Consider the following 56,062-nt stretch of genomic DNA (forward strand, 5'->3'; position numbering starts at 1 on the left):
CCTTGTCGGTGGAGGTTTCCATCCAGCGGTAGCCCCACACCTCTTCCTTCTTCAGCGCAAATGCCTCCACCTTGGTGGGCTTGCCCAGCAGGCGGCGGATGTCGTCCTTGCTCATGCCGGCGCGCACGCGTGCGAAGTTCTCGGCTGACAGCACCTGCTCGATCTTCGCGACCTTGCCATCGGCGCTGATGGTGGCCATCCAGGTGGTGGTGCCCTCGGGGCCGCGCGGGTACTCCAGCCGGCGCCCGCCGTCGGCCTCTTCCCAGACGATCTCCGGCTTGCCGGCCTGGCGCCGCAGGTCTTCCTCGGTGGACTGGCCGGGGACGATGCCCTTGAACAGCTCGCTGTCGGGCTTGATCGCGTTCCAGGTGTTGCGGGCGGTGTCGCCCGCCTTCTTCATGGCTTCATCGACCTTCTGCTGGTCGCAGCCGAACAGCGCAAGCAAAGCGGCAAAGAGTCCCATCGCGGCAAGGCGTCGCGGCGACGCGAAAGTGGAGGGGCGCCCGTCAGCGGCGCTCGGGTTCGGCGACGGCTGCCGAGGCTGCCTGTGCCGCGCTGTCGGGACTGGTTGGCTGGCTCTCATCCTGCTGGCTCCTACTGGTGCCGCTGCGACCCGAGGTTCCGCTGAACAGGTTCGCCCAGCTGTCGAAACGGCGGTTGAACAACACCGACAAACCGTTGATGGACCCGCCCTTGGCAATCAGCGACCAGCGCCGCGAGAACTGCCAGGTCAGCTTCACCACGTTCGAGGCCGATGTCAGGCTCTGCTCATAGCCGACCGACATACGGTCGGTAATGGCCTTGCCCATGCTGACCACCTGCTGGTCATTGAGACCCGCGGTACTGGGCCCGATCGAGAATTCGTCGATGCCGAAATGCTGCACGATCCCCTTGCCGGCCTTGCCGCCGATCATGCCCAGCGCCGCGCCGCCCAGCGCGGCGCCACCCAGCTGGCGCTGCTGGCCGGCACCGGCGCTTTCCGCGCCGTAGCCGAACATCAGCCACGAGAGCTTATCCTCTTCCGGCACGTTGGGCTCCGACACCAGCCGCACGCGCGGCAGCCGCACCGTGCCGGTCACCTCCACGCCCGCCTCCACTTCCTGGTTGCGGCGCATGGCGCGGATGTTCATGTTCGGGTTGTCGATCGGGCCGTTGAAGTTAAGGACGCCACGCTCGATGTCCAGCTTGCGCCCGAAGGCTTCATAAGTGCCGTCGGTCACGCGCACCGTGCCGGTGGCCTTCATCGGTGCCAGGGGTTCGCTCTTGATACCCATCTGGCCGGCCAGCAACAGGTCCGCGCCCGCGCCCCGGAAGCGGAAGTTGTTGCCCAGGTCCACAGTCAGGTCGATCACCGGGCTGAACTTGCTTGCCGGCTTGGTCTCCGGCGCCGGCGTGGCGGCAGTCTTCACGGCGCGCTGGTCCTTGCGCCGGATCACCACCACATCGTCGCCCAGCACCGGCGCGCCGGCCTTGGGCAGGTCGAACAGGCCGCGGTCGACGCGGATCTTGCCGCGGATCACGACCTGCTTGTTCTCGTTGGCGATGCTGGCGTCGCCCGAGACCACCAGCGTGCGCTCGGGGCTGGCGAACAGCTGCAGCTTGTCGGCGACGATCTTGCCGGTCAGGTTGGGATCGGCCTCGCCCAGCTTGATGTTGCCGGTGGCCGTGATCTTGCCGTCGCCGCCATGGAATTCCACGTGCTTGAGCTCGACCGTGTTCTGGTCCAGCACCACGCGCACGGTGCCGTCGGTCAGGCGCAGGCCCAGGTCGTACAGCGTGACGGCGAGGTTGTCGCCGTCGACGGTGCCGGTCAGCAGCGGCGCGCCGACCGTGCCGGCCAGGCGCATCGCCGCGGCCAGTTTGCCGTCGAAGGCGTACTGCGGGCCGGTCAGCGCTTCCAGCGATTTCAGGCGCGGCACGTCGACAGTGACCGTGCCGCCCAGGGTCGAGGCCGGGCCCACGGTCTGCAGCCCCTGCTCCTGCACCAGGCCGGCGGAGGCGTCCACCACCACCTTGCCGATGCGGCCCGACACCATGCCGCCGCGCAGCGCGATGCGGTTGCCGCCGGCCTCGGCGCGCAGGCTGGTCTCGCCCAGGCCGAGCGTGGTGAAGCCCCGGCCGGCGTTGACCGAGAGGTCGCCGCTGCGCCGGCGCAGTTCGGCAAAGCCGGTCGCGGTCTCGGCCAGCGCCAGGTTCCAGCGGCCGTCGATGACCAGGTCGGAGCGCACCGGCGGCTTCTCGCCGGTGATGGTTTCCATCAGTTCCAGCACATGGCCCACCTGCACGCCGTCCAGGCTGCCCGCGCTGCGGATGCGGCCGTGGTCCCAGTCCAGGCTGTCGATCACCAGCGTGGCGCGGTCCAGCAGCAGGCGCGCGGCGCCCAGGCGCACGCGCTGGTCGGCCACCAGCAGCTGCGTCGGCGCGGCCAGGCGCAGGTTGACGGTGCTGCGCTCTTCCAGCGTGCGGATGGTGCCGTTCCAGCCATCCTTGCCCTTCCACGCGCCCTGCCCCGCCAGCGCCAGCTGCAATGGCCGCTGGTGCAGGCTGCCGGCCGCCTTGACGTCGAAGGTATGGTTGGCCTGGGTCCCGTTGAGCGTGGCATCGAGCGTGCTCAGGCTTGCCTGCGGGCCGCGGTAGTCGCGCGCGGCCAGCTGCACCGAGAGCGGGCCGTCCAGCCCGCCGCGCACCTCGGCGCGGCCGCTGGCAGTGGCCACCTTGTGCGGGCCCACTTCCAGCGCCTGCGCGTTGTAGTCGGCCACCACTTCGGGTTTCTTCAGCGTGCCGGTGATGGTGGCGTCGAGCTTGAGCTTGCCGGCCACGCCAAACTTGAGCCGCTCCAGCTGCGGCGCATCGACCGCCAGCTTGAGCGCATCGCCGCGCGCGCCGAAGCTGCCGCGCAGGTTGGCCTGGTTGCCGGCCATGCTCAGCGAGGCCTCGCTCGGCAAGAGCCGCTCGCCCGCCAGGCGCACCTTGCCGCCGCCGGTCATCGGCAGGCCCGCGTATTCGCTCTCATGCACGGCAAAATCCAGCGCCACGCCAAGCTCCGGCGCGATCTCGCCGGTCGCGGTGAAATCCGCATTGATGCGGCCGGCGGCAACCTTGGCCAGGCGCGAGGGATCGAACGAGGCCAGCTTGCCCTTGAAGCTGAACGGCTGCTTGTCCTTCAGGCCGAGCTTGCCTTCCGCGGTCAGCAAACCCGGGCCCACCGCGGCGCGCAGCGTGGCCAGCGTGACCGCCTCGGCATCGATACTGGCATCGGCGAAAAGCTTGAGCGGCCCGCCCGACAAGTCCAGCGCCACGCTTTGCCGGCCCGGCTCCATCCGCACCGCCACCGGGCCGGACAGGCTGGCGCTGGTCAGCGAGCCATGCAGCGCAGCCGGGTCCAGCCTGCGCACGTCCAGGTCGAAACCGCCTCGGCCGCCGCGCAGCGAACCGCCGCCGGCGATCTCGGCCTTGCCGGCCAGCGCCACGCGCAGGTCCGAGACCGTCTGTGCCATCTCGCTCAGCTCGACATGGGCGCGCACCGACTGGACCGGCAGCCGCTCCTTGTCCAGCGGACCGGCTTCCAGGTTGCGGATCTCGATGTCGCCGGCGACAGCCAGCGGTGCGGGCGCCGGCGCGGTCGCAGGGGCGGATGCGGATACACCCGATGCCGCCGGGGGAGCCGATGCCGCCACGGCGCTGGCCGCCTGCGCGCCGGCACCCGCCGCCACGCCGTCCACCGGCCGCAGCTCGGCATGCACGGTCAGGTTGGCCTGTGGCGCCGACGGGCTGAACAGGCGCGGGTTGATGCGATCGCCATCGACCAGCAGGTGCGTGAACGGCACCTTGCCGAACGGCGTCAGGTCGACGCCGGCGCGCAGGTGGATGCTGTCGCCGCTGGCCTGCAGCTCGGCACGCAGCGCGTCCAGGTTGCCCTTGGCGGTGGCATTGACGGCAAAGGCCTCATCCTGCCAGCTGCTTTCCAGCAAGGCTTCGGCGCTGAGCGCGAACGGGGCGCGTGCGCCCAGCTGGGCGTTGGCCGCCAGCTTGCCGTACGGTGTTTCCAGCTTGTCCACGCTGACGCGGTGGCGCTGGCCGTCGCTGTGCAGCGCGCCGGCCAGGTTGCTGAACACCATCGGCTCGGCCGTGGGCGCCGTGCCCTGCAGCAGCGACAGCCGCTCAAGCGTCAGGGAATCGACATCGATGGCCAGCGGCAGTTCGAGCGACGTGGGCTTCTGCATCGGCTCGGTGCTCGGCTCCGACGGACCGAGCTTCACTTCGGCCTTGCCGATGCGCAGCCACTGCAGGTGCAGGCGCCGCGCCTGCCAGTTGAGCACCCAGTTGCCATCCACGCGGTCCACCGCCACGCGCGTCTGGCCGCTGGCGAACACCACGTCGCGCAGGCGCAGGCCGTGCGCTACGGTGCCGCCTTCCAGCCGGCCGCTGAGCATGCCGGCCGACAGCCGCGTGGCCAGCGTCCACAGGTGGCGGGTGCCGGTCTCGGTGCGCAGCGCCGCCACGCCCGCCGCCACCAGCGCCACCATCAGCAGCAGCAGGATGCCGGCCAGCCAGGCCAGCACGCGCCACAGCCACCGGCGCTTGCGCGGCGCGGGCGGGGTCGGAGTCTGGGCCGAATCGCCGCCGGGCACCGAAGGCAGATCGTGGGCGCTCATGCCGGCATCCGGGTCAGGCGGGGAAGACAAGGGTGCCGCATCAGAACGCCACCCCCAGCGAGATATGTGGCCGGAACTGCTGCGCCTGGATGCCGTAGCCCAGGTCCAGCTGCAGCGGGCCCACCGGCGTGCGCCAGCGCACGCCGACGCCCACGCCGTTGTAGATGGTCACGCCGCGCAGGTTGTCGGCGGCAGTGCCGAGATCCCAGAACACCGCCACGCCCCAGTCCGGCTTGAACCAGTACTGGTACTCCAGGCTGCCGGTGCCCAGGTACTTGGCCGGCAAGATGCTGGAGCCGCTGGGCGTGCCGATCGACTGGTAGCTGTAGCCGCGGATCGAATCGGTGCCGCCGGCGCGAAAGCGCAGCGTGGCCGGGATCTGGCTGGAGCTGTCGCCGGTCAGGTCGGCACCGAGTTCCAGCCGTGCCACCACCAGGTCGCGCTTGCCCACCGGTATGTACTGGCGGATACGGCCGTACAGCCGCAGGAAGGTGGCATCGCTGAGGAAACCCTTGGCGGCCACCCCGATCTGGGTGCTGATCACGTTGCCGCGGCGCGGGAACACGGGATTGTCGACGTCGCGCCGCGTCCACGCAAAGGCCGGCACCAGCGCCTTGCTGATCTGGGCGGCCTGGCCCTCCGGCAGCAGCTTGTCGTAGTAGAAATCGAGCGACGTCGTCACGTCGTACTTCTCGCGCGAGCGCGAGCGCTTCAGGCCCGCGCGCAGGCTGGTGGTGTCGGTGTTCTCGATATCGATGGTGCGCTCGTAGCTGCTGTACACGCTGTTGCGGTAGTTGCCCCTGTCCGGCGGCATCGCGGTCTCGGCGAACAGATAGGAGCGCTTCTGCTCCAGCCGCGCCTGCGAGTCGAAGGTCCAGGCGCGGTTGAACAGGTTGTAGTACGAATAGCGGCCTTCGATCTGCGCGCCGGTGTCGGTGGTAAAGCCCACGCCGCTGTTGAGCCGGTGCGCCGGATATTCGCGCACGCGCACCAGGACTGGCGAGCTCACCACGCCGTCAGCCGCCTTGTCGGCGTCCGGCGGCGGTTCCAGGTCGACCTGCACATTGGAGAAGTACGGCTGGTTCTGGATCGCGCGCTGCAGCTCCAGCAGCCGCTCCACGCGGTACGGCTCGCCCTCGCTCAGCGGGTTGACGTTGTAGATGATCTGTTCCGGATAGCGGCGCGTGCCAGTCACCTTCAGCGGCCCCAGCAGGTAGGCCGGGCCGCTGGCGTAATGCGCGGACAGGTCCGCGCGCTGGTCGTCCGGCTCCACGCGCGCCTGCGACGCGGCCAGGCGCGCGCCATAGTAGTTGTGGCTCTGCAGCGTGACCAGCGCGTCTTCCTTGGCCTTGTCCCAGTCGCCCTGCCGGAACGGCTCACCCACCGGCAGTCCCCACTTGGCCTGCATCTCGGCCACCTGTTCGGGCGAGCGCGTGGCTGCCGGGCCCGTCACCTGGACGTCGACATTGCGGATCAGCGTGCGCGCGCCGGGGTCGACCATCACGTGAACCACGCGCTTGTCGCCCTCGCCTTCCACGCGGGTGGTGGTGGTCGGGTCGAAGTAGCCCTCGGTGGAGGTGAGCGCCCGCACCTGCTCGCCGACGGTCTCGACCATATAGTCGAGCTGGTCCGACGAGAGGTCGGCGCGGTCCTTGTAGCGTGCCAGGTCGAGATGCTCTTCCAGCATTTCGCGGATCGGCTTGGGTGCCTCGACTTCGACCTCGTAGGCGGCGCGGGCCGGGCCGGCCGCCAGCGCCAGCACCGCGCCAAGCGCGGCCAGTACGCGAACGGCCACGCGCGCGCGGCCAGCGGAGTCAGCGGTAATAGCGGTGTCTTGCGGCATCGCCGATTGTCCACACATACAAAGTCGGTATTTGACCACACCCGGCCTTATGCCCGGAACTTTCCGGCGCCCTGCACCCGGCCTGGATGCATTCCGGGGGGCCGATACTGTAAAATCGTGGCCCACTGCACCCATCTGGCGCCCGTGCGGGCGCATCACGGTTGAACATGGCCATCTACGAATCCGAAATCACCCAGTTCCTGAAGCAGCTCAAGCAAGAGCGCCCGACGCTGGAGGCCGAGCAGCGCGACGGCCGTGCCCTGCTGTGGGACAAGTCCCCGATCGACCTGGAAGAGCGCGCCCGCGCCGAAGCTTCGCGCGTGGCGCAGAAGCCATACGTCTACTCGCAGGACAACTGATTCCCGCCGCCCCCGCGAGCGCACGCCGCCCATGAGCGCAGGCGACCAGGACAAGCTGCCGCTGCCCGTCGAGCTGCCGGCCGTGGCCCCGGCCGTTGCGGCCGGCCCGGCCGACATGGTCGACGGGATGGCCTTCGCGCGCCTCTACGGCGAGCCGCTGTTCAAGCTGCCGCAGGACCTGTACATCCCGCCGGACGCGCTCGAGATCTTCCTGGAAGCCTTCGAGGGCCCGCTGGACCTGTTGCTGTACCTGATCCGCAAGCAGAACTTCAATGTCCTCGACATCCCGATGTCGCAGGTCACCCGACAGTACCTGTCCTACATCGAGCAGATCCGCAAGACCAACCTTGAGCTGGCCGCCGAATACCTGCTGATGGCGGCCATGCTGATCGAGATCAAGTCGCGCATGCTGCTGCCGGTCAAGAAGGCCGACAGCGACGATGAGGCTGAGGACCCGCGCGCCGAACTGGTTCGCCGCCTGCTGGAATACGAGCAGATGAAGCTGGCCGCGCAGCGCCTGGATACGGTACCGCAGCTGGGCCGCGACTTCCTGCGCTCGCAGGTGTATATCGAGCAGAGCCTGGCGCCGCGCTTCCCCGAAGTGGAAACCGTGGACCTGCAGTCCGCCTGGGCCGATGTGCTCAAGCGCGCCAAGCTCAACCAGCACCACAAGATCTCGCGCGAGGAACTGTCGGTGCGCGAACACATGAGCCAGATCCTGCGCCGGCTGCAGCACTCGCGCTTCATGGAATTCTCCGAGCTGTTCGAGGACGCGGTGCGCTCTGGCAAGGGCGTGCCGGTGGTGGTGGTGAACTTTATCGCCATGCTCGAGCTGTCGCGCGAAGCGCTGGTGGAGATCACCCAGGCCGAACCGTTCGCACCAATTTATGTGCGATTGGCGTACAGCCCGACCTGACCCACCCGCGGTGCGGGGTCCGGCCCTGTCCCACTTGTTCTACAATCCGCCGACAGCCGGCCCAACGGCCCACGGCGCAGGCCCCGACGGCAAGTGCCCGAAGGCCCCACGCCCGACAGAAGGCCAAGACCGGTAGTCCATGTGCCGCCCCTCGATGGACCGGCGCCCGGGTCACACCTATCACGACCAGCACACCAAGGCAGATGAAAGTCATTTCCTCCATCCAAGAGCTGCGCGACCAACTGCGCGGCCAGAACCGCGCTGCCTTCGTCCCCACCATGGGCAACCTGCACGAAGGCCACCTGTCGCTGATGCGCCTGGCGCGCCAGCACGGCGACCCGGTGGTGGCATCGATCTTCGTGAACCGCCTGCAGTTCGGCCCGAACGAGGATTTCGACAAGTACCCGCGCACGCTGCAGGACGATATCGAGAAACTGCAGAAGGAAGGCGTCTACGTGCTGTTTGCGCCGTCCGAGCGCGACATGTACCCCGAGCCGCAGGAATACCGCGTCGAGCCGCCGCATGACCTGGGCGACATCCTGGAAGGCGAGTTCCGCCCCGGTTTCTTCAAGGGCGTGTGCACGGTGGTGATGAAGCTGTTCTCGTGCGCGCAGCCGCGCGTGGCGGTATTCGGCAAGAAGGACTACCAGCAGCTGATGATTGTGCGCCGCATGGTGCAGCAGTTTGCCCTGCCGATCGACATCATCCCCGCCGAAACCATCCGTGCCGAAGACGGCCTGGCGCTGTCGTCGCGCAACCGCTACCTGGGCCCCGACGAGCGCGCCGAGGCGCCGGTGCTGTACCGCACGCTGCATGATGTGCGCGACACCGTGCTGGGCAGCGACCGCGCCGCGGCCGACCTGCTTGCCGTCGAGGCGAATGCGAAGGAATCGCTGGCCAGGCGCGGCTGGAAGCCGGACTACGTGTCGATCCGCAAGCGCGTCGACCTGCAGGCGCCGACGCGCGAGGAATTCCTTGCCGGCGAGCCGCTGGTGATCCTGACGGCCGCCAAGCTGGGCGCGACCCGGTTGATCGACAACCTGGAAATCTGAGCGGCGCCGCCGCACCAGACAAAAAAAGCAGGCCGCCGGCCTGCTTTTTTCATGCCCGGCGCATGCCGGAGCGTTGTGCGGCCTTCACCACATGCCGCTGGTGCCCCCGCCGCCGCTTCCACCAGATCAGCACGCCGGTCACGGCAAACGCCAGCGGCGTCAGTCCGAACAGCGTGATGAAGACCCGCCCCGGTAGCCCGAAGGCCTCGCCGGTATGCAGCGGGAACAGCCAGTTCAGCAGCGTGTCGCCCGCCGGCGCCTCCTGCGGATCACGCACGCCCAGCGGCTTGCCGCTCCAGGCATCGAGCCATAGCCGCGTAGCACCGGTATCCTTGCGCACCTCGCCGGGCTGGCGCAGCCGTATCTCGAACGCGTCGCCCGGCTTGCGCGGGAAGCTGATGCGGGTCACCTGGGCTTGCGGGTATTGGGCCTGCGCCGCCGCCATGATCTCGCCCACGCCCAGCGGCCGGGCCCCGGCAGGCGCCGGTGCCGAGACATGCTTCACCGGCGGCGTCACAGTCATTACGCCCGCCACCATCGGTGTCACCCACTTCGGCAGGTTCAGGTACCAGCCGGAAAAGGCAATGGTGGCCAGCACCGGCGCGGCCAGAATGCCGCCCGCGCGATGCAGCGAATAGTTGAAGCGCGACCACGAGCCGCCGTGGGTGATGCGGAACGCCTGAACCACCGAGCGCAGCTTCAGCCTGGGCCACCACACCGCCACGCCCACCAGCGTGGTCAGCAACAGCAGCATGCCGGCCACGCCGGTGATGGTCTTGCCGGTGTCGCCGCTAAGCAGGTAGCGATGCAGGTGGAACAGCGTGGGCAGCAACAGCCGGCGCGACAGGCCCGCTTCGCCCCAGACCCGCTCGCCCTTCACCGCAAGCGTGACCGGATCGACCATCACCTGGCGCGAGCGGCCCGGCACCACGCCGTCGGGCCCCTTGACCGGGTACCAGGCGATAAAGACGCCGTCCGCATGGGCCGGCAGCATCAACAGGTTGGGCTTGCCGTAGGCGGGCGCAGCCAGCCGCTCGGTCACTGCCTGGACCGTGGCCGGCGACACCGGCCCCGTCATCGGCGCGGACGCCACCAGCAGGTCAGGGTTGAGCCAGGCATCCAGTTCTTCGCGCCAGGCGATGGTCATGCCGGTCAGCCCCAACAGGACGAACAGCAGGCCAAGGCTCAGGCCGATATACAGGTGCAGTTTGACGAGGACGACGCGCAGGCGGCCGGTGACCATGTGGGGGCTGAAGTACGTTGAGCGGACGCTGCCATGCGTGGAATATGGCGCACAAGCCACCTTCACGCAGAATGCAAATGCGAAAGATTCGCGATTCTAACAGGGCCCCGCCAGGCGGCCGTGCTGCATGCGTCAGCGCCGCAGCGGCGCCAGCATCGCATCCAGGTCCAGGTGCGCGGTCAAGGTGTCGGCAAGCCGCTCGATCGATGCTTCGCGCAGTGCATCGAGGTCCACCTCCTGGGCGCCGTCCAGCCCCGCCCAGCGCAGCAGCGCCTGACAGCCGGCGGGCTCGTCGAACAGGCCGTGGACATAGGTGGCCAGCACCTGGCCGTCGGCCGAGCGCGCGCCGTCGGGCCGCACCGTGCCGTCGCCGCGGTCGAGCCACAGGGCCGGCTGCTCCAGCCCCGCGCCCGTGGTGACGCCAAGGTGGATCTCGTAGCCGCGCACCGGCGCACCGGCCTCATCCAGCGCCAGCCGGCCGCCAACCTGGCGCAGTTGCTTCTCTGCCGCCAGCGTGGTCTCGAAATCCAGCCAGCCCAGCCCCGCGCTGCTGCCGGCCGGGCCTTCGCGCCCCTCGGGATCGTGCACCTGCCGCCCCAGCATCTGCATGCCGCCGCAGATCCCGATCAGCTTGCCGCCGTAGCGCAAGTGCCGGGCCAGCGCCGCGTCCCAGCCATTGGCCCGGATGAAGTCCAGGTCGCCGCGCACGTTCTTGCTGCCGGGCAGCACCACCAGGTCCGCGGGCGGGATCGGCATGCCGGGCCCGACAAACTGCAGGTCCACCTGCGGGTGCGCGCGCAGCGCGTCGAAGTCGGTATGGTTGGCGATGCGCGGCAGCACCGGCACGATCACGCGCAGGCGCTGCGCCGACGTGCCAGCCTTGTCCGCTTGCGTGCCGATGATGGCGTCCTCGGCATCCAGATGCAGGCCGTGCAAGTAGGGCAGCACGCCGAACACCGGCTTGCCGGTGCGCGCGGCCAGCCAGTCCAGTCCCGGCTCCAGCAGGCCGATATCGCCGCGGAAGCGGTTGATGATGAAGCCGGTCACGCGCGCGCGTTCGCTGTCGGACAGGCAGTCGAGCGTGCCGACCAGGTGCGCAAACACGCCGCCGCGGTCGATGTCCGCCACCAGCACCACCGGGCAGTCGACGCGCTCGGCAAAGCCCATGTTGGCGATGTCGCGCTCGCGCAGGTTGATCTCGGCCGGGCTGCCCGCGCCCTCCACCAGCACCACCTCATAGGCCTGCGCCAGGCGCGTGTGCGAAGCCAGCACGGCCTTCATCGCCTCGGGCTTGTAGGCATGGTAGGCGCGCGCATCCAGGTCCAGCCGCGCGCGGCCGTGGATGATCACCTGCGCGCCGGTGTCGCTGCTGGGCTTGAGCAGCACCGGGTTCATGTCCGTATGCGGTGCCAGCCGCGCGGCCTGTGCCTGCAGCGCCTGCGCGCGGCCGATCTCGCCGCCGTCGGCGGTGACCGCACTGTTCAGCGCCATGTTCTGCGGCTTGAATGGCACCACGTGCGTGCCGGCACGCGCCAGCACCCGGCACAGGCCGGCCACGATGGTGCTCTTGCCGGCATCGGAAGTCGTGCCCTGGACCATCAGCGTGCCGCGCAGGGCACCCGGCGTCAGGGATTGCGAGGAGTCGGTTTGCATTGGCGGATTATCGCACCGGTGCCTGCAACAACCCCGCGTGCGATGCCCGGATGCGGCGGCTACAATACGCGGATGGAAACCCCGGCCATCGCACCCGCCTCCGCCCCCGGCACCGCCACCCAGCCGCGTGCCGCCGGCGGACACGGTAACCGCCAGCTCACCCTGGTGCTGGGCGGCGCGCGTTCCGGCAAGAGCCATTACGCGGAACAGCTCGCCACCGACCATGCCACCGTCACCGGCGGCCCGGTCACCTACATCGCCACCGCGCACCAGGACCCGGCGCACGCCGACCAGGAGCTCGAGGTCCGCATCGCCCTGCACCGCGCCCGCCGCCCCGCCGACTGGCGCCTGGTGGAAGAGCCGGTGCACCTGGCCGATGCGCTCTACGCCAACGCGCGCCACGACGGCTGCATCCTGGTGGATTGCATGACGCTGTGGATGAACAACCTGATCTTCCCCGACAGCCGCACGTACCCTGAGCATGGCGTGATTACGCCGCCGGATGCCTTCACCGAAGAAATCGAAGCGCTGCTCACCGCGCTGCCCACGCTGCCGGGCCATGTGATCCTGGTCTCAAACGAGATCGGCTTCGGCGTGATCCCGATGGGCGCCATCACCCGCTTCTATGTCGATGAACTGGGCCGCCTCAACCAGAAGCTGGCCGCCGCCGCCGACTGCGTGCGGCTGATGGTGGCAGGCATTCCGGTTGCGGTGAAGGGCGTCGATCCCACATGCTGATGCTGGCCTGGCCGGCATGCGTGGCAGCGGCACTGACGGGCGTTCTGCTGGACCGCTGGCTGGGCGAGCCGCGCCGCTGGCATCCGCTGGTGGGCTTCGGCCGCATCGCTGCCGCACTTGAGCGGCGGCTCAACCCTGCGCCGCACCGCGGTGCGCCCTGGCGCCAGCGCCTTGCCGGTCTCGCCGGCTGGTGTGTGCTGGTGCTGGTGCCGGCAACGCTCGCATGGTCGCTGGTCAACGCTGCGGCCAGCCTGCATCCTGTTGCCGCCCTGGCGCTGCATGCGGTGGCGCTGTACGCCGCACTCGGCGCGCGCAGCCTGCACCAGCATATCGCCCCGATCGCCGCCGCCCTTGCCGCGGCAGACCTGCCTGCCGCGCGCGCGCTGACCGCGCGCATCGTCTCGCGCGACACCACCGATGCCGATGCTGAAGCCCTGGCCCGTGCCGCGTGTGAGTCGGCACTGGAAAACGGCAACGACGCGGTCTTCGGGGCGCTGTTCTGGTTCCTGGTCGGCGGCGCGCCCGCCGTGATCGTGTTCCGGCTTGCCAATACGCTCGATGCGATGTGGGGCTACCGCACGCCGCGGCTGCTGTATTTCGGCTGGGCCGCGGCGCGCATCGACGACGGGCTCAACCTCGTGCCCGCGCGCCTGACCGCGCTGTCCTATGCGCTGCTCGGCGCCACCGCGCAGGCGCTGCATTGCTGGCGCACACAGGCCCCGGCATGGTCGAGTCCCAATGCCGGCCCCGTGATGGCCGCGGGCGCCGGTGCGGTGGGCGTGCGGCTCGGCGGCCCGGCGCGCTATCACGGCGAGATCGAGCAACGCCCGCCGCTGGGCGCTGGCCCCGCGCCGCAAGCCGCGCACGTGATGGCCTGCCTGCGGCTGGTCGAGCGCACCTTGTGGCTGTGGCTGGCGCTGGCATGTGCCAGCGCGCTGGCCGTCCTTGCGCTTGCCACGCCGACATGAGCACCCCCCTGCCCCCGATCCGCCACGGCGGCGACCTGCTTGCCGCGGTGCGCCGCTACGGCCGCCCCGCCTGCGACTGGCTCGACCTGTCCACCGGCATCAATCCCGACGGCTATCCGGTGCCGGCCCTGCCTGCGCAAGCGTGGCAACGGCTGCCGCAGGATGACGACGGACTGGCCGAGCTGGCCGCACAGGCCTGCGGCGCGCCGCAGGCCTTGCCCGTCGCCGGCTCGCAGGCCGCCATCCGCACGCTGCCGGGTCTGCTGCGCCCGGGCCGCGTCGGCATCGCCGCGCTCGGCTACAGCGAATACGCGCCGGCCTTCGCTGCCGCGGGCCATGCGGTGGCGCCGCTGGATGAAGCGGCCTTCGCGCAGGCGGCGCTGGCCGACGAGCTCGACCATCTCGTCGTCGTGAACCCGAACAACCCGACCGGCCGCATGCTGCCCGCCGCCACGCTGCTGCGCTGGCACGCGAAGCTGGCGGCGCGCGGCGGCACGCTGCTGGTCGATGAAGCCTTCATCGACTGCCTGCCCGATGGCTCGGTAGCCGCGCACAGCGGCAAGGCCGGCCTGGTGGTGCTGCGCTCGATCGGCAAGTTCTATGGCCTGGCCGGCATCCGCTGCGGCTTCGTGCTGGCGCAGCCGGCACTGCTGGACGCGCTGCGCGAGCGCCTGGGCCACTGGACCGTATCGGGCCCGGCACGCGAAGTCGCGCGGCATGCGCTGGCCGACCACGGCTGGCAGGATGCCACCCGCGCGCGGCTGCAAGCATGCGGCGCGAAGCTGGCCACGCTGCTGGACCGCCACGGCCTGGCGCCGGTGATGCATCCGCTGTTCTGCTGGGTGCCGCATGACGACGCCGCGCGGCTGCACCACGCGCTCGCGCAACAAGGCGTCTGGACCCGCTACTTCGACGCCGCCGGCGGTTGCCCGCCGAGCCTGCGCCTGGGCCTGCCGCCGGACCAGCCACACGCCTGGCAGCGGCTGGACGCGGCAGTGGCCGCGGCCACTGCCTGAACCACTTTCCCCGATCCCATGCTGAACCGCCTGACGCCCGTTATCGCTTCCACGCTGCTGCTGGCAGCCCTGCCCGCCGCCGCCGCGGTGTCTGCCGTCGACGACTCGGGCCAGACCGTGACGCTGGCGCAGCCCGCGCGCCGCGTGATCTCGCTGGCGCCGCACGTCACGGAAATGATCTTCGCGGCCGGCGGCGGCGAGCGCATCGTCGGCACGGTCAGCTACAGCGACTACCCGCCGCAGGCGCGCGAGATCGCGCGCGTGGGCGACAACAAGGCGCTGGACCTGGAGCGCATCGCCGCGCTCAAGCCCGACCTGATCGTGGTCTGGCGCCACGGCAATGCGCAGAAGCAGACCGACCGCCTGCGCGCGCTCGGCATCCCGCTGTTCTACAGCGAGCCGCGCAGGCTGGCAGCGATTCCTGAGAACATTGAGAAGCTCGGCACGCTGCTGGGCACCGAAGCCACCGCGCGACGCGCTGCCGACGGCTTCCGCCAGCAGGTGGAGACGCTGCGCAAGACCTACGCGGCACGCCCGCCGGTGACGGTGTTCTACCAGGTCTGGCAGCAGCCGCTGATGACGCTCAACGGCCAGCACCTGGTCAGCGACATGCTGGCGCTGTGCGGCGGGCGCAACCTGTTCGCGGCCGAGACGCCGCTGGTGCCGACCGTGTCGGTCGAAGCGGTGATCGCGGGCAACCCGGAAGCGATGCTGACGGCGGGCATGGGCGCCACGCGCTCGGACCAGCCGCTGCCGGATTTTGAGATGTGGCGGCGCTGGAAGCAGGTCACGGCGGTGGCGCGCAACAACCTGTTCGTGATCGACGGAGACCTGGTCAACCGCGCCGGTCCGCGCGTGGTGCAAGGCGCCGAGCTGATCTGCAAGGACCTCGACACGGCGCGCAAGCGCCGTCCCGCACGCTGATCAGGCGGCGCGGTTCCACCAGCCGAGGCGGACACCGCCCGGCCCCAGCGTGAAGCCGCAACTGGCACCGAAGCCCAACTCCCACTTGACCGTCGCCGCCAGCGGCACGCCCAGCCAGTGCGCGGCCAGCATGCGCATCGGGCCGGCATGGCCGACCACCCACAGGCATTGCGCGCGGTCCTCCGCCAGCGTTGCGGCCCAGCCGGCAACCCGCGCCATCGCCTGCGCCGGTGCTTCCCCGCCATGCGGGCGCGCGTGCAGCAGGTCGGCCGCCCACTGGTCGAGCGCGGCGCGGTCGATCGCATCCCAGGCCACGCCCTCCCAGCTGCCGAAGTCGATTTCGCGCAGCCGGGGTTCGGTGTCGATGGCCGGCACGCCGCCCGGCAACATCTGCACCAGCGCCTGCGCGGTGCCGAGCGCGCGCGCCAGCGGGCTGGCGACAATGCGATCCGGTGTGGGCAGGCCCGCGGCGATCCGTGCCGCCGCAGGCGTCAGCGGCGCCACCAGCGGCAGGTCGAGGCAGCCATAGCAGGTGCCCGCCGGCACTTGGGGCTGTGCATGGCGGATCAGGACCACATCCATGCCGCGGCCACCAGGTAGAGCAGGATCTCGGCGCACTGCTGGGCCATGCCCAGGCAGTCGCCGGTATAGCCGCCGATGCGGCGCACGAAGTAGCGGCCAAGCAGCAGGCGCAGACCCAGCAGCGCGACCACTGCCGTCGCGCAGAACCACGGCGACACCAGCCACAGCGGCACCAGCCCGCACAGCAGCGCGAACGCCAGCCCCGCGCCGGCCAGCTTCTGCGCCACCGGCTTGGCCTTGCCTTCCGGGCGCACGTAGGTCAGCGTGGCCAGATAGCTGGCCGCCATCGCGCGGCTGGCGGCGTGCGCGGCGACGATCACCGCCAGCAGCACCATCAACCCGCCGCGCCCCGCAATCGCCACCAGCAACTGCCACTTGAGCAGCAGCGCCACCACCAGCGCGATCGCACCGAACGCGCCGATGCGCGAGTCATGCATGATGCGCAGCACGTCCTCGCGCTGCCACGCGCCGCCGAAGGCATCGACGCAATCGGCCAGGCCGTCTTCATGGAAGGCGCCGGTCAGCAGCAGCGTGGCGGCCATGCCCAGCAGCACGGCCACGCCGGGTGGCCACCACAGCATTGCGCCCCAGGTGACCAGCGCGCCCACGCCGCCCACCAGCAGCCCGACCAGCGGGAAGTAGCGCGCGGCGGCGTGCAGGTAATGCGGTTCGAATCCGGCCCAGCGCGCCAGCCAGCCCGGCAGCGGCACGCGCGTGAAGTAGCCCAGCGCCGTCAGGAAATAGCGCAGCTCGCCGGCCACGCCGGCGGAGCCGCCTTGTGCAGGCACCGGGTCGGACGGCACGCTCATGGCGAGGCGGTGCTGACGCCGGCGCCGCTGAAGGTCGCCATTTCGTTCAGGAACGCCGCCGCCGAGGCCAGCAACGGCCACGCCAGCGCCGCGCCCGTGCCCTCGCCCAGGCGCAGGTCCAGCGCCAGCAGCGGCGCGGCGCCGAACTGGTCCAGCAGCGCACGGTGGCCGCGCTCATGCGAGCAGTGCGTGAACACGCAGTACTGCAGCACGTTGGGGTCCAGGCGCTGCGCCACCAGCAGCGCGGCCGTGGCGATAAAGCCATCGACCAGGATCACCATGCGGCTCGCGGCGGCGGCCAGGAAGGCGCCTGCCATCATCGCGATCTCGAAGCCGCCGAAGGTGGCCAGCACGTCCAGCGGCGCCTGCACATCGGCATGCAACGCGAGCGCGCGCTCCAGCACCTCGCGCTTGCGCGCGAGGCCGGCATCGTCCAGCCCGGTGCCGCGCCCGATGCAGTCTGCCAGCGGCAGGCCAGTCAGCCGCTGCATCAGGCAGGCGGCCGCCGAGGTATTGGCAATGCCCATCTCGCCGAAGCCGATCACGTTGCAGCCCTGCTGCGCATGGCGCAGCACGCGCGCCATGCCGGCCGTCATCGCCGCGGCGGCCTGCTCCGGCGTCATCGCGGGTTCGACGGCGAAGTTGCGGGTGCCGTCGGCAATGCGGCAGTTGACCAGGCCCGGTGTCGCCGGCAGCGGCACGCGCACGCCCGCGTCGACGATCTCCAGCGCAATGCCGTGCTGGCGCGAGAACACATTGATCGCCGCGCCGCCAGCCAGGAAGTTGTGCACCATCTGCGCGGTGACCTCGGCCGGATAGGCGCTGACGCCGGCGTCGGCTACACCATGGTCGGCGGCAAACACGATCACCGTCGGGCGCTGCAACTCCGGCCGCGCCGTGCCGAGGATCAGGCCCAGCTGCAGGGCCAGCGATTCCAGCCGGCCCAGTGCGCCGAGCGGCTTGGTCTTGTCGTCGATGGCGGCCTGCAGCACGGGGCGCAGGGCATCGTCGAGGGGAGTAATTTCCGGAAACTGCATGGTGCTTTGACCTTGTATTTCAAAAGGATGCGGCTACATCTCGACGCCGCGCTGCGCCTTGATGCCCTGTTGGAAGGCATGCTTGACCGGCGTCATGTCGGTGACAGTGTCGGCCGCCTCCACCAGCGCCGGCGGCGCGCCGCGGCCGGTGATGACCACGTGCTGCATCGGCGCGCGCGCGCAGGTCGGCAATGACCTGCTCCACATCAAGATAGTGCAGCTTGAGCGCGATGTTCAGTTCGTCGAACAGCACCAGGCCGATGCCGGGGTCGCGCAGCATGCCGCGCGCCACTTCCCAGGCAGCCTCGGCCTTGGCCACGTCGCGGGCACAGTCCTGCGTTTCCCAGGTATAGCCCTCGCCCATCACGTGGAAGGCGCACTCGTCCGGGAAGCGGCGCAGAAACATCTCCTCGCCGGTGGGCTGCGCGCCCTTGATGAACTGGACCACGCCGGTGCGCATGCCGTGGCCGAGCGCGCGCACCACCATGCCGAAGCCCGAGCTGGACTTGCCCTTGCCATTGCCGGCGGTGATGACGATCACGCCGCGCTCATCCTGCGCGGCGGCAATCCTGGCGTCAACGACTTCTTTCTTGCGCTCCATGCGCGCCTTGTGGCGGGCATCGCGGTCCGGGTCTTCTGCAGGCGGGTTCTGGCTATCAGTCATGGCGTGTGTCGGGTGTGGGTGGGGCGGCGCCGTCGGGAATCAGCGCGGTATGCGCGCCGTCGGTGACGCTGACGATGGCGGTGCGCAGCGCGCGCGAGCAGTGTTCAGGGGTCAGCACCTGGGCGGCAGTGCCATGCAGCGTAGTGCCGTCTTCTGCCATCAGCAGGGCATGGGTGGCGTAGCGCAGCGCCAGCGTCAGGTCGTGCAGGATCACCACGATGGCGTGGCGCCCGGCCCGGGCCAGCGCGGCCAGCTGTTCCAGCACCAGGATCTGGTGGCGCAGGTCCAGGTGCGAAACCGGTTCGTCCAGCAGCAGCAGCGGCGCCTGCTGCGCCAGCGCCGCGGCCAGCGAGGCGCGCTGGCGCTCGCCGCCGGACAGGGTCAGCACATCGCGCGCGGCCAGCGCCTCAATATCCATCGCGCGGATCACTTCGTGCACGATGCGGTCGTCCTCGCGCCCGGTCCATCCCCAGCCGGACAGGTGCGGATGCCGCCCCACGCGCACGGCATCCTGCACCGACATCGAGAAGGTGTCATGCACGGCCTGCGGCAGGTAGGCGCGCTGGCGCGCCAGCACCGCCGGCGCGATCTGCGCCGCCGCGGTGCCGTCGATCTCTGCGCTGCCGCCATCGGCGTGGCGCAGGCCTGCCAGCACCGTCATCAGCGTGGACTTGCCGGCGCCGTTGGGCCCGGCAATGCACCATAGCTGCCCCGCGCCGATGGTCATCGTCAGGCGATCCACCAGCACACGCTGGCCGGTACGCAGCTTCACATCGCGCAGCACGAGCTGCGGACAGACAGTGAGTGGATGGGACCAGTGCGGGGCCTGGCTCATCGCGGCCTCCGCAGCAGCAGGTAGAGGAAGGTCGGCACGCCCAGCAGCCCGGTGATCACGCCTACCGGCAGTTGCGCGGGCGCAATCACGGTGCGTGCGATCAGGTCGGCGGCCATCAAGAGCGCCCCGCCCAGCAGCGTGGCGGCCGGCAGCAGCAGGCGCTGGTCGTTGCCCCAGGCGAGGCGCACCAGGTGCGGCACCACCAGCCCGACAAAGCCGATCGAGCCCGCCGTGGTGATGGCCGCGGCAATGCACAGCGACGCCAGCAGGAAGGTCGCCAGCCGCACGCGGCCCACGCGCACGCCCAGCGACTGCGCCACGGTCTCGCCCAGCAGCATCACGTTGAGCGCGCGCGCCATCGGCATGGCCAGCAGCAGCGCCACCACCAGCATGGCCAGCGCGCCGCCGTAGGCGGCGGTGCCGCTCAGGTCGCCGGTCAGCCAGAACAGCATGCCGCGCAGGCGCGACTCCGGCGCAATGGAAAGGATCAGGGTAATGACCGCGCCCCAGCCCGCGGCCAAGATCACGCCGGTCAGCAACAGCCGGGCGCCCGCCTCGCGGTGGCCGCCCTGCACCTGCGGATGCAGCAGGTCGCGCCGCGCCAGCGACGCCACCAGCACCATCGCCCCCAGTGCACCGACGGCGGCGGCGGCCTGCACGCCCCACCACGGCGCCAGCAGCAGCATGGCCAGCAGCGCGGCGGTGGAGGCGCCGCCCGATACGCCCAGCACATAGGGCTCGGCCAGCGGGTTGCGCAGCAGCACCTGCATCAGCGCGCCGGACAGGGCCAGCAGCCCGCCGCAGGCAAACGCCGCTGCCGCGCGCGGCAGCCGCAGTTCGCGCACGATCGCTGCGGCGGTGCCGGTGTCGGTTCCGCTGAGCGCAAGCCAGAGCTCGCGCGCATCGAGCGACACGCTGCCCAGCGCCAGCGACAACGCGAACGCCAGCAGCGCCGCGAGCGCCAGCACCAGCCAGATCGCCAGGGCGCGCCGGAACTCAGACATGGCGCGCCCGTGCGCTCATCGCTGGCGCCAGCCCAGCGTGATGAAGCCCGCGCGCCCCTGCGTGTTGTAGGGGTAGGCGAGCTGGTAATCCTTGTCGAACAGGTTTTCGACGCGGGCGGCGATGAACCATTGCTTGTCGATGTTGTAGCGGGCGTTCAGGTTGACGATACCGTATCCGCCCAGCTTGCGCGAGCCGGTATCCATGCGCGAGGACGACACCAGCCACTCGCCGCCGAAGCGCCAGTTGCCGAAGTTGCGGCCCACGTCCAGCGCGGCGTGGCGGCGTGCCCGGCGCAACAGCTGGGTGTTGGTCTGCTCGTCGACCGGGTTCTGGAAGGTCACGCTGGCACCCACGTCGGTGCCGTACAAGGTGGCACGCCACGATGCCTCGATGCCCTGCACCTTGGCCTTGTTGACATTCTGGGGCGCGAGCAGACCATTGGGCTGCGTCACGTTGACGATCAGGTTATCGTAGCGGGTTTCGAAGGCTGTCACGCGCAACAGCCCTGCGCTCGCAGTGTTGTACTGCAAGCCCGCTTCGGCGGATTTGGCGCGCTCGGGTTGCAGGTTGGGATTGCCGAAGCCGGGGAAATACAGCTCGTTGAAGGTCGGCGCACGGAAAGCATTGCTGACATTGGCGATCAGCTTGAGCGCGTCGGTCAGGTTGTAGCCGTAGCCGGCGAAGAAGCTCCCCTGGTTGCCAAAGTCCGAGTAGTGGTCGTTTCGGGCATTGAGCTGCAACTGGTGTTTGCCAAAACGGCCGTCATAGCCGCCGAACACGGAAAACACATTGCGGGTCGGGCCAAAGGCAGTGCCGAAGCTGTTGGCATCAAGCGCCTGCTGCAGGTAGTCGGTACCTAACAGCAGCGTGTGGGTGGCAGCCAGGGCGTACTCGTTCTGCCAGTTGAACTGGCGGTTGCGGGTATGGAAGGCGCCGTTTTGCGTGCCGTTGAGGAAGGTGTCGCCGCGGTCTTCGCTCTGCGCCAGCTTGAAGTGCGTGGTCCAGTCCGGCATGAGCTTGCCGTTGACAAAGCCCTGCACCGTGTACAGCTCGCTGTCTGTCCGGTTGTCGTCAGTGGGACGGCCAAAGGTGTTGTCGAAGGACAGCTTGCTCTTGGAATAATAGCCGCTGACGCCCGCATCCCAGTCGGCACCAAAACGATGCTTCACCTGGCCTGACAGGCTCTGGTTCTCGTACGGGTTGTCATTGGGATTCGGCCCTCTGCCTCGCCCCGCCGCTGCAGGATTGTCACGGTTCCACTGGCTGGCATTGATTGCCGAGAAGCCATCGGTCTTGAACGCCGAGCCGGTCAGGTTAAACGACGTGTCGCCGACCTGGCCGCCGTAGCCCACCGTGCCCTGGCGCGTGTTGTTGCTGCCGTATTCCACCTGCGCGTTGGCCGCCGGTGCCTGCCCCGCGCCGCTCTTGGTGAAGATCTGCACCACGCCGCCGATCGCGTCCGAGCCGTACAGCGCCGACACGTTGCCGCGCACCACCTCGATATGGTCAATCTGGTCCGGCAGGATATTGGCCAGTTGTGCCGTGCCGCTGCTGGCCGCCGACACGCGCACGCCGTCGATCAGGATCAGCGTCTGGTTGGAGTTGGCGCCGCGCATGAACAGCGAGGTATTGCTGCCCATGCCGCCGTTGGTCGAGAACTCCACGCCGGCCTGGTTGCGCAGCAGCGTGCGCAGGTCGGGTGCCTGCGAATTGACGATGTCCTGCTGCGTGACCACCGTGGTGTGAGGCAGCGCCTCGGTAATGGCTTGCGCAGTGCGGGTGGAGGTGACCACCACCGGCGCGAGCTGCGCGGTGCCGCTGTCGGCCGCTTGCGCGAACGAAGTGGCCGGAACCAGGGTGAACGAGGCGATGGCCGCCAGGATGGCGGGCACGGACGGACGCACCGCCGGGGTTGCCGGGCGGGTCGACCTGTGGAGCGATGAACGCATGATGCAGGACTGGATAGGAACGGCCGGGCCCGTTCCCCCGCGGACCATATGGCGAGAGGCGTGCCGCGCACGGGCGGCAGCCCGCGTTCAGGCCGGTATCCGGGCTGGCGACACTGGGCCGGTGCCTTCCCGAACCTGCGGTTCAGTGGCGTGTGGCCGGTCCTGCGGGGCATGTGGCCGGGAATGGGATCCGGCCTTGCCAGCGACGTTGCCGGCAGTCGGCTATGTCGGGGTCTGGCAGATGCGCACCGCGGTCGCTTACCGTTGCGGGGGCAGCACAGGTTGGCCTGTCCGGCGCGCAGCCGGCCCAGGCTCCCTGTTTCCCGTTGAACTGCCCTTTCGCCAGGGACGAAAAGGGCGAGCACCTGGAACGTGCGCGAGTCTAGGGCGTTTCGCCCCCCGCGTCAACGCGGCTGCCAGTAGTGCTTTGTCACAACTCTGGTGGCGTTTTAGGTGCAGAAGCCTGCAACTTCCACGCGGGTCGCCGGTCACAAACCCTTTCCTCCGCATTGTGCAAGCCGGCGCATCGGCTAGAATCGCGATACCTGACACTTCTCCCATCATGACAGGCCCTATGCTCACCGAACTCGAACAACTGGCCGCCAAGATCGGGCGCGTGCTGCACCATGCGGACACCCTGGCGGCGGAGAACCAGCGGCTGCGCGACGAGATCGCCCGGCTGGAGGGCGAAGCCGCGCAGTTGCGCGGCGAGCGCGAGGCCATGGCCGCCGACCGCGAACTGCTCAATATCAAGATCGAGGAAGCGCAGCTGCGCATCCAGTCCATCCTTGACAAGCTGCCGACCGCCAGCGACACGCGCCAGCTCGACCTGCTCGGCGAAGAGGCTGCGGCGCAGGACGCCGAGCCGCACAAGGCCCCCGGAGAACACGCATGAGCAACAAGCAAGTCGAAGTCAATATCGCCGGCCAGCCCTACCGCTTTGCCATCGCGCCCGAGAACGAGGCCGCGCTGCTCGAAGCCGTGGCCCTGGTCGACACGCAAATGAACAAGCTGCGCAACGGCATCGCGGCCAAGGGCGTGGAGCGCGTGGCGGTCATGGCCGCCATCAGCATCGCCTCGGACCTGCTGAACCTGCAGCGCAAGCAGCAGGCCGAGGGCGCGATCCCGGTGGACGCCATCCGCGCGCGCATCCGCGAACTCAACGACCGCGCCGACGAGGCCCTGCGGCAATATGCGCACGTGGGCACCGGTACGCGCGGCTGAGCAATGACGGAGGGATGTGCTGCGGATGCCGCGCTGCCGCGCAAAATGTAACGATACGCGCGAGTGGACTTGGTATGCCCTGCAACGCAGTGTATAGTGTAGCCAGACTGCACGAGGCACCACAGAAGTGCAGCTGACAGGCCAGGTTATCGCGCCCGGCCGCCGTTTTCATCCCATCCTAGTCAGAAACGGCAAACGTCTGACATCCCGCACGCGGATCCGGTTTTCCGGGCACGATGATGCGCCTGGAGAGTCAGACGTTTGACAGTTTCCCTGCCTGGTTCGTGAGGGTCATAAACTCCTTGAACCGATATGCATTGCATGGTGCGGGATCATGTCGCGTGGGCGAGCGCGTCGTCGCATTCATAGTCCGGGCCTGGCTTGGACTCCCTGAGTGGATGATGTACCCGAAATGCGACTTCCGCAGCCACTCTGAACCTCACTTGGGTTCAGGATGCCGACCCAGCGGCCAAGGCGGGGACCCCCTAAAAAGGCGGTGGTTTTCTGAACCATCGCCTTTTTTCTTGCCTGCGCGTCCGCGTGCACACCCTGTGCACGCGGCGCCCTGATCTGCCTTCCATTCCTGAGCTGCGCCGTGAGCCCGAACCAGAACCAACGCGCCCGCCAGTACTGGCTGATGAAATCAGAACCGGATGAAGCCAGCATCGACGACCTGGCCCGCGAAGGCACGCTGCCCTGGACCGGCGTGCGCAACTATCAGGCGCGCAACTTCATGCGCGACACCATGCAGATCGGCGACGGCGTGCTGTTCTACCACTCGTCGTGTCCGGAGCCCGGCATTGCCGGCCTGGCCGAGGTCTGCTCAGTACCCTACCCCGACCCCACCCAGTTCGACCGCAAGAGCCCGTACTACGATGCCGCCTCCAAGGCCGACGCCCCGCGCTGGCTGCTGGTCGACGTGCGCTTCGAGCGCAAGAGCGCGCTGATCCCGCTGGCCGCGTTGCGCGAGCATGAGGAACTGGCCGACATGGTGGTGCTACGTCGCGGCAACCGGCTGTCGATCACGCCGGTGACGCCGGCCGAATGGCGCTTCATCACCGGCAAGCTGATGCGCTGAACCCTGCCCGGCCAGCCCGGACCAGGCTGATCACAACAACCCTGAAGACACGATGCAGTTCGACAACCTGCCGGTGCTGGTTCCTGCCCTGCTTGCCCTGGGCGCATTCACCGGCTTCTGTGCCGGGCTGCTCGGCGTCGGCGGCGGCATGATGATGGTGCCTTTCCTGACGCTGCTGTTCACCAGCCTGGGCTTTGCCGACGAGGCCATCGTCCATATGGCGATCGCCACCTCGATGGGCACCATCCTGTTCACCTCATTGTCGTCCGTGCGCGCGCACCACCAGCGCGGCGCGGTGCGCTGGCCGATCGTGCTGGCGCTGGCGCCGGGCATCGTGCTCGGCGGCATGATCGGCGGCGGCAAGGTGTTCGCGGCGCTCAAGACCAGCTGGCTGTCGCTGGCCTTTGCCGGCTTCGTCGGGTTTTCCGCGCTGCAGATGCTGCGCAACCGCCGCCCCAAGCCCGGCCGGCAGCTGCCCGGCTTTGCCGGCATGGCGGGTGCGGGCGGCGTGATCGGCTTCCTGTCCAGCCTGGTGGGCGCGGGCGGCGCCTTTGTCTCGGTGCCGTTCATGACCTGGTGCAACGTGCCGATCCACAACGCGGTGGCCACCTCGGCCGCGCTCGGCTTCCCGATCGCCGCGGCCAGCGTGGCCGGCTATGTCTGGAGCGGCTGGCAGACGCCGGGGCTGCCGGCGGGATCGCTCGGCTATCTCTACCTGCCGGCCCTGCTGGTGATCGCAGCGGCCAGCGTGATGACCGCGCCGCTGGGCGCGCGCACCGCGCACCGGATGGATGTGGGCCAGCTGCGCAAGGTCTTTGCCGTGCTGCTGCTGTGCCTGGCAAGCTATATGTTGTGGAAGGCCTGGCGGGCATTCTGACCCCGGACGGGGGAGGCGCGCCCGCGCCGGCTTCGCAACAATCGTTTGCAATGTCGCGGAACGATCGGACACCCGGGCACGTCTGATACCCATCACGTTTGAACGGGAGAACAACATGAAACAATGGCTTGCCGCCACCCTGCTGGGCACCACCGCCATCGTCGCCTCGGCGCACGGTGGCCCCACTGAAACGCCGTCGGGCGTACTGTCGCTGAGCGCGCAGGCCGTCACCGAAGTGCCGACCGATATCGTGCACCTGACGCTTGCCGCGGAGCAGGAAGGCGCGGAACCGGCCGCGATTTCCTCGGGCCTGTCGACCCGGACGCAGGCCGTCATCACGCAGGCGCGCCGCGTCCAGGGCGTGACTGCCGAGTCGGGCGGCTTCACCATCCACCCGAACACCGACCGCAACGGCCGCATCAGCACCTGGCGCGGGCGTTCCGAAGTCATCCTGAAGTCGCGTGATTTCTCGGCCGTGTCCAAGCTCGCTGGCGAGCTGGCCAGCCAGATGCAGGTGCAGAACATCGCCTTCTCGCTGTCGCGCGAAGCGCGCGAGGCGGCCGAGGCCAAGCTGGCTGAGCAGGCCATCGCCTCGTTCCGCAGCAAGGCGCAGTCGACCACCAAGCTGTTCGGCTACAACAGCTACACCATCCGCGAAGTCAGCCTGAATGAAACCGGCGTGGTGCCGCCGATGCCGCGCATGTACGGTGCTGCCAAGGCGATGATGGCCGACGCTGCGGTGCCGGTGCCGGTTGAGGGCGGCAAGACGCAGGTGACGGTGTCGGTCAACGGCTCCGTGCAGATGCTGAAGTAAGACAGCCGCGCCCTGCGCGATCGCGCAGGGCGCTGGCCATCACGGCGCTCAGAGCGCCGCGAACTGCTCGCGCAGCACGTTCTTCTGCACCTTGCCCATGGTATTGCGCGGCAGCTCGTCCACCACGTGCACGCGCTTGGGCACCTTGAAGTTGGCGATGCGGCCCTTGAGCGTGCCGATCAGCGCCGCTTCGTCGATTTCCGCACCCGGCTTGCGCACCACCACCGCCACCACTGCCTCGCCGAAATCCGCGTGCGGCACGCCGATCACGGCGCTCTCGGCCACGCCCGGCATCTCGTCGATGAAGCTCTCGATTTCCTTCGGGTAGACGTTGTAGCCGCCCGAGATGATCAGGTCCTTGCTGCGCCCGACGATGCTCAGGTAGTTGTCTGGCACCGCGCGCTCGCCGGCCTGGCTGACAATGGCGCCGCCGAAGCGGCCGACGTCGCCAGTCTTGAACCAGCCGTCCTCCGTGAACTCTTCCCTGGTCTTCTCCGGCATGCGCCAGTAGCCCTTGAACACGTTCGGGCCCTGGACCTCGACATTGCCGATCTCGCCCGGCGCGCACGGCTGGCCTTCACCATCGACCACGCGCACCGACACACCCGGCAGCGGCATGCCGACGGTGCCGCCGATGCGCTCGCCCCGCGCGGCATCGTACGGGTTGGACACCAGCATCACGGTCTCGCTCATGCCGTAGCGTTCCAGGATGGTATGGCCGGTGCGCTCGCGGAAGGCATCGAAGGTCTCCAGCAGCAGCGGCGCCGAGCCGGACACGAACAGCCGCATGCGGCGGCAGGTGTCGTCGTCGAAGCGCGGCTCCTGCAGCATGCGCACGTAGTAGGTCGGCACGCCCATCATCACCGTGCAGCGCGGCAGGAATTTCAGCACCTGCGCCATGTCCAGCCTGGGCGCCCAGATCATCTTGGCGCCGGCCAGCAGCGCGCCGTGCGAAGCCACGAACAGGCCGTGCACGTGGAAGATCGGCAGCATGTGCAGCAGCACGTCGTCGCTGCGCCAGCCCCAGAATTCATGCAGTGTCTGCGCATTGGAAGCCAGGTTGCGATGCGTCAGCATCGCGCCCTTGCTGCGGCCGGTGGTGCCGGAGGTGTAGAGAATGGCGGCAAGGTCGTCATCCTGGCGTGCGACCGTCTCGAAGGCATCTGACTTGCCCGCGGCACGCGACAGCAGCGAGCCGCTGCGGTCGTCGTCCAGCGTGAAGACGTGGTTGACGCTGTGGCGGAACGCCACCTTGGACACCCAGCCGAAATTCTTGCTGCTGCACACCACCACCGACGGCTCGGCATTGCCGACGAAGTAGTCGATCTCTGCCTCCTGGTAGGCGGTGTTCAGCGGCAGGTAGACGTAGCCGGCGCGCAGCGTGGCCAGGTACAGGAACAGCGCTTCGGGGGACTTCTCCACCTGCACCGCCACGCGAGCGCCTTCGGGCAGCTGTAGCGAGGCCAGCAGGTTGGCCAGCTTGGCGGTGGCGCGGTCAAGGTCGTCCCAGCTGTAGTACAGCCCGTCATGGGTCTCGATGCAGCAGGCGGAGCGGTCGGCGGGGAAGCGGGATTCGAACAGGGCGAACAGGTTGGCGTTCATGTCGGGGATCGAACGAAAGGCAAAGGAAAACGAAGAAAACAATCGCGTGTGGAAGCAGTCCTGGCGGCGTGCCCTACTCCCCACGGAACTGCGGTGGCCGGCGCGCGAGGAATGCGGCCACCCCTTCCGCGTGGTCCGCGCCTGCGGCGTAGGCAAAATGCGCGTCCAGCTCGGCGGGCGACAGCGGTGCCGGCAGCGGCGCCAGCCGGCGGATGGTGGCCTTGTTAATGCGGGCGGCGACGGGCGCGCCGGCGGCAATGCGGCGCACCGTAGCGTCGACCTCCGCGGCCAGCGCGCCGGGTTCGACCACGCGCGTCAGCAGCCCTTTGTCGCGCGCCTCGGCGGCGTCGAAGACCCGGCCTTCCAGCAGGATCTCCAGCGCGGCGGCGCGCCCCGCCAGCGCCAGCAGGCCCTGCAGCTCGCCGGGCGCCATCGGGAAGCCCAGGCGGTTGATCGGCACGCCGAAGCGGCTGTCCGAGGCGGCGATGCGCAGGTCGCAGTGGCTGGCGATTTCCAGCCCGCCGCCCACGCATACGCCTTCGATCATGGCCACGGTGGGGTGCGTGCATTGCGCCACCGCCGCCAGTGCCGGCGCGATGGTAGCCATGTGATAGCGGCGCACCGCAGCCTCGTCGGCGCGCTCTGCCGGGAACTCGGCAATGTCGGCGCCCGCGGCAAAGTTGCCGTCGGCACCACGCACCACCACGCAGCGCAGCGAGATATCGGCGGACAGGCGCACAAAGCCCGCCGCCAGCTCGCGCCACATCTGCGCGGAAATGGCGTTGAGCTTGCCCGCGTGCGACAGCGTCACGGTGGCAGTGGTGCCCTGCGTGGCAAACAATACGGTGCCGCTCATCGCCGCGCCCCCTTGCATCGGATCAGCGTTGACATGGCGCCCCGTCAGTCGATCTTGGCGCCGGACTGCTGCACCACCTGCGCCCAGCGGCGAATCTCGGCGTGCAGGAACTGCGCGAACTGTTCCTGCGTAAACGCCGGCGTCTCGGAGCCGTTGTTAAGCCAGACCTGCTTGAGCTCAGGCGTGTTCAGCGCCTTCTCGGTCTCTGCGTACAGGCGGTCGACGATCTCCTTGGGCGTGCCCTTGGGCACCCACAACGCGTACCAGGTCGACACGTCATAGTTGGGCACGCCCGCCTCGGCCGCGGTCGGCACGTTGGGGAACGCCGCCGAGCGCTTGCTCGATGCCACCGCCAGCGCCTTGATGCGGCCCGCGCGGATATGCTGCGCCGACGAGCCCAGGCCGTCGAACATCAGATCGACCTGGCCCGCGATCAGGTCGGACAGCGCCGGGCCCGCACCCTTGTAGGGGATGTGGGTGATGAAGGCCTTGGTCTGGAGCTTGAACAGCTCGCCCGCCAGGTGGTGCGACGAGCCGTTGCCGGCAGAACCGTAGTTCAGCTTGCCGGGATTGGCCTTGGCGTAGGCAATCAGCTCCTGCAGCGTGTTGGCCTTGACGCGGTTGGGATTGACCACCACCACTTGCGGCGGCTGCGCGATCACCGTGACCGGGATGAAGTCCTTCTCGATGTCGTAGTCCAGCTTCTTGTAGAACGACGGCGCAATCGCGTGGTGCGCGCCGCCGATGAACACCGTGTAGCCGTCCGGCGCGGCCTTGGCCGCAATGCTGGCGCCGACCGTGCCGCCGGCGCCGCCGCGGTTGTCGATCACGAACTGCTTGCCGAGCTGCTTGGACAACTGCGCGGTCAGCGGCCGTGCAAAGGCGTCTGTGCCACCGCCGGCGGGAAACGGCACGATCACGGTGACGGGCTTGGACGGCCAGGTGTCGGCATGCGCGGCGGGCGCGGCGAGCATTGCGCCGGCGCCGAGGCCGGCCAGGCCCAGGGCCATGCCCGTTGCCCGCGCGCACGCGGCCAGGCTGAACTGACGACGATTCATTTGTTGTCTCCTCTCTCTTCTGCGGAAAGTCAATCTGATGGCCGCGCGACACTGCCGCGGCGTGAAGCTACTGCATGGGTCCCGACAAAGAAATGCGGCGCGTCGGGCGCCGCGGGTACCAGGGCCTGTGCCGTGACCGGACCAGGGTCACAGCAGCTTCCCGACGCTACGGCTGATGCGCGGGTTGCCGGCGCCCAGGCGTGCCAGATTGTCATCCAGCGCCTCGGGCACGTAAAGATAGTTGACCATCATGCCGCAGCTCTGGCTGCGGCCTTTGCGCGACAGGTCGGCGCCCCAGTTCAGCCGCTCCACACAGGCCCCGTTGCCCAGGTGGAAGCGCGCCACCGGGTCTGCCGGCATCGACTGGCTGCGTTCGCGCACCAGGAAATGCGCGGCCAGGGTCATGGCGGTATCGCGAATCATGGTATCGGCGGCGTCCGGCACCAGCGCCTCCAGCCACCCGGCGCCGTCCGCGGGCGCCTTGCCGTGGCGCTCGCTCCAGCGCGCCAGGCGCTTGTCGCCCAGCACGCGCGCAACGGCATCGCCATCCTGCTTGCGCAGCCAGTCGGCAAACCCGGGGATCGGCGAGAGCGTGGCAAACTGATTCACTTTTGGAAATTCACGCTGGACCTCCTCGATCACGCGCTTGAGCAGGAAGTTGCCGAAGCTCACGCCGCGCAGGCCCGCCTGCGTGTTGCTGATCGAATAGAAAATGGCCCACTTGACGCGGCGCAGGTCTTCCAGCGGCGCGGCCTCATCCAGCAATGTATGGACATTGGCCGCCATCTCCGGCGCGAATGCCACCTCGACAAAGATCAGCGGCTCGCGCGGGATGCGCGGGTGGAAGAACGCATAGCAGCGGCGGTCGGAATCGAGGCGGTTGCGCAGGTCGGTCCACGAGGCGATCTCATGCACGGCCTCGTAGCGGATCAGCTTTTCCAGCAGCGATGCCGGCGAATCCCAGGTGATCGGCTGCAGCTCCAGCAGGCCCACGTCGAACCAGTTGGAGAACAGCGCCTCGAGGTCTTCGTCAAGCGGGCGCAGGCCTGGCATGCGGCGCTGCCAGCGCAGCATGTCGGCGCGCAGCTGGATCAGGAAGTGCAGGCCGCAGGCGCTGTTGCCGCGCTGGCCATGCAGCGCGGCCAGCCGCTTGAAGAAGCGGATGCGCGCATTGGACAGGGCCTGGGCCAGGCCCGAAGGCGCGGCCTGCGCGCGGGCGGCGCGCGCGCCCTTGTCGCCGTCGGCCCCGGCGTCTTCACTGCCCTTGCCGCCGCCGCTGCTGGCGACTTCGGCCAGCACCGCCAGCATGCCGCGCCGGGTGGCCTCGCCGGCGGCTTCATACTCGGCCTGCCACGCCTGCGCGGCGGCATTGGCGGCGCCATCGGTCAGGCGCGCGTCGAAGCAAAGCCGCAGTTGCTCGCGCTGGCGGCGCACCGCGCGCGGCGGCAGCGGCACCTCGCCGTCGGCCGGCGTGGCAGCGGCGGCCTTGGGGCCGGCCTTGGCATCGCCCTCGCCCTTGCGCCCCCACCAGCGGCCCAGCCGCGACAGGAACTTGGAACCTGCCGGCTCGCTTTCGCCCAGCGGCGCACTGATCTTCTGGTCACCCGTGTCGAAGGAATTCATGCGGTACCTGCCTTGATACATCGATCGGAACGTAGGAAAAACATCGGACTGGGGTCGCGGCGCCGCGGCTACTCTTCGCCGCCGGCCACGCGCAGCACCGGCGGCGCGCGCACGGCCTGGGCCTCGGCCGCCCCGGCGGTGGCACCGGCATCCAGCGTCTTGAGCGCCGCGCGCTGGCGCAGCAGATGGGTCTTCATCATCGCCTCGGCGCCTTCGGGGTCGCGGGCCTTGAGCGCGGCGAACACGGACAGGTGCTCGGCACAGGATTCCTGGATCCGGCCCGGCAGCTTCAGGCTCTTGTGGCGCGACAGCCGCAGCACCTTGCGCAGGTCGCTGATCAGGCCCGACAGCCAGCGGTTGCCGGCCAGCCGCTGGATCGATTCGTGGATCTGGAAGTTGGTTTCGTAATAGGCATCGATGTCACCTGACTGCGCGTAGCGCGCCAGGTCGGCATGCAGGCCGTCCAGCGCGTCCAGGTCGGCGCGCGTGGCGTTGCGCGCCGCCTCATAGGCGCAGCGCCCTTCCAGCAGTGCCATCAGCGGGAAGATCTCGTCCAGGTCCTGCTCGGACAGTTCATTGACGAAGCAGCCGCGGCGCGGCTCCAGCCGCACCAGGCCTTCGGCGGCCAGCACCTTGAGCGCCTCGCGCAATGGCGTGCGCGAGATGCCCAGCGTTTCGGCCATCGCGCTCTCGTCGATCCATGCGCCGGGCACCAGCGTATGCGCGTCGATCATGGCGCGCAGCCGGTCTGCCACTTCCAGGTACAACGCCTGCTGGACGATGCGCATGCTTCCCCCGGGTCGGATGGCGTGACCGATGCGTCCCGGTCACGATCTGGCATGGTCAGGGCAGATGCGCCCCGCAAGCCATAATTCATAATTATGGATTAGGACGCGAACGATACAAGGGATTTCGATGCTGCACCGCAAACAAGCCGGAGCGATTGGTGTCTGGTGGTTGACCGGCGAGGTGCGGTCTGTGGGGTGCGGCGTGGGGTCGGGTATGAGGTGCGGCGGGCGTTTCCATGCCTCCCTGCAAGGAAACGCCCGCGCCTGAAAATACTGCAGCACTGCTTTTCATCGTCGGCGGGTACTTTCAAAAGTATCCACCGCGTGGGTCCATGGATTGCCGGCGCTGGCCCTGCGCCCCCCTTTGAAACGCGCTTGACGCGCGGATTTTCCCGTCGCCCTGGCTGTACGTGAAGTGCCGGCAAGTGTGGCCTCTCAGCCGTCACTCCCTCCCTGGCACTTCCGTTGGCGGCTGTGGCTTGCCGCTCATCTTTGTAACAATCAAGATAGCGATTTACGTGCCAGCTGGACTAAGTCCCTGATTTCATTGGCAACACGCATTCGGAAGTTGTTACAGAATACGTCTAGTGTAACAGGATGTTTCTACAGTGTTACGAGGGTTTTCCCACATTTTCTTATGCGCCTGCCCGCCTGGCGGCAATGGCATATGCAGATTGTGCCGTGGTCGCTATTTATCAGTGCGAGAATGTGAGCGCATCGCCGCAAATGCCCGATCTAAAGTGGTTGCATTCCTGAAACTGCGGGCAAGGCCGCAATCCTGACTGTCGCTTTCCACACACACTGGAGCTCCGCCATGCAAGCTGGCAGCGATTTCACCCTGGCCGGCACGCCGGCAAACGAAGCGCCGGCGCCTGCCGAGCCGCGCTACGCCGTGCCGCGGCCGCTGGGCCTGTCCTTTACCGGATCGGGTTCGGAGTACTTCCGTATCTGGATCGTCAATGCACTGCTGACCATCGTCACCTTCGGCATCTATTCGGCCTGGGCCAAGGTGCGCACGCTGCAGTATTTCTATCGCAACACGCGGCTCGACGGCGCGAGTTTTGACTACCACGGCAAGCCGTCCGCGATCCTGAAGGGCCGTGCCATCGTGTTCGCGCTGGTGTTCGCCTTCCAGTTCGCCTCGACGGTCTCGCCCTTCCTTGCGCTGGCGATGCTGGTGGCGCTGCTGGCGGTGTTCCCCCTGTTGCTGGTGCGCTCGTTGCGTTTCCGCATGGCCAACTCCAGCTACCGCGGCCTGCGCTTTGCCTTCACCGGCGGCGATGCCGATGCCTACAAGGTGTTCGTGCTGTGGCCGCTCGCCGCAGTGGCCACGCTGGGCCTGCTGGGGCCGCTGGCGCACCAGCGCTTCAAGCGCTACCAGCACAACCACACCCGCTTCGGCACCGCACCGTTTGCCTTCCATGCCGGCGCGGGCGATTTCTACGGCGTCTACCTGCGTGCCTTCGGCATGATGGTCGCGCTGGTGGCGGCCGCGGCGCTGGCCGGATTCGCGCTGGGCGCGACCGCGTCGGGAAAGGCGGGCATGGTGCTGTCTTTCAGCATCGGCGTGGGCGGTTTCTACCTGGCGCTGCTGGCCGTCAGCCCTTACGTGATGGCGCGCTTGCAGAATGTCGTGTGGAGCCACACCACGCTGACGCCGCATGCGTTCCGCAGCGAGGTGGGGGCCGGCCGCATGGTCTTTATTTTCGTCACCAACCTGATCGCCATCGCGCTGACGCTGGGCCTGTACCTGCCGTTCGCGCGGGTGCGTTCGGCGCGCTACCGGCTCGAATGCGTAACCATGCTGGCGGCGGGCCCGCTCGACACCTTCGTGGCCGGCGAGGCGCAGCAAGTGGGTGCGCTGGGCGATGCGGCGGTAGACTGGTACGACATCGACATCGCGCTCTGAGCACGCCGTGCGCTGACCCGGCCCGCACCATGATCCCAGTCACCTTCTTCGACGGCCGCTCGTCGCGCGCGCATCCGGCCACGCTGGCCGTTGAAGCGCAGCAGGCCGTGCTGCGCGACGACTCCGGCGCCGAGCTGCGGCGCGCGCCGCTGTCGGACGTGCGCGTGTCCGAGCGCGTGCGCCGCGCGCCGCGGCTGGTCACCTTTGCCGACGGTGCCTTCTGCGAGATCGCCGACCACGCCGCCTTCGACCACATGCTGGCCGCGACCGGCCATCGCGACAGCCTGGTGGCGCGCGCGCAGAACAGCTGGCGCCTGGCCGGCCTGGCCGTGGCGGCGCTGGTGGCGGTGCTGGTGCTGGGCTATTACGTGCTGCTGCCGTGGGGTGCCAGCATGATGGCGCGCGCGGTGCCGCCCGAGGTGGAGGCCCATCTCGGCAAGCTGACGCTGGCGAGCCTGGACAATGGCATGGTCAAGCCAACGCAGCTGCCGCCCGCGGAGCAGCAACGCATCCGCTCGGCCTTCGCGGCGCTGAAGCGGCCGCGCGATGCCGGCCACGATTACCAGATCCTGTTCCGCCAGGGCGGCGAGATCGGCGCCAATGCGCTGGCGCTGCCGGGCGGCACCATCGTGGTCACCGACGAGCTGGTCAGCCTGGCCGGCACCGGTCCCGGCATGATGGGCGTGCTGGCCCACGAAGCCGGCCATGTCGCCAACCGGCACGGCTTGCAGCAGGTGATCCAGGGGTCGGCGCTGGCCGCGCTGTCGGCCTACCTGTTCGGGGATATCTCGACGGTGCTGGCCGGGGTGCCGGCCGCGATCCTGACGCTGCGCTATTCACGCGACCATGAGCGCGAGGCCGATGCCTTTGCCATCGAGGTGATGCAGCGCAACGGCCTGCCGCCCGCGGCGCTGGCCGATGTGCTGGTCAGACTGGACCACCGGCGCGGTGCGGCGTCGGACGCCGAACCGGAACGCGGCCAGGACTTCATGTCGACCCACCCGCAAACGCAGGCGCGCATCGACGCCTTGCGCCGCGCCGGCAAATAGCGCGGACCGGAGGAACTCAGGCCACCGGCTGCGATGCGCCGGCGCCGGGCTGGCGCCGGTAGGCCCAGACCACCATGGCGATGCCGGCCAGGATCATCGGCAGGCTCAGCCACTGGCCCATCGACAGCTTCAGCGCCAGCAGGCCCAGGAAGTTGTCGGGCTCGCGCGCGAATTCCGCGGCAAAGCGGAAGGCCCCATAGCCGATCAGGAATACCCCCGACACCGCGCCCATCGGCCGCGGCTTGCGCGCGAACAGCCACAGGATGATGAACAGCGCCACGCCCTCGCCTGCAAACTGGTACAGCTGCGACGGATGGCGCGGGATGTTGTCGCCCGCCTGCGGGAAGATCATGCCCCACGGCAGGTCGGTGGCGCGGCCCCACAGCTCACCGTTGATGAAGTTGCCGATGCGCCCTGCGGCCAGCCCGCACGGGATCATCGGCGCGATGAAGTCGGTCACCTCCATCCAGTGGCGCCGGCGCAGTTTGCCGAACAGCCACATCGCCACGATCACGCCCAGGAAGCCGCCATGGAAGGCCATGCCGCCTTCCCACACCTTGAGGATCTCGAGCGGATGGGCCAGGTAGTACGACGGCTTGTAGAACAGCACATAGCCCAGCCGCCCGCCCAGGATCACGCCCAGCACGCCGAAGAACAGCATGTCGTCCAGGTCGCGCGTGGTCCAGCCCTTGGCCGCGATATGCGGCTGGCGGATGCGCAGGCGCCCGAAGCCCAGGAACATGATGAACCCGGCCAGGTACATCAGCCCGTACCAGCGGATGGCAAGCGGGCCCAGGTGGATGGCAACCGGGTCGAACTGGGGATGAATCAGCATGTTGGCGTGAATGGAGGTTTAAAGGCCGCGGCCTGCGTATTGTCAGTGGCCTCGGTGACATTGGTGACGTGTCAGCGAGGGGCGGGCCCGGCTGCGCCCGCTTCTTGCGCGAGCGCGGCCGCAATATCGATGAACGAGCGCAGCACCGGCGCCACGCCGGCGGACGCGCCGTCGCGCCAGACCAGCCCGGTCTCGATCTGCGGGCCGGTCTCGCGCAGCGCCAGGTACGACACCCCGGTGCGGCGAAGGTTGCACAGCGACGCCGGCACCAGCGCCACGCCCATGCCCGCCGACACCAGGCTGACGATGGTCTGCATCTGGATGGCTTCCTGCGCAATCACGGGCACCAGGCCCTCGCGCGCATAGTAGCCCGTAATGATGTCATAAAATGCCGGCGCGCTTCGGCGCGGGAAGATGATCAGCGGTTCATGGGCCGCCTCGCGCAGCGAGACCGTATTGTCGCCCGCCAGCCCCCCGCCCGCGGGCCGCCAGCCGTCGGGCACGGCCAGCACCAGCGGCTCGCTCACCAGCGGCAGGTAGGCCAGCCCGTGCGGCATGGCCGGCAGCTGCGGGCGGATCACCAGGCCGGCATCGATCGCGCCCTCCATCAGCGCCTCGAGCTGCACGTCGCTGGTGGCCTCGCGCAGCTGCAGCTGCACCTCCGGGTGGCGGGCGCGAAAGCGCCGCAGCAGGTCGGGCAGGATGCCGTAGTCGGCGGTGCTGACAAAGGCCAGCGACAGCGACCCCACCTCGCCGCGCGCCAGCCGCTGCGCCAGCCCGGGCAGCGCCGCGGCATCGGCCAGCACGCGCCGCACCTCGGGCAGCCACTGCTGGCCGGCCGGTGTCAGCGCCACCGAGCGCCGCGTGCGCGCGAACAGTTGCACGCCGATTTCCTCTTCCAGCGCCTGGATCTGCTGCGACAAGGGCGGCTGCGTCATCGACAGGCGCCCTGCCGCGCGGCCGAAATGCAACTCTTCCGCCACTGTGACGAAGTAACGCAACTGACGCAGGTCCAAACGCCCTCCTGATATGTTTTTCGACTCAATAAAGGTCAAATAATATATTTGACACTCCAAAACGCAAGCGTCATTCTTTGGTCCACAACATCGCCGCCGTGCGTTCGTGCAGCCAGGCCTTCGGGCGCAGCGCGGAGCGGCACTGAAGATCCCCCGGAGATTCCCCACCATGGCATTCAACAAACGCTCGCAGAACATCACGCAAGGCGTGGCGCGTTCGCCCAACCGTTCGATGTACTACGCACTCGGCTACCAGAAGGAAGACTTCGACAAGCCGATGGTGGGCATCGCCAACGGCCACTCGACCATCACCCCCTGCAACGCCGGCCTGCAGCGCCTGGCCGATGCCGCCATCGACGCCATCAAGGCGTCCGGCGCCAACCCGCAGGTGTTCGGCACCCCGACCATCTCGGACGGCATGTCGATGGGCACCGAGGGCATGAAGTACTCGCTGATCTCGCGCGAGGTCATCGCCGACTGCATCGAGACCGCCGCGCAGGGCCAGTGGATGGACGGCGTGGTCGTGATCGGCGGCTGCGACAAGAACATGCCGGGCGGCATGATCGCGCTGGCGCGCACCAACGTGCCGGGCATCTACGTCTACGGCGGCACCATCAAGCCGGGCAACTGGAAGGGCAAGGACCTGACCATCGTGTCGTCGTTCGAGGCCGTGGGCGAATTCACCGCCGGGCGCATGAGCCAGGAAGACTTCGAAGGCGTGGAGAAGAACGCCTGCCCGTCGACCGGGTCGTGCGGCGGCATGTACACCGCCAACACCATGAGCTCGTCGTTCGAGGCGCTGGGCATGTCGCTCTTGTATTCGTCGACCATGGCCAACCCCGACCAGGAAAAGGTCGACAGCGCAGCCGAATCGGCGCGCGTGCTGGTGGAAGCCGTCAAGCAGGACATCAAGCCGCGCGACATCATCACGCGCAAGTCGATCGAGAACGCCGTGGCGCTGATCATGGCCACGGGCGGCTCGACCAACGCCGTGCTGCACTACCTGGCCATCGCCCACGCCGCTGAAGTGGAATGGACCATCGACGACTTCGAGCGCATCCGCCGCAAGGTGCCGGTGATCTGCAACCTGAAGCCATCGGGCCAGTATGTGGCGACCGACCTCCACCAGGCCGGCGGCATTCCGCAGGTCATGAAGATCCTGCTCAAGGCCGGCATGCTGCACGGCGACTGCCTGACCATCACCGGCCGCACGCTGGCTGAAGAGCTGGAAAACGTGCCCGACACCCCGCGCGCCGACCAGGACGTGATCCTGCCGATCGAGAAGGCGCTGTACAAGGAGGGCCACCTGGCCATCCTGAAGGGCAACCTGGCCGAAGAAGGCGCGGTCGCCAAGATCACCGGCCTGAAGAACCCGGTCATCACCGGCCCGGCGCGCGTGTTCGAGGACGAGCAAAGCGCGATGGAAGCCATCCTGGCCGACAAGATCAACGCCGGCGACATCCTGGTGCTGCGCTACCTGGGCCCCAAGGGCGGCCCCGGCATGCCCGAAATGCTGGCCCCGACCTCGGCCATCATCGGCAAGGGCCTGGGCGAGTCGGTCGGCTTTATCACCGACGGGCGCTTCTCGGGCGGCACCTGGGGCATGGTGGTCGGCCACGTCGCGCCGGAAGCGTATGTGGGCGGCACCATCGCGCTGGTGCAGGAAGGCGACTCGATCACCATCGACGCACACAAGCTGCTGCTGCAGCTGAACGTGCCGGACGAAGAACTGGCCAGGCGCGGTGCCGGCTGGAAGCAGCCGGCACCGCGCTATACCCGTGGCGTGCTGGCGAAATTCTCGAAGCTGGCGTCGACGGCGAGCAAGGGTGCGGTGACGGACTGATCCGGGTCCGGACCATGAAAAAGCCTGCGAGAGATCGCAGGCTTTTTTGTCGGTTGCCGTCAGGACTCGCCCGGGCTTAATCCCCGCCCGGCGTCTTCTCGATCTCCTCCAGCGTCGCATCCAGCCATTCCACCAGCCGCGCCTCCAGCGACTGCGTCAGCTCGCTGGCCAGTTGCGCTGTCAGCGGCGCCAGCCGCGACTGCAGCGTGGCTTCGGTATGGGCCGCCACGACCTGCGGCCATTCGGTGCGAAAGCGCATCATCACGCGCGTCAGCAACTCGGTGCGTACGGCGCGCAGGTCGTCCTCGCCCGGGGCGCCGGTGTCTGCCGGCATCGCCGATGCCGGCGCGGCGCCCTCGTCCGCCACGGCGTCGCCGGTATCGCCGACATGCATGACCAGGCCCGAATCGGCCATGCCGAAGGTATCGATCACGCCCTCCTGCGAAGCGGCAGCCGGCGCCGCTGCCCCTGCATCCGGCAGTTCGAACACCTCGGTCAGCAGCGGGATGCTGTCGTTCGGATCGAGCCGCGGGATCACCCGCGAGGTGGTGCGTTCGCTCATGCGGCGTCTCCCTTGGGCTGGCCGATGTCGTGGTGCGTCAGCGGATAGCCGCGTTCGCGGTAGAAACGGTAGCGCTGGCGGCCGGCCTCGCGCGCGGCATCGCCCGCGCCCACCACCTCGATCAGCCGTTCGAAGCTGGCAAACTGCGCCGGGGCCTGGTCTGCCAGGTTGATCAGCAACTGGTGGTGCGGCACGCCTTCGGTGGTGGCGGCCAGCAGGATCGGCGTGACCGCCGCATTGGGGCTTTCCAGCCCGCAATGCGGCAGGAAGTCCAGCGCGGAGAAGGTCCACAGGCGCGCATCCAGGTCCGCCAGCTGCGCCGGCGCCCCGTGGATCACCACCTTCTGCCCGGCGCCGTAGGCCTTGCGGACCAGCCGGCAGACATAGCCGAGCACGTCCGGCACGTTGCTGTGGAAATCGATGCGCGTCATGGACCCTTGCTGCCTGTGTTGCCTGCCGCCGCCATCAGGCCGCGCGGTCCATCAGGAACTGCGTCAGCAGCGGCACCGGGCGGCCGGTGGCCCCCTTGGCCGCGCCGCTCTTCCAGGCGGTGCCGGCGATGTCCAGGTGGGCCCAGTCGTACTTCTCGGCAAAGCGCGACAGGAAACACGCCGCCGTCACGCTGCCGGCCGGGCGGCCGCCGATATTGCCCATGTCGGCAAAGTTGGACTTGAGCTGGTCCTGGTACTCATCGTCCAGCGGCATGCGCCAGGCGGTGTCCATGGCACGGCGGCCGGCCTGCAGCAGGGCATCGGCAAGCGTGTCGGAGCGCGCGTACAGGCCGCTGTTGACGTGGCCGAGCGCGATGATGCAGGCACCCGTCAGCGTGGCCACGTCGATCACCGCGGCCGGCTTGAAGCGCTCTACATAGGTCAGCGCGTCGCACAGGATCAGGCGGCCTTCGGCGTCGGTGTTCAGGATCTCGATGGTCTGGCCGGACATGCTGGTGACCACGTCGCCCGGCTTGGTGGCGATGCCGCTGGGCATGTTCTCGCAGGTCGGCACCACGGCGATGACGTTGAGCTTCAGGCCCATCTCGGCCACGGCCTGGATCGAGCCCAGCACCGAGGCGGCGCCGCACATGTCGTACTTCATCTCGTCCATGCCCTCGCCCGGCTTGAGCGAGATGCCGCCGGTATCGAAGGTGATGCCCTTGCCCACCAGCACCACCGGGGCCTGCTTGGCGCCGGCGCCGTCGTAGCGCAGCACGATGAACTGCGGCGGCTCATCGCTGCCCTTGGTCACGGCCAGGAAGGCCCCCATGTTCAGGGCCTCGATCTGCTTGCGGCCCAGCACCTCGGCCTTGAGCTTGTGGCGCTTGGCAATGCCGCGGGCGGTATTGGCCAGGTAGGTCGGCGTGCAGATATTGGACGGCAGGTTGCCCAGGTCGCGCGTCAGCTCCATGCCGTTGGCGATGGCGGTGCCGCGCACCACGGCCTGGGTCGCGGCGCGGGCATCGCCGCTGTCGACCGCGATCACGACCTTGCGCAGCGAGGACTTGTCGTTGCCGTTGAGCTTGCCGTTGGCATTGGCGCGCTTCAGGCCCGGATGGCGCTCCAGCAGGCGATAGCCGGATTCGCGCACCAGCGTGATGGTGGTGATCACGCCCCAGGCGACATCGCGCTGCTGCGGCGCCTGTTGCGCCAGGCACCACAGGGCCGAGGCCGAACGCGTGGACGACAAGGCACGCACGGCGGTGCGGACCGCGTCGGCAAAGGCCTTGTCGCTGAAATCGGCTTCCTTGCCCAGCCCCACCAGCAGCACGCGCGCGGCGCCCACGCCGGCCACCTCATGCAGCATCAGCTGGGTGCCGCGCTTGCCCTCGAAGTCGCCCTGCTTGACCAGCCGCCCTACCAAGCCCTTGGTGGCCACATCCAGTGCCTTGGCCACCCCGGCCAGGTTCTGGCCTTCGAACAGGCCGACCACCAGGCAGTCGGTCTTGGTCGCCAGGAAACCATTTTGGCCGGCTTTGCTCCAATCCAAGGCTTTTGTGCTAAATTCCATCGCGCTTCCTTCCAGGGGCTTGTTAGACACGAAAGCCTCCATTATCCGCGATTTTTATCCCGCGACCTGCCGCCGCTGATACGCCCCGGCCACGCTGACAGCATGATGTGCTGCCAGCCAGCTGTTCTGCCAGGCACCTCGCACGGCACATCGCCCGCTCCGGCCGGCAGCCCGGAACCGAACCCGCATGATCCTTCAACAAGCCCTGCGACGCGAGCTTGCCTACACCGCCGGGGCGGTGTTCCTGGTGATGCTGACCTTCATGCTCACGTCGCTCGTGATCCGCATCCTGGGGATGGCCGCCAACGGCAAGGCCAGCCCCAACGACGTGCTGATGCTGATCGGCCTGGCCACCATCGGCTACCTGTCGATCCTGCTGTCGGCCACGCTCTTCATTTCCACCCTGATCGTGCTGACGCGCTGGTACAAGGACTCGGAGATGGTGGTGTGGTTCTCGGCCGGCATCTCGCTGCGCGACCTGGTCAAGCCGGTGCTGCAGTTCGCGGCACCCTTCGTCGTGCTGGCGCTGCTGCTGGGCATGTTTGCCTGGCCTTGGGCCAACCAGCAGAGCGCGCTGTTCCGCGACCGCTTCGAGCAGCGCGGCGTGATGTCGATGATTGCCGCGGGGCGCTTTATCGAGCCGGCCAAGGCCAACTACGTGCTGTTCATCGAGGGCATGGATGCCGACATGAAGTATGCGCGCAATGTCTTCGTCGCCAACTCCGAGGCCGACAAGATCGGCGTGGCGCTGGCGCACCAGGGCAAGTTCGAGACCATGCCCAACGGCGACCGCCTGGTGGTGATGGAAAACGGCCGCCGCTACTCGGGCACGCCCGGCCAGATCGACTACCGCATCGTTGAATTCGAACGCTACGCGGTCAAGGTGGACAACAAGCCACCCGAATCCGTGGCCGACCAGCCGCCCAAGAGCCGCGACACCATCGACCTGATCCGCAACCCCACGCGTGAAAACCTGGGCGAGCTGGTGTGGCGCATCTCGCTGCCGATCCTGGCCTTCAACTTCGTCATGATCGCGATCCCGCTGGCCTACGTGAACCCGCGCCTGGGCCGCTACACGCCGCTGGTGTTCGCGGTGCTGATCTACCTGACCTACAGCAACCTGATCAACCTGTCGCAGTCCTGGGTGCGCTCGGGCGCGATCCCGTTCTGGCTGGCGTGGTGGCCGATCCACCTGGTGGTGTTCGTGGGGGCGCTGCTGCTGTTCCGCTACCGCCAGAACCGCAGCCTGGGCGGCTGGCGGGCCGTGTTCGGCCTGCGCAGGCGCGCCGCCGCGGCCACTGGAGGCCAGGCATGAGGATCCTGCGCGTCTATGAACGCTATTTCGGCCGCCTGGTCTATGGCGTGTTCGCCTTCATCCTGTTCGCGGTGCTGTCGCTGTTCGTGTTCTTCGACATGCTCAGTGAGCTGGAGAGCGTCAGCGGCCAGTACACCTCGCTGATCGCGCTGTTCCACGTCCTGCTGCAGGCGCCCACGCGGGTGTATGAAGTGCTGCCGATCGCGGTGCTGATCAGCGCGATCTACGTGTTCTCGCAGCTGGCCAGCCAGTCCGAGTACACCATCTTCCGCGTGGCCGGCCTGAACACGCGCCAGGCGCTGTTCTCGCTGTTCAAGCTGGCGGTGCCGCTGGCCATCGTGACCTTTATCTTCGGCGAATTCATTGGCCCCCGCGCCGAGCAGTACGCGCAGAAGATCAAGCTCGAGGCAATCGGCACAACCGTGTCGTCGGGCTTCCGTTCGGGCGTCTGGGTCAAGGACCGCGACAAGGATGGCGCCACCGGCGGCGGCGAGATCACCCGCTTCGTCAACGTGGCGGGGTTGCGGCCGGACCAGACCATCACCGGCATCACCATGTACGAGTTCGACCCGCAATACCGCCTGCGCGTGATCCGCGTGGCGCAGGAGGGGCGCTACCAGGGTGGCCAGTTGTGGGAACTGCAGGGCGTCAACGAGACCCGCTTCATCGAGCTGGCGCCCGCGGCACAGGGGGCGAAGCCGGCACGCGATGCGCTGGCCCCGGACTTCCGCGCCGAGCAGATCAAGTTCCCGCGCGTGACCATGCATTCCGAGCTGACGCCGCAGATCCTGTCGGTGCTGCTGGTGACGCCTGAGCGGATGTCGACGCTGGACCTGTTCCGCTATATCCGCCACCTGCGCGACAACAAGCAGGACACGCAGCGCTATGAGATCGCCTTCTGGAAGAAGGTGATCTACCCGCTGACGCTGTTCGTGATGGTGGCGCTGGCCCTGCCCTTCGCCTACCTGCACGCGCGTGCCGGAGCGGTCGGCGTGAAGGTGTTCGGGGGCATCATGCTGGGGCTGTCGTTCCACTTGTCGAACACGCTGTTCTCGCACGTGGGGCTGCTGCATACGTGGCCGCCGATTATCTCGGCGCTGGTGCCAGGCACGCTCTACCTGATGGTGGCGCTGCTGGCGCTGCGGTGGGTGGATCGGCATTGAGGGACGGGCTGCCATGACCGCACCCACCCGGGCCCTGGTCCTGTTTGCTCATGGCGCGCGCGATGCGCGCTGGCGCGAGCCGTTCGACCGCCTGCAGCAAAAAGTGGCCGCTGCCCTGCCCGGGTGCGAGGTGCGGCTGGCGTTCCTGGAGCTGATGACGCCCGCGCTGCCCGACGCGCTCGCCGACCTGGCAGCGCGCGGCGTGTCCGACGCCACCGTGGTGCCGGTGTTCCTGGGCCAGGGCGGCCACCTGCGGCGCGACCTGCCGGCCTTGCTCGATCAATGCCGGCAAGCGCATCCCGGGCTGCGCATCCATTGCGCGACGGCAGCAGGCGAGGCCGATGCGGTGCTGGATGCGATGGCGGCGTACTGCGTTGCCTCAATGCCTGCAAGCGGCCAGCCCTGAGCAGAAACGTGGTCCCCGATGACAAAAGCCCTGTACCGGCATGCCGGTACAGGGCTTTTTTTCTAGTGGCGCGGAGCGCGGTCAGGCAGCGCGCGGCGCCTGCACGACGGTTTCGTCCACGCCTTCGCGCGGCGTTTCGGTAGCCCGCGCAGCCAGCGCCGCCCCGATCATCAGCAGGCTCGGCTGCACCGGATCGATCCAGGCAGCGGCCTCGCCCGCCGCCATCCGGCCCAGCGTGAATTCACGACTACGCTGCCGCGGCGTGCTGGCGGCTTCCACCACCCACGCCGGCGTGGACGCCGGCTTGCCATGCGCGATCAGCTGCGCGGCAATCGACGCCGCCTGGTCGCGGCCCATGTAGTAGACCAGCGTATCGGCCTTGACCGCGGCTTCGATATCGGCCGAGCCCTCGCCATCCGCAGCCTTCGCCTGCGTGGCAAACGCCACGCTGCGCGACACACCCCGCTTGGTCAGCGGCTTGCCGATCGCCGAAGCGGCCGCCAGCGCCGCAGTGATGCCAGGCACCACTTCATACTCGACGCCAGCCGCTTCCAGCGCCTGCAGCTCCTCGTCGGCACGCCCGAACAGCATCGGATCGCCACCCTTCAGGCGCACCACGCGTTCGTACTTGCTGGCCAGATCGACGATCTGCCGGTTGATGAACAGCTGCGCGGTGGAACGCTGCCCGCAGCGCTTGCCCACCTCGACCAGCTCGGCCTGCGGACACCAGGCCAGCATCTCCGGCGCTACCAGTGCATCGTGCAGCACCACCTGGGCTTCGCCCAAAAGCCGTGCACCACGCACCGTAATGAGGTCTGCCGCACCGGGGCCTGCCCCGATGAGGAACACCTTGCCGTAAGTCTTCTGCGCCTGCTTGTTCATATCCGGTCCCTTTCCCGTCGTTACCGATCAGGAGAACGCACGGATCATGCCCGCGGCCACCGTGTGGTTGGTCGCTTCGTCGATCAGCACGAAGGCGCCCGTTGCCGGGTTATCGCCATAGGCATCGCACACAATCGGCTTCAGCAGCGAGATCTGCACCGAACCGATGTCGTTCAGGCGGATATCGTGACGGCCGGTCTCGTGCGACAGGGTGTGCACGTCCAGCACGCGGTCCACCGCCGACACGCGCGCGAACACGCTGGCCGTGGTGTGCTTGAGCACGTACTTGCGCGCCGGGTTCAGCGATTCGTCGTCGAACCAGCACAGGTCGGCCTGCAGCTTCTTGGCCGGCGCAGTGGCGGCATCGGCGGCGACGAACATGTCACCGCGTGATACATCGACGTCCTCGGACAGGCGCACGGTGACCGTGTCGCCGACATTGGCGGATTCGGCGGCGCCGTTGGGCGTCAGCACTTCGGCCACCACGGCCTCGCGGTTGGCGGGCAGCACGCGCAGCTTCTGGCCCACGCGCACGGTGCCGGCTTCGATGCGGCCCGCATAGCCGCGGAAGTCGTCCGACTGCGAACCGTCCTGGCGGATCACCAGCTGCACCGGGAAACGCAGCGCGGCGTCATCCTCGGGCGCGGCTTCTTCCACCGGCAGTTCTTCCAGCAGCGGCAGCAGCGGCTCGCCCTGGTACCAGGCCATGGCATCGCTCTCGTGCACGATGTTGTCGCCGCGCAGCGCCGACACCGGCACGTAGCGCACGTCCTTCAGGCCGAGCTGGGCGGCCAGTTCAGTGTAGGCAGTGCGGATCTCGTTGAAGCGCTGTTCGCTGTAGTCGACCAGGTCCATCTTGTTGATGGCCACGATCACGTGCCGGATCTCCAGCAGCTTCAGGATCGCCGAGTGGCGCTTGGTCTGCGCCAGCAGCTCGGCACGGCCGTTGGTGACGGTGACGCGGGTGGCATCGACCAGCACGATGGCCGCGTCCGCGGTCGAGGCGCCGGTGACCATATTGCGGGTGTACTGCTCGTGGCCCGGGGTATCGGCGATGATGAACTTGCGGCGCGCGGTCGAGAAGTAGCGGTAGGCCACGTCGATGGTGATGCCCTGCTCGCGCTCGGCTTCCAGGCCGTCGGTCAGCAGCGAGAAGTCGATCTGCTCGCCGGCGGTACGCTTGTTCTTGGCGTTGGCCAGCGCGGTCAGCTGGTCGGACAGCACGGCCTTGCTGTCATACAGCAGGCGGCCGATCAGCGTGCTCTTGCCGTCGTCGACGGAGCCCGCGGTGATGAAGCGCAGCAGGCCTTGATGAGTTGCTTGGTGAGTCATGTTGAATTCCTTTGCTGCGTCCGGGATCAGAAGTAGCCTTCTTTCTTCCGGCGTTCCATCGAGGCTTCGCTGGTCTGGTCGTCCATGCGGGTGGCGCCGCGCTCGGTGATCTCGGTCACCGCGGTCTCGGCGATGATCGCTTCCGGCGAATCGGCAACGCTGGCCACCGGGCAGGTGCAGCTGATGTCGCCGACGGTACGGAAGCGCACCGACAGCACTTCGCTGACGTCGCCGTCCTGCTTGGGCGTGATCGGCGTGACCGGCACCAGCAGGCCGTTCTTGCGCACCACTTCGCGCTGGTGCGAATAGTAGATCGGCGGCAGCGCCAGCTTCTCGCGGGCGATGTACTGCCACACGTCCAGCTCGGTCCAGTTCGAGATCGGGAACACGCGCATCTGCTCGCCCTGCGCCATGCGGGCGTTGTACAGGCTCCACAGCTCGGGGCGCTGGGCCTTCGGGTCCCACTGGCCGAACTCGTCGCGGAACGAGAAGATGCGCTCCTTGGCGCGGGCCTTCTCTTCGTCGCGGCGGGCACCGCCCATCAGCGCGTCGAACTGGTGCTCGCCGATGGTTTCCAGCAGCGTCACGGCCTGGGCCGCGTTGCGCGAATCGGTTTCCTTGCGCAGGCGCACGGTGCCGCGCTTGATCGAGTCCTCGACATGGCCCACCACCAGGCGTGCGCCCAACTCAGCCACGCGCTGGTCGCGGAAGGCGATCACTTCCGGATAGTTGTGGCCGGTGTCAATATGCACGAGCGGGAACGGCAGCTCGATCTTGCGGTCGCCAAGGCGGAACGCCTTCAGCGCCAGGTGCAGCATCACGATCGAGTCCTTGCCGCCCGAGAACAGCAGCGCCGGGTTGCGGCACTCGGCCACCACCTCGCGGATGATGTAGATCGACTCCGCCTCCAGGCGGTCGAGGTGATCGTTCTGTACTTGCAACAGGTGCGCCACGCTGCTCGTTTGCGTCAACCCTGCTTCTGCGATGTCGTTCATGATGCCCATTTTTGTACCCGGCCTCAATGCTTGATGTTCTGTTCGTGAAGCCCGCACTCTTTCGAGTCCTTGCTCTCCCACCACCAACGTCCCGCACGGACATCCTCGCCCGCGCGCACGGCACGCGTACACGGCTCGCAGCCGATGCTCGGGTAGCCCTTGGCGTGCAGGTCGTTGATGGGCACGCTGTGGCGCTTCAGGTAGGCCCACACTTCGGCCTCGCTCCAGTCCGCCAGCGGGTTGAATTTGGGGATGCCGCGGGCCTCGTCCATTTCCTCGAACGGCAGCTCGGCGCGCGTCACGGCCTGCTCGCGGCGCTGGCCGGTCATCCAGGCGTCGGCGTGCGACAACGCGCGGTTGAGCGGCTCGACCTTGCGGATGCCGCAGCATTCCTTGCGCAGGTCGATGCTGTCGTAGAAGCCGTTCAGGCCATTCTTGTTCAGGTAGTTCTCAACGGCCTCGGCGTCCGGCGTGAACTGCTCGATGCTGTAGCCGTAGTGCGACTGCACCTTATCCAGCACCGCCAGCGTCTCGGCGTGCAGGCGCCCGGTCTGCAGCGTGAACACGCGGATGCCGGCGCGCACGGCTTCGGTGCCGCGCAGGATCGCATCGGTCAGCACCATGTCCTCGGCCGCCAGGCTCGAGGCAAAGCGCGCGCGGAAGAAGCGCGCGGCGATGCCGGCCAGGCGCTCGCCCAGTTCGCGTTCCTTCTGCGCCAGCGCTTCGATGCTGCCGGTGTATTCCGGCGCCACCCACAGCGCGGGCGGCCGCAGTCCCGACACCGCGCCGGCTTCGACCACCGCGATTTCGCTCAGCACCGTGCTCATGCCGTTTCCTTCGACTGCACGGCACCACCTTCGGTGCGCGCGCGGCGGAACAGCGGCAGCGGCTCATCCACCGAAGCCTGGTAGGTCACGGTGAACTCGGTGAAGCCCTTGATGGCGTCGTCGATGTTCTTGTCGGCGCGCACCGCGAAGGCATCGAAGCCGCAGCGCCTCATGAAGTTGAGCTGGTCGCGCAGCACGTCGCCGATGGCGCGCAGCTGGCCCTTCCAGTGGTAGCGGGTGCGCAGCAGGTAGGCCGTGGAAAAGCCGCGGCCATCGCGGAACACCGGGAAGTCCACCGCCACCAGCGCCACGCGCGCGAAGTACGCCTCGGCATCGCCCGGCTCGTCTTCCGGGGCCAGCCACACGCCGGTGCGGACCGCGTCGCGGCCGGCCAGCAGCGCTTCGTTGGCCTTGAACACCGACAGCGGGAACAGCACCGCGTCCTGGCTTTGCACGGCCGCGGCGATCTGCTCGTCGGTCAGCGGCTGCTCGGCGGTGCCGCGCAGCACGGTCCAGGCGTCATCGACGATGACGGGGGCGACGGTAGCGCCGTCCTGTTGCAGTTGAATGATCTTTGCCATGTTCAGTCTCCGGTCCTCAGGCTTCAGCGCGCTCGCGCGGCTGCTTGTCGGCATAAACGCGCTCCTTGAACGGGGCGATGCCGATGCGGGACAGGGTTTCGATAAAGCGTTCGTCTTCGATGCGGTTGGCCACAAAGGTGTCGATGATGCGGCTCACCACCTCGGGCATTTCCTCGGCGCTGAACGACGGGCCGATCACCTTGCCCAGTGCGGTCTGGTTGCCCTGGGCGCCGCCCAGCGTGACCTGGTACCACTCCGAACCATCCTTGTCGACGCCCAGCACGCCGATATTGCCGACGTGGTGGTGGCCGCAGGCGTTGATGCAACCCGAGATGTTCAGCGAGATCTCGCCCAGGTCATAGACGTAGTCCAGGTCGTCGAAACGCTCCTGGATCGCCTGCGCGATGGGAATCGACTTGGCGTTGGCCAGCGAGCAGAAGTCGCCGCCCGGGCAGGCGATGATGTCGGTCAGCAGGCCGATGTTCGGGGTGGCCAGGCCGGCCTTCTTCGCCAGTTGCCACAGCGCGTACAGGTCCTGCTTCTTCACGTCCGGCAGGATCAGATTCTGCTCGTGCGCGACGCGCAGCTCGCCGAAGCCGAACTGGTCGGCCAGGTCGGCCACGGCTTCGATCTGCACGTCGGTGGCGTCCCCCGGGGGCGAGGCCACGCCCGGCTTCGTCGACAGCGTCACCGCGGCGTAGCCCGGCACCTTGTGGCCGTGCACGTTGCGGCTGACCCAGCGCGCAAAGGCCTTGTCTTCCAGCAGGTGGTTCTCGTACGACGCATCGGTGTCGGCCAGCTTTTCATAGGCGGGCGGCGTGAAGTACTGCGCCACGCGGTCGAACTCGGCCTGCGTCAGCGTGGCCGGGCCGTCCTTGCTGTGCTGCCACTCTTCCTCGACTTCCTGCGCGAACTTCTCCGCGCCGATGGCCTTCACCAGGATCTTGATGCGCGCCTTGTACTTGTTGTCGCGGCGGCCATAGCGGTTGTACACGCGGATGGCCGACTCGACATAGGACAGCATGTGCTGCCACGGCAGGTCGTCCTTGATGATCGTGCCCAGGATCGGCGTGCGGCCCAGGCCGCCGCCGGCCAGGATGCGCAGGCGCGTCTCGCCTTCGGCGTTCTTGTAGGCGTAGATGCCGATATCGTGCATCTGCACCACGGCGCGGTCGTCGGCCGAAGCCGAGATGGCGATCTTGAACTTGCGCGGCAGGAAGGCGAATTCCGGCTGGAACGTGCTCCACTGGCGCAGCAGCTCGGCCAGCACGCGCGGGTCCACCGACTCGTCCGGCGCCACGCCGGCGAAGTGGTCGGTAGTGATGTTGCGCACGCAGTTGCCCGAGGTCTGGATGGCGTGCATCTCGACGCTGGCCAGCTCGGCCAGCACGTCGGGCACGCGCTCCAGTTCCATCCAGTTGTACTGGATGTTCTGGCGGGTCGAGAAGTGGCCATAGCCGCGGTCGTACTCGCGCGCGATATGGCCCAGCTTGCGCATCTGCGTCGACGACAGCAGGCCGTACGGAATCGCCACTCGCAGCATGTAGGCATGGCGCTGCATGTACAGGCCGTTCTGCAGACGCAGCGGCAGGAATTCTTCCTCGGTCAGCTCGTCGGACAGGCGGCGGCGCACCTGGTCACGGAACTGGGCGACGCGCTCGGCGACGATACGCTGGTCATATTGGTCGTACTGATACATGGCGGGGTCCGTTCAGTATTCGTTGAATTCAGGAAACGAGCTTGATGGCGACCAGCGTCAGCGTGGTCGCCAGTGCGGCACGCACCAGCCGTTCGGGCAGCGCCCGCGACAGTTGCGCGCCCAGCCAGATGCCGGGGATCGAACCCACCAGCAGCGCCAGCAGCAAATTCCAGTCGACCGTGCCGAGCCACACATGGCCCAGCCCGGCAAGTGCCGTCAGCGGGACGGCGTAGGCAATGTCGGTGCCGGCCACTTCAGCCGGCTTCATATGGGGATACAGCAGCAGGATCAGCGTGGCGCCGACCGCGCCGGCGCCGATCGACGACACCGTCACCAGCACGCCGATCACGGCGCCGACCACGATGGTGGCAATGACCTGGGCGCGGCCGTGCAGCTGGAAGCGCGGATTGCGTTCCAGCCAGGCCAGCATCTGCTTGCGGAACAGCAGCGACAATACGGTCAGCAGCACCGACACGCCGATGGTCAGGCGGATCGCGTGCAGCCACTGAGCGTTGAGCTCGCCGGCGCTCTTCAGCACCAGGATGGCGGCCACTGCCGCCGGCAGGCTGCCAATGCACAGGCGCCGCACCACCTGCCACTGCACATGGCCGTGGGCACGGTGCGCGATGGTGCCGAAACCCTTGGTGATGGCCGCGAAGGCCAGGTCGGTCCCGACCGCGGTGGCCGGCGAAAAACCGAACAGCAACGTCAGCAGCGGCGTCATCAACGAGCCCCCACCCACCCCGGTCAGACCGACGAGGACGCCTACAAACAGACCGGAAACGGTATAGGCAACAGACATGGGGGACTCGGTGGGGCCTGGCCCGTGGGTCTCGCATCACAAAGTGTCTGCTGCGAGAGGACGCACTGAGGGCTGGCCATTAATTAACAAAGTTCGAGAATCGTAATAAACTGGCCTCATACCTCAAACTAATAAGAAGTTGTTTGTTTATACGAACCCAGATATATGAACCTGCACCAGTTTCGCTTCGTGCGTGAGGCCGTCCGGCAGAACTACAACCTGACTGAGGCCGCAAAAGCGCTCTACACGTCACAACCCGGCGTGTCCAAGGCCATCATCGAGCTGGAAGAAGAGCTGGGCGTGGATATCTTTACCCGCCACGGCAAGCGCATCCGCAGCCTGACCGAGCCGGGCCGCCGCATCCTGAGCTCGGTCGAGAAGATCCTGCAGGAGGTGGAAAGCCTGAAGCGCGTCGGCATGGACTATGCGGCACAGGACCAGGGCAACTTCACCATCGCCACCACCCACACCCAGGCGCGCTACGCCCTGCCACGGGTGATCAGCGAGTTCACCAAGCGCTACCCCAAGGTGCGGCTCTCGATCCAGCAGGGCAACCCGGCGCAGATCGCCGACATGCTGCTGCACGACCAGGCCGATATCGGCATCGCCACGGAGGGCATCTCCAGCGACAAGAACCTGGTGTCGCTGCCGGGCTACCAGTGGACCCATATGGTGATTACGCCACCCGAGCATCCGCTGCTGGACAAGAAGCACCTGGCGCTGGAAGACCTGATGGGTTACCCGCTGATCACCTACGATGCCAACTTTGCCGGCCGGACCAAGATCGACAAGGCCTTCGCGCTGCGCCACCTGGAGCCGGACATCGTGCTGGAAGCCATCGACGCGGACGTGATCAAGACCTATGTGGAGATCGGGCTGGGCGTGGGCATCGTCGCCGGCGTCGCCTATGATGCCGAGCGCGACCGCAACCTGCGCGGCATCCCGGCCGGCCACCTGTTCGGCAGCAACGTGACGCACCTGGCCGTCAAGCAGGGTGCCTACCTGCGCAGCTTTGTCTACACCTTCATCGAGCTGTTCTCGCCGACGCTCAACCGCAAGCTGGTTGAGCAGGCCATGTCCGGCGAACACGAAGCCTACGAACTCTGAGGACGGCCCGCCGCCGCCTCTCTCTATATAAGAAGCCAACCCAACCATGCATCTGCTGCCCATCACGCCCTGCCGGCCGGAGGCCCTGTGAGCGACCTGCCCCGCATTCACTGGACTGAGGACGGCGTCGAGCGCAGCGCCGACTGGCGCTCTGAAGCCGGCCTGCCGCCGCCGCGCCGCGTGGTCATCGCCGACGACACCACCAGCGCCGACACCGCCTACCGCCTGGCCTGCGAGGGCACCGCGCTGCTGTGGCGCGGCGACTTCCAGAACGCGCGCCAGCTGCTGCACGCGCTGGCCCGCCGCACCGAGCGCAAGCCCAAGAAGGCCAGCCGCCCCGGCCAGAAGGCCAGGGACAAGGCCAAGGGCGGGGCCGCGTCGCCAACCGAGGCCTTCAACCTGCACCGGCTGGCCCAATCGCAGCGTGCCCGCACGCTGGGCATGCTGCTGCTGCCGTTCGAGGCCGGCCACGAGGTGCCGCTGCGCCGCGCGCCGGATGTGCGCGACGCCTGCGAACAGGTCTACGGCCCGGCCAGCGAGCCCTACGTGGCGTCGATGCGCGAGCTGCTGGGCATGATCGGCGCCTATGAATGGCGCAAGAAGGGCGTGGAGATCCCGGCGCTGGAAGACCGTATCCACCCCTGGTACGGCGTGTTCTCGCCGGTGCGCGGCGAGTATGTCGACCTGGTCGCGGCCGAGCCGCTGCCGGCCGAGACCCTCGCCTTCGATATCGGCACCGGCACCGGCGTGCTGGCCGCGGTGCTGGCCCGCCGCGGCGTGCAGCGCGTGGTCGCCACCGACCAGGACCCGCGCGCGCTGGCCTGCGCGCGCGCGAACATCGCGCAGCTTGGCTACGCCGCGGAGGTCGAGATCGTCCAGGCCGACCTGTTCCCCGAAGGCCGGGCGCCGCTGGTGGTGTGCAACCCGCCCTGGGTGCCGGCCCGGCCCAGCTCGCCGGTCGAGCGCGCGGTCTACGACCCGGACAGCGCCATGCTGCGCGGCTTCCTGCAGGGGCTGGCCGAACACCTGGCGCCGGGCGGCGAAGGCTGGCTGCTGCTGTCGGACCTGGCCGAGCATCTCGGCCTGCGCCCGCGCGAGGAACTGATAGGCTGGATCGACGCCGCCGGGCTGAAGGTGCTGGGCCGCTCCGATATCCGCCCGCGCCACCCGCGCGCGACCGATGCCGCCGACCCGCTGCATGCGGCGCGTTCCGCCGAAGTGACCACGCTCTGGCGCCTGGGCGCGCGCTGACCAGCACGGCCGCGGCGGGGCGCAGGCGTGCCCCGCCGGCCGAGTTCGGCTATCCTTCCCGTCACATATAAGAACGGAGGAGACGATGCTGACACTGCCCCTGCGCCCCCTGCTGCTGGCCGGCGCCCTGCTCTTTACCAGCGCCGCCGCGCACGCCGACATCCGCGTCGGCATCGATGTGTCCACCACCGGGCCGGCGGCCTCGATCGGCATCCCCTCCAAGAACACCGTGCTGATGTGGCCGCAGACGCTGGGCGGCCAGAAGGCGCACTACGTCATCCTGGACGACGGCACCGATCCGGCCGCGGCGGTGCGCAACGTGCGCAAGCTGATCTCCGAGGAAAAGGTCGACGTGATCGTCGGCCCCAACATCACCCCCACCGCCATCGCCGCGCTCGACGCCGTGGCCGAGGGCGAGACCCCGATGGTGGCACTGGCCGCCTCGGCCTCCATTGTCGAGCCGCAGACCGACGCCAAGCGCCGCTGGGCCTTCAAGATGCCGCAGAACGACTCGCACATGGCGACCGTGCTGACCGAGTACATGAGCAACCACGGCGTCAGGACCGTCGGCTTTATCGGCTTTGCCGACGCCTACGGCGAAAGCTGGTGGCGCGAATTCTCGAAGCTGGCCGAGGTGCGCAAGATCAAGGTGGTCGCCAACGAGCGCTTCTCGCGCAACGACACCTCGGTGACCGGGCAAGTGCTCAAGCTGCTGGCGGCCAACCCGGACGCGATCCTGATTGCCGGCGCCGGCACGCCGTCCGTACTGCCGCAGAAAACGCTGGGCGAGCGCGGCTACAAGGGCAAGGTCTACCAGACCCACGGCATCGCCACCTGGGACTTCCTGCGCATGGGCGGCAAGGATGTGGAAGGCACGCTGTTCCCGACCGGGCCGGTGGTGGTCGCGCGCCAGCTGCCCGAGAGCCACCCGGTGCGCAAGGTGGCGCTGGACTTCGTCAACCGCTACGAAAGCAAATACGGCGCCGACAGCGTCACGCAGTTTGCCGGCGACGCCTGGGGCGCGTGGATGCTGCTGGACGACGCCGCCCGCCGCGCGCTGAAGACCGGCGCCCAGCCCGGCACGCGCGAATTCCGCGCCGCCATGCGCGACGCGCTGGAAGCCACCACCAATCTCACCATCCCCAACGGCGTGATGAACCTGAACCCGAAGGACCACCAGGGCTTCGACCAGCGTTCGCGCGTGATGGGGGTGATCCGCAACGGCAAGTTCGCCTATGCGGGCGATAAGTAGCCCGCCGTATCAAGAAAGGAAGCATGGCATGAGCACCACTCTCACCCCCACCACCGTCGCTTTCATCGGCCTGGGCGCCATGGGCTCGCACATGGCCCGCCACCTGCTGGCCGCCGGCCACACCGTGCGCGCCTTCGTGCGCCGCCCGGAAGCGGCCGAGGCCGCGCGCGCGCTGGGGGCGGAACCCTTCTTCACCCCGGCCGAAGCGGCGCGCGGCGCCAGCGTCGTCTTCACCAACGTGACCTCGTCCGAAGACGTGCGCGAAGTGCTGCTGGGCGAGCAGGGCGTGGTCCACGGCGCGGCGCCGGGCACCATCTGCGTGGACCACAGCACCATCTCGCCGATCGTCACGCGCGAGATCGCCGCAGCGCTGGCCGCGTGCGGCATCGAAGCGCTGGACTGCCCGGTCTCGGGCGGCACCATGGGCGCCGAGGCGGGAACGCTGACCATCATGGTCGGCGGCAAGCCCGAGATGCTGGAGCGCGTGCGCCCGCTGCTGCAACGGCTGGGCAAGACCATCACCCATATCGGCGACCACGGCGCGGGGCAGGTTGCCAAGCTGTGCAACCAGATCGCGCAGGTGGTCAATATCGAAGGCATTGCCGAGGCCATGCGCTTTGCCGCCGCGCAGAATGTCGACACCGGCCGCGTGTTCGAGGCCATGGCGACCGGCATGGCCGGCAGCCGCATGCTCGACCTGATGGGCCCCAAGATGGTGGCGCGCAACTTCGCCGCCGGCATCGAGGCGCGGCTGCACGACAAGGACTTCGGGCTGGCGCGCGATATCGCCGAAGAAATCGGCCTGGACCTGCCCGCGATGCAGGCCACCTCGGCGCAACTGCGCACGCTGATGGCCAACGGCTGGGGCAAGGACGACACCTCGTCACTGCTGCGCGTGCTGGAGGGCTGACGCCCCTCGCGCGCGGTGCGCGCTCAGCGCTCCATCAGCCGCAGCACCGCGCGCGTCAGGGCACCGTCCGGGCTGGCAAAGCTGTCCAGCACATTGAAGTGATGGCAGTCCGGCAGCACCAGGTCGCTCGCGGCCGGATGCGCCACCTTGGCCG

51 protein-coding genes, 1 other RNA gene and 1 pseudogene (2 of these 53 cut by a window edge) are annotated in these 56,062 nt (G+C 68.3%); 23 read left to right on the forward strand and 30 right to left on the reverse strand.

Annotated elements, in window-relative coordinates:
- The 3 genes in view from bamE to RS901_RS02095 are tightly spaced (at most 43 nt apart) and all read right to left on the reverse strand, a layout consistent with a single transcriptional unit that may run on beyond the window.
- Positions 1-463: the 5' portion of an outer membrane protein assembly factor BamE domain-containing protein gene (gene bamE / locus RS901_RS02085; RefSeq protein ID WP_316151212.1), read on the reverse strand. It extends 86 nt beyond the left edge of the window; 463 of the gene's 549 nt are visible here — the first part of the coding sequence; the start codon lies at positions 461-463; its stop codon lies beyond the left edge, outside the window.
- 43 nt (positions 464-506) lie between these two features.
- Positions 507-4,655, reverse strand: coding sequence for a translocation/assembly module TamB domain-containing protein (locus tag RS901_RS02090; RefSeq protein ID WP_316151213.1), 4,149 nt, complete (start codon positions 4,653-4,655; stop codon positions 507-509).
- A gap of 40 nt (positions 4,656-4,695) precedes the next feature.
- Positions 4,696-6,498, reverse strand: coding sequence for an autotransporter assembly complex family protein (locus RS901_RS02095; RefSeq protein ID WP_316151214.1), 1,803 nt, complete (start codon positions 6,496-6,498; stop codon positions 4,696-4,698).
- A 167-nt stretch (positions 6,499-6,665) separates the two neighbouring features.
- Here RS901_RS02095 and RS901_RS02100 point away from each other — a divergent pair, with 167 nt between their 5' ends.
- From RS901_RS02100 to panC, 3 genes are all read left to right on the forward strand, one after another.
- Entirely contained in the window at positions 6,666-6,857 is a 192-nt protein-coding gene (locus RS901_RS02100) for a DUF3460 family protein (protein ID WP_013957793.1), read from the forward strand.
- 31 nt (positions 6,858-6,888) lie between these two features.
- Positions 6,889-7,773 carry a segregation and condensation protein A gene (locus RS901_RS02105; RefSeq protein WP_013957794.1) on the forward strand — a complete coding sequence of 295 codons (885 nt, stop codon included), beginning with the start codon at positions 6,889-6,891 and terminating at the stop codon, positions 7,771-7,773.
- A 203-nt stretch (positions 7,774-7,976) separates the two neighbouring features.
- Positions 7,977-8,825, forward strand: coding sequence for a pantoate--beta-alanine ligase (panC, locus tag RS901_RS02110; protein ID WP_316151218.1), 849 nt, complete (start codon positions 7,977-7,979; stop codon positions 8,823-8,825).
- Between the two features lie 49 nt (positions 8,826-8,874).
- Here the strand turns inward: panC and RS901_RS02115 are convergent, their stop codons facing one another.
- Both RS901_RS02115 and RS901_RS02120 read right to left on the reverse strand, forming a co-directional pair.
- Positions 8,875-10,068 carry a PepSY-associated TM helix domain-containing protein gene (locus RS901_RS02115; RefSeq protein WP_316151220.1) on the reverse strand — a complete coding sequence of 398 codons (1,194 nt, stop codon included), beginning with the start codon at positions 10,066-10,068 and terminating at the stop codon, positions 8,875-8,877.
- 132 nt (positions 10,069-10,200) lie between these two features.
- On the reverse strand, positions 10,201-11,721 hold the full coding sequence (locus RS901_RS02120) for a cobyric acid synthase (RefSeq protein WP_316151221.1): 1,521 nt from the start codon (positions 11,719-11,721) through the stop codon (positions 10,201-10,203).
- A 42-nt stretch (positions 11,722-11,763) separates the two neighbouring features.
- Between RS901_RS02120 and cobU the strand changes: the two genes are divergently transcribed.
- Genes cobU through RS901_RS02140 form a run of 4 tightly spaced genes read left to right on the forward strand, consistent with a single transcriptional unit; the run spans position 11,764 to position 15,367 of the window.
- The gene (cobU, locus tag RS901_RS02125; RefSeq protein ID WP_316153353.1) at positions 11,764-12,459 is read left to right on the forward strand and encodes a bifunctional adenosylcobinamide kinase/adenosylcobinamide-phosphate guanylyltransferase; all 696 of its coding nucleotides are present in this window, start codon (positions 11,764-11,766) and stop codon (positions 12,457-12,459) included.
- Positions 12,453-13,427 carry a CobD/CbiB family cobalamin biosynthesis protein gene (locus tag RS901_RS02130; protein ID WP_316151223.1) on the forward strand — a complete coding sequence of 325 codons (975 nt, stop codon included), beginning with the start codon at positions 12,453-12,455 and terminating at the stop codon, positions 13,425-13,427. The genes cobU and RS901_RS02130 overlap by 7 nt, the downstream gene beginning before the upstream one ends.
- Entirely contained in the window at positions 13,424-14,443 is a 1,020-nt protein-coding gene (cobD, locus tag RS901_RS02135; RefSeq protein WP_316151225.1) for a threonine-phosphate decarboxylase CobD, read from the forward strand. Before RS901_RS02130 ends, cobD begins: the two co-directional genes overlap by 4 nt.
- A gap of 18 nt (positions 14,444-14,461) precedes the next feature.
- Complete coding sequence (locus RS901_RS02140) at positions 14,462-15,367, forward strand: cobalamin-binding protein (RefSeq protein WP_316151227.1); 906 nt, start codon at positions 14,462-14,464, stop codon at positions 15,365-15,367.
- On the opposite strand, the gene RS901_RS02145 is transcribed toward RS901_RS02140, so the two are convergent.
- The 7 genes and pseudogenes from RS901_RS02145 to RS901_RS02175 all read right to left on the reverse strand — a co-directional run bounded on the left by RS901_RS02145 (position 15,368) and on the right by RS901_RS02175 (position 22,248).
- Positions 15,368-15,949, reverse strand: coding sequence for a histidine phosphatase family protein (locus RS901_RS02145; RefSeq protein WP_316151230.1), 582 nt, complete (start codon positions 15,947-15,949; stop codon positions 15,368-15,370).
- Positions 15,934-16,758 (reverse strand): adenosylcobinamide-GDP ribazoletransferase, encoded by an 825-nt coding sequence (locus RS901_RS02150; protein WP_316151231.1) that lies wholly within the window; start codon positions 16,756-16,758, stop codon positions 15,934-15,936. The genes RS901_RS02145 and RS901_RS02150 overlap by 16 nt, the downstream gene beginning before the upstream one ends.
- Positions 16,755-17,795, reverse strand: a complete 1,041-nt coding sequence (gene cobT / locus RS901_RS02155; RefSeq protein ID WP_316151232.1) for a nicotinate-nucleotide--dimethylbenzimidazole phosphoribosyltransferase — start codon at positions 17,793-17,795, stop codon at positions 16,755-16,757. The genes RS901_RS02150 and cobT overlap by 4 nt, the downstream gene beginning before the upstream one ends.
- Before the next feature lie 33 nt (positions 17,796-17,828).
- Positions 17,829-18,459 (reverse strand): annotated as a pseudogene (gene cobO, locus RS901_RS02160) (cob(I)yrinic acid a,c-diamide adenosyltransferase).
- Entirely contained in the window at positions 18,452-19,294 is an 843-nt protein-coding gene (locus RS901_RS02165; RefSeq protein WP_316151233.1) for an ABC transporter ATP-binding protein, read from the reverse strand. Before RS901_RS02165 ends, cobO begins: the two are co-directional and overlap by 8 nt.
- Entirely contained in the window at positions 19,291-20,298 is a 1,008-nt protein-coding gene (locus tag RS901_RS02170) for an iron ABC transporter permease (protein WP_316151234.1), read from the reverse strand. Before RS901_RS02170 ends, RS901_RS02165 begins: the two co-directional genes overlap by 4 nt.
- Before the next feature lie 15 nt (positions 20,299-20,313).
- Complete coding sequence (locus RS901_RS02175; protein WP_316151235.1) at positions 20,314-22,248, reverse strand: TonB-dependent receptor plug domain-containing protein; 1,935 nt, start codon at positions 22,246-22,248, stop codon at positions 20,314-20,316.
- Between the two features lie 574 nt (positions 22,249-22,822).
- Here RS901_RS02175 and RS901_RS02180 point away from each other — a divergent pair.
- The 6 genes from RS901_RS02180 (at position 22,823) to RS901_RS02205 (ending at position 26,241) form a co-directional block, all read left to right on the forward strand.
- Positions 22,823-23,143, forward strand: coding sequence for a hypothetical protein (locus RS901_RS02180; RefSeq protein ID WP_010814920.1), 321 nt, complete (start codon positions 22,823-22,825; stop codon positions 23,141-23,143).
- Positions 23,140-23,472, forward strand: coding sequence for a cell division protein ZapA (locus RS901_RS02185; RefSeq protein ID WP_316151239.1), 333 nt, complete (start codon positions 23,140-23,142; stop codon positions 23,470-23,472). The genes RS901_RS02180 and RS901_RS02185 overlap by 4 nt, the downstream gene beginning before the upstream one ends.
- Positions 23,473-23,739: 267 nt before the next feature.
- A non-coding RNA gene (gene ssrS / locus RS901_RS02190) (6S RNA) lies at positions 23,740-23,957 on the forward strand.
- Positions 23,958-24,067: 110 nt separating this feature from the next.
- Positions 24,068-24,550 carry an EVE domain-containing protein gene (locus tag RS901_RS02195; protein ID WP_013957809.1) on the forward strand — a complete coding sequence of 161 codons (483 nt, stop codon included), beginning with the start codon at positions 24,068-24,070 and terminating at the stop codon, positions 24,548-24,550.
- Positions 24,551-24,602: 52 nt separating this feature from the next.
- Positions 24,603-25,427, forward strand: a complete 825-nt coding sequence (locus RS901_RS02200; RefSeq protein ID WP_316151241.1) for a sulfite exporter TauE/SafE family protein — start codon at positions 24,603-24,605, stop codon at positions 25,425-25,427.
- Positions 25,428-25,542: 115 nt separating this feature from the next.
- Positions 25,543-26,241 (forward strand): SIMPL domain-containing protein, encoded by a 699-nt coding sequence (locus tag RS901_RS02205; RefSeq protein ID WP_316151244.1) that lies wholly within the window; start codon positions 25,543-25,545, stop codon positions 26,239-26,241.
- A 48-nt stretch (positions 26,242-26,289) separates the two neighbouring features.
- Here RS901_RS02205 and RS901_RS02210 read toward each other — a convergent pair whose 3' ends face one another.
- From RS901_RS02210 to RS901_RS02230, 5 genes are all read right to left on the reverse strand, one after another.
- Positions 26,290-27,843 (reverse strand): malonyl-CoA synthase, encoded by a 1,554-nt coding sequence (locus tag RS901_RS02210; protein ID WP_316151245.1) that lies wholly within the window; start codon positions 27,841-27,843, stop codon positions 26,290-26,292.
- Positions 27,844-27,916: 73 nt separating this feature from the next.
- The gene (locus RS901_RS02215; RefSeq protein ID WP_316151247.1) at positions 27,917-28,699 is read right to left on the reverse strand and encodes an enoyl-CoA hydratase/isomerase family protein; all 783 of its coding nucleotides are present in this window, start codon (positions 28,697-28,699) and stop codon (positions 27,917-27,919) included.
- A gap of 44 nt (positions 28,700-28,743) precedes the next feature.
- The gene (locus tag RS901_RS02220) at positions 28,744-29,757 is read right to left on the reverse strand and encodes a tripartite tricarboxylate transporter substrate binding protein (protein WP_316151248.1); all 1,014 of its coding nucleotides are present in this window, start codon (positions 29,755-29,757) and stop codon (positions 28,744-28,746) included.
- A 147-nt stretch (positions 29,758-29,904) separates the two neighbouring features.
- Positions 29,905-31,380, reverse strand: a complete 1,476-nt coding sequence (locus RS901_RS02225) for a malonyl-CoA decarboxylase domain-containing protein (protein ID WP_316151249.1) — start codon at positions 31,378-31,380, stop codon at positions 29,905-29,907.
- 68 nt (positions 31,381-31,448) lie between these two features.
- Complete coding sequence (locus RS901_RS02230; RefSeq protein ID WP_316151250.1) at positions 31,449-32,168, reverse strand: GntR family transcriptional regulator; 720 nt, start codon at positions 32,166-32,168, stop codon at positions 31,449-31,451.
- 814 nt (positions 32,169-32,982) lie between these two features.
- On the opposite strand from RS901_RS02230, the gene RS901_RS02235 reads away from it, so the two are divergent.
- Complete coding sequence (locus tag RS901_RS02235) at positions 32,983-34,077, forward strand: YjgN family protein (protein ID WP_316151251.1); 1,095 nt, start codon at positions 32,983-32,985, stop codon at positions 34,075-34,077.
- 29 nt (positions 34,078-34,106) lie between these two features.
- Complete coding sequence (locus RS901_RS02240; protein WP_316151252.1) at positions 34,107-35,126, forward strand: M48 family metallopeptidase; 1,020 nt, start codon at positions 34,107-34,109, stop codon at positions 35,124-35,126.
- 16 nt (positions 35,127-35,142) lie between these two features.
- On the opposite strand, the gene lgt is transcribed toward RS901_RS02240, so the two are convergent.
- On the reverse strand, positions 35,143-35,961 hold the full coding sequence (lgt, locus tag RS901_RS02245; protein ID WP_114132875.1) for a prolipoprotein diacylglyceryl transferase: 819 nt from the start codon (positions 35,959-35,961) through the stop codon (positions 35,143-35,145).
- A gap of 71 nt (positions 35,962-36,032) precedes the next feature.
- The gene (locus RS901_RS02250) at positions 36,033-36,977 is read right to left on the reverse strand and encodes a LysR family transcriptional regulator (protein WP_316151253.1); all 945 of its coding nucleotides are present in this window, start codon (positions 36,975-36,977) and stop codon (positions 36,033-36,035) included.
- Between the two features lie 169 nt (positions 36,978-37,146).
- On the opposite strand from RS901_RS02250, the gene ilvD reads away from it, so the two are divergent.
- Positions 37,147-38,820, forward strand: coding sequence for a dihydroxy-acid dehydratase (ilvD, locus tag RS901_RS02255; RefSeq protein WP_316151255.1), 1,674 nt, complete (start codon positions 37,147-37,149; stop codon positions 38,818-38,820).
- Positions 38,821-38,896: 76 nt separating this feature from the next.
- Here the strand turns inward: ilvD and RS901_RS02260 are convergent, their stop codons facing one another.
- Genes RS901_RS02260 through RS901_RS02270 form a run of 3 tightly spaced genes read right to left on the reverse strand, consistent with a single transcriptional unit; the run spans position 38,897 to position 41,386 of the window.
- Positions 38,897-39,382 (reverse strand): hypothetical protein, encoded by a 486-nt coding sequence (locus tag RS901_RS02260; protein WP_316151256.1) that lies wholly within the window; start codon positions 39,380-39,382, stop codon positions 38,897-38,899.
- A complete protein-coding gene (locus RS901_RS02265) occupies positions 39,379-39,813 on the reverse strand; it encodes a DNA polymerase III subunit chi (protein WP_010814936.1) in 435 nt (144 codons plus the stop codon). The genes RS901_RS02260 and RS901_RS02265 overlap by 4 nt, the downstream gene beginning before the upstream one ends.
- A 34-nt stretch (positions 39,814-39,847) precedes the next feature.
- On the reverse strand, positions 39,848-41,386 hold the full coding sequence (locus tag RS901_RS02270; protein ID WP_316151262.1) for a leucyl aminopeptidase: 1,539 nt from the start codon (positions 41,384-41,386) through the stop codon (positions 39,848-39,850).
- Between the two features lie 187 nt (positions 41,387-41,573).
- On the opposite strand from RS901_RS02270, the gene lptF reads away from it, so the two are divergent.
- Genes lptF through RS901_RS02285 form a run of 3 tightly spaced genes read left to right on the forward strand, consistent with a single transcriptional unit; the run spans position 41,574 to position 44,270 of the window.
- Positions 41,574-42,701 (forward strand): LPS export ABC transporter permease LptF, encoded by a 1,128-nt coding sequence (gene lptF / locus RS901_RS02275; protein WP_316151264.1) that lies wholly within the window; start codon positions 41,574-41,576, stop codon positions 42,699-42,701.
- The gene (lptG, locus tag RS901_RS02280) at positions 42,698-43,864 is read left to right on the forward strand and encodes an LPS export ABC transporter permease LptG (RefSeq protein ID WP_316151266.1); all 1,167 of its coding nucleotides are present in this window, start codon (positions 42,698-42,700) and stop codon (positions 43,862-43,864) included. Before lptF ends, lptG begins: the two co-directional genes overlap by 4 nt.
- Before the next feature lie 13 nt (positions 43,865-43,877).
- Complete coding sequence (locus tag RS901_RS02285; RefSeq protein ID WP_010814940.1) at positions 43,878-44,270, forward strand: sirohydrochlorin chelatase; 393 nt, start codon at positions 43,878-43,880, stop codon at positions 44,268-44,270.
- 81 nt (positions 44,271-44,351) lie between these two features.
- On the opposite strand, the gene cobA is transcribed toward RS901_RS02285, so the two are convergent.
- The 7 genes from cobA to RS901_RS02320 are packed head-to-tail and all read right to left on the reverse strand — an operon-like array spanning position 44,352 to position 51,388.
- On the reverse strand, positions 44,352-45,152 hold the full coding sequence (gene cobA, locus RS901_RS02290; RefSeq protein ID WP_316151267.1) for a uroporphyrinogen-III C-methyltransferase: 801 nt from the start codon (positions 45,150-45,152) through the stop codon (positions 44,352-44,354).
- Between the two features lie 27 nt (positions 45,153-45,179).
- Complete coding sequence (locus tag RS901_RS02295; protein ID WP_316151270.1) at positions 45,180-46,484, reverse strand: sulfate adenylyltransferase subunit 1; 1,305 nt, start codon at positions 46,482-46,484, stop codon at positions 45,180-45,182.
- Between the two features lie 26 nt (positions 46,485-46,510).
- Positions 46,511-47,488 (reverse strand): sulfate adenylyltransferase subunit CysD, encoded by a 978-nt coding sequence (gene cysD, locus RS901_RS02300; RefSeq protein ID WP_410054146.1) that lies wholly within the window; start codon positions 47,486-47,488, stop codon positions 46,511-46,513.
- A 14-nt stretch (positions 47,489-47,502) separates the two neighbouring features.
- The gene (locus RS901_RS02305; protein WP_316151272.1) at positions 47,503-48,306 is read right to left on the reverse strand and encodes a phosphoadenylyl-sulfate reductase; all 804 of its coding nucleotides are present in this window, start codon (positions 48,304-48,306) and stop codon (positions 47,503-47,505) included.
- Entirely contained in the window at positions 48,303-48,887 is a 585-nt protein-coding gene (locus RS901_RS02310) for a DUF934 domain-containing protein (RefSeq protein ID WP_316151274.1), read from the reverse strand. Before RS901_RS02310 ends, RS901_RS02305 begins: the two co-directional genes overlap by 4 nt.
- A gap of 16 nt (positions 48,888-48,903) precedes the next feature.
- Positions 48,904-50,586: a nitrite/sulfite reductase gene (locus RS901_RS02315; RefSeq protein WP_316151276.1), complete on the reverse strand. Its 1,683-nt coding sequence runs from the start codon at positions 50,584-50,586 to the stop codon at positions 48,904-48,906.
- A gap of 28 nt (positions 50,587-50,614) precedes the next feature.
- Positions 50,615-51,388, reverse strand: coding sequence for a sulfite exporter TauE/SafE family protein (locus tag RS901_RS02320; protein ID WP_010814947.1), 774 nt, complete (start codon positions 51,386-51,388; stop codon positions 50,615-50,617).
- Between the two features lie 165 nt (positions 51,389-51,553).
- Here RS901_RS02320 and RS901_RS02325 point away from each other — a divergent pair, with 165 nt between their 5' ends.
- The 4 genes from RS901_RS02325 to RS901_RS02340 all read left to right on the forward strand — a co-directional run bounded on the left by RS901_RS02325 (position 51,554) and on the right by RS901_RS02340 (position 55,908).
- Entirely contained in the window at positions 51,554-52,495 is a 942-nt protein-coding gene (locus tag RS901_RS02325) for a CysB family HTH-type transcriptional regulator (RefSeq protein ID WP_316151278.1), read from the forward strand.
- Positions 52,496-52,582: 87 nt separating this feature from the next.
- A complete protein-coding gene (locus RS901_RS02330) occupies positions 52,583-53,746 on the forward strand; it encodes a class I SAM-dependent methyltransferase (RefSeq protein ID WP_316151280.1) in 1,164 nt (387 codons plus the stop codon).
- Positions 53,747-53,831: 85 nt separating this feature from the next.
- The gene (locus RS901_RS02335; RefSeq protein ID WP_316151281.1) at positions 53,832-54,998 is read left to right on the forward strand and encodes an ABC transporter substrate-binding protein; all 1,167 of its coding nucleotides are present in this window, start codon (positions 53,832-53,834) and stop codon (positions 54,996-54,998) included.
- A complete protein-coding gene (locus RS901_RS02340) occupies positions 54,982-55,908 on the forward strand; it encodes an NAD(P)-dependent oxidoreductase (RefSeq protein ID WP_316151283.1) in 927 nt (308 codons plus the stop codon). Before RS901_RS02335 ends, RS901_RS02340 begins: the two co-directional genes overlap by 17 nt.
- A gap of 23 nt (positions 55,909-55,931) precedes the next feature.
- Here the strand turns inward: RS901_RS02340 and RS901_RS02345 are convergent, their stop codons facing one another.
- Positions 55,932-56,062 carry the end of an alpha/beta hydrolase gene (locus tag RS901_RS02345; RefSeq protein WP_316151285.1) on the reverse strand. The gene runs 790 nt beyond the window's last position, so 131 of the gene's 921 nt are visible here — the last part of the coding sequence; its start codon lies off the right edge, out of view; the stop codon is at positions 55,932-55,934.

Origin of the sequence: Cupriavidus sp. BIC8F, assembly GCF_032465815.1 — a bacterium.
GTDB lineage: Bacteria > Pseudomonadota > Gammaproteobacteria > Burkholderiales > Burkholderiaceae > Cupriavidus > Cupriavidus necator.

Bases quoted from the DNA above. Each gene is read 5' to 3' on its own strand.
- RS901_RS02150 (WP_316151231.1), bottom strand. From the start codon at position 16,758: ATGAGCGTGCCGTCCGACCCGGTGCCTGCACAAGGCGGCTCCGCCGGC.
- RS901_RS02285 (WP_010814940.1), top strand. From the start codon at position 43,878: ATGACCGCACCCACCCGGGCCCTGGTCCTGTTTGCTCATGGCGCGCGC.
- RS901_RS02120 (WP_316151221.1), bottom strand. From the start codon at position 11,721: ATGCAAACCGACTCCTCGCAATCCCTGACGCCGGGTGCCCTGCGCGGC.
- RS901_RS02315 (WP_316151276.1), bottom strand. From the start codon at position 50,586: ATGTATCAGTACGACCAATATGACCAGCGTATCGTCGCCGAGCGCGTC.
- RS901_RS02295 (WP_316151270.1), bottom strand. From the start codon at position 46,484: ATGACTCACCAAGCAACTCATCAAGGCCTGCTGCGCTTCATCACCGCG.
- RS901_RS02235 (WP_316151251.1), top strand. From the start codon at position 32,983: ATGCAAGCTGGCAGCGATTTCACCCTGGCCGGCACGCCGGCAAACGAA.
- RS901_RS02205 (WP_316151244.1), top strand. From the start codon at position 25,543: ATGAAACAATGGCTTGCCGCCACCCTGCTGGGCACCACCGCCATCGTC.
- RS901_RS02340 (WP_316151283.1), top strand. From the start codon at position 54,982: ATGCGGGCGATAAGTAGCCCGCCGTATCAAGAAAGGAAGCATGGCATG.
- RS901_RS02220 (WP_316151248.1), bottom strand. From the start codon at position 29,757: ATGAATCGTCGTCAGTTCAGCCTGGCCGCGTGCGCGCGGGCAACGGGC.
- RS901_RS02130 (WP_316151223.1), top strand. From the start codon at position 12,453: ATGCTGATGCTGGCCTGGCCGGCATGCGTGGCAGCGGCACTGACGGGC.
- RS901_RS02270 (WP_316151262.1), bottom strand. From the start codon at position 41,386: ATGGAATTTAGCACAAAAGCCTTGGATTGGAGCAAAGCCGGCCAAAAT.
- cobD (WP_316151225.1), top strand. From the start codon at position 13,424: ATGAGCACCCCCCTGCCCCCGATCCGCCACGGCGGCGACCTGCTTGCC.
- RS901_RS02175 (WP_316151235.1), bottom strand. From the start codon at position 22,248: ATGCGTTCATCGCTCCACAGGTCGACCCGCCCGGCAACCCCGGCGGTG.
- RS901_RS02115 (WP_316151220.1), bottom strand. From the start codon at position 10,068: ATGGTCACCGGCCGCCTGCGCGTCGTCCTCGTCAAACTGCACCTGTAT.
- cobT (WP_316151232.1), bottom strand. From the start codon at position 17,795: ATGCAGTTTCCGGAAATTACTCCCCTCGACGATGCCCTGCGCCCCGTG.
- RS901_RS02200 (WP_316151241.1), top strand. From the start codon at position 24,603: ATGCAGTTCGACAACCTGCCGGTGCTGGTTCCTGCCCTGCTTGCCCTG.
- RS901_RS02260 (WP_316151256.1), bottom strand. From the start codon at position 39,382: ATGAGCGAACGCACCACCTCGCGGGTGATCCCGCGGCTCGATCCGAAC.
- ilvD (WP_316151255.1), top strand. From the start codon at position 37,147: ATGGCATTCAACAAACGCTCGCAGAACATCACGCAAGGCGTGGCGCGT.
- RS901_RS02325 (WP_316151278.1), top strand. From the start codon at position 51,554: ATGAACCTGCACCAGTTTCGCTTCGTGCGTGAGGCCGTCCGGCAGAAC.
- lgt (WP_114132875.1), bottom strand. From the start codon at position 35,961: ATGCTGATTCATCCCCAGTTCGACCCGGTTGCCATCCACCTGGGCCCG.
- RS901_RS02105 (WP_013957794.1), top strand. From the start codon at position 6,889: ATGAGCGCAGGCGACCAGGACAAGCTGCCGCTGCCCGTCGAGCTGCCG.
- RS901_RS02090 (WP_316151213.1), bottom strand. From the start codon at position 4,655: ATGAGCGCCCACGATCTGCCTTCGGTGCCCGGCGGCGATTCGGCCCAG.
- RS901_RS02265 (WP_010814936.1), bottom strand. From the start codon at position 39,813: ATGACGCGCATCGATTTCCACAGCAACGTGCCGGACGTGCTCGGCTAT.
- RS901_RS02310 (WP_316151274.1), bottom strand. From the start codon at position 48,887: ATGGCAAAGATCATTCAACTGCAACAGGACGGCGCTACCGTCGCCCCC.
- RS901_RS02145 (WP_316151230.1), bottom strand. From the start codon at position 15,949: ATGGATGTGGTCCTGATCCGCCATGCACAGCCCCAAGTGCCGGCGGGC.
- RS901_RS02165 (WP_316151233.1), bottom strand. From the start codon at position 19,294: ATGAGCCAGGCCCCGCACTGGTCCCATCCACTCACTGTCTGTCCGCAG.
- RS901_RS02215 (WP_316151247.1), bottom strand. From the start codon at position 28,699: ATGAGCGGCACCGTATTGTTTGCCACGCAGGGCACCACTGCCACCGTG.
- RS901_RS02210 (WP_316151245.1), bottom strand. From the start codon at position 27,843: ATGAACGCCAACCTGTTCGCCCTGTTCGAATCCCGCTTCCCCGCCGAC.
- cysD (WP_410054146.1), bottom strand. From the start codon at position 47,488: ATGGGCATCATGAACGACATCGCAGAAGCAGGGTTGACGCAAACGAGC.
- RS901_RS02100 (WP_013957793.1), top strand. From the start codon at position 6,666: ATGGCCATCTACGAATCCGAAATCACCCAGTTCCTGAAGCAGCTCAAG.
- cobU (WP_316153353.1), top strand. From the start codon at position 11,764: ATGCCCGGATGCGGCGGCTACAATACGCGGATGGAAACCCCGGCCATC.
- lptF (WP_316151264.1), top strand. From the start codon at position 41,574: ATGATCCTTCAACAAGCCCTGCGACGCGAGCTTGCCTACACCGCCGGG.
- RS901_RS02305 (WP_316151272.1), bottom strand. From the start codon at position 48,306: ATGAGCACGGTGCTGAGCGAAATCGCGGTGGTCGAAGCCGGCGCGGTG.
- RS901_RS02170 (WP_316151234.1), bottom strand. From the start codon at position 20,298: ATGTCTGAGTTCCGGCGCGCCCTGGCGATCTGGCTGGTGCTGGCGCTC.
- RS901_RS02335 (WP_316151281.1), top strand. From the start codon at position 53,832: ATGCTGACACTGCCCCTGCGCCCCCTGCTGCTGGCCGGCGCCCTGCTC.
- RS901_RS02225 (WP_316151249.1), bottom strand. From the start codon at position 31,380: ATGAATTCCTTCGACACGGGTGACCAGAAGATCAGTGCGCCGCTGGGC.
- RS901_RS02320 (WP_010814947.1), bottom strand. From the start codon at position 51,388: ATGTCTGTTGCCTATACCGTTTCCGGTCTGTTTGTAGGCGTCCTCGTC.
- RS901_RS02230 (WP_316151250.1), bottom strand. From the start codon at position 32,168: ATGCGCATCGTCCAGCAGGCGTTGTACCTGGAAGTGGCAGACCGGCTG.
- RS901_RS02185 (WP_316151239.1), top strand. From the start codon at position 23,140: ATGAGCAACAAGCAAGTCGAAGTCAATATCGCCGGCCAGCCCTACCGC.
- cobA (WP_316151267.1), bottom strand. From the start codon at position 45,152: ATGAACAAGCAGGCGCAGAAGACTTACGGCAAGGTGTTCCTCATCGGG.
- RS901_RS02095 (WP_316151214.1), bottom strand. From the start codon at position 6,498: ATGCCGCAAGACACCGCTATTACCGCTGACTCCGCTGGCCGCGCGCGC.
- panC (WP_316151218.1), top strand. From the start codon at position 7,977: ATGAAAGTCATTTCCTCCATCCAAGAGCTGCGCGACCAACTGCGCGGC.
- RS901_RS02240 (WP_316151252.1), top strand. From the start codon at position 34,107: ATGATCCCAGTCACCTTCTTCGACGGCCGCTCGTCGCGCGCGCATCCG.
- lptG (WP_316151266.1), top strand. From the start codon at position 42,698: ATGAGGATCCTGCGCGTCTATGAACGCTATTTCGGCCGCCTGGTCTAT.
- RS901_RS02180 (WP_010814920.1), top strand. From the start codon at position 22,823: ATGCTCACCGAACTCGAACAACTGGCCGCCAAGATCGGGCGCGTGCTG.
- RS901_RS02140 (WP_316151227.1), top strand. From the start codon at position 14,462: ATGCTGAACCGCCTGACGCCCGTTATCGCTTCCACGCTGCTGCTGGCA.